Raw genomic sequence first — 57671 nt, 5'->3', positions numbered from 1 at the left:
AATTGGTGAGGTGCTTCAAGCAGAACTCTTTGAATGTTACAGCGTTTCCGCTAAGGATGCAGGATTAAAGCCATCTGCGGACTCTCTTATTTCGGATTTCCATTCTGTTCAGTTTGGGGTCAAAGAGAAGTCTAGTTTAGGGTTCCGTCTATCTTTTGATGGTCAAGCTTATCAGGTATCTGTTCCAGATTTGGCGACAGCTTCTGACTGGAGACTGGGGCCTTGATGTTCTTGAAAACCTTGCTCATTCTCTTAGACGTAACTGTATGTGAACATGATGGTGTGGCGTATGATAAAGATTCTATTCTAGAATTTCATTTCACAGATATTTTCTTATCAGCTCTTTCAGAATTGACTAAGGAAGTAAAAGTTCATCCCATCGTGGAAATTATGGGAGTGAAACGTCCTATTTACATCAATGAACTCTACCTAGGGCAGATTATCCATGTGCAGGACGAGCAACTCTTAAATAGTTATGACCAGCGTTTGCGCTTTACCCAACAGCTAAATGCTTATTACTCTGAACAGCAAGTTTTTAAAGTAGAGCAAAATGGAGAGGACATCATTATCCCTATCAATTATCTAAATAGTGAAGGACGAACTATTTTGCCGGCTCAACCAGAGCTAGAACCTCAATATTTACAAGAGTATCGAGGAAGTAAGGTTGCAGTTGCACGACTGTTTATCATGACAGCCGATGGGGAAAAACTAGCCGAGGTTCCTTATCGACAGTTCTTAGAGTCGTTGACCGAGGGTATCTATATGTTGGATGCCAAGTATGTTCTCGTAGACCCAATTTCTCCTGAAATGTTGCAGAAGTTATCACAAAACTAACATTCTAAGAAAATGATTCGTCTGTTCAAGATTGAAAAGTTACCATCTGATAGTTTTTTTCAGGTGGTTTTCTCTTTCCTTAAGTTCCCCATTTTTTATTTCTGTATTTATTTTATGCTATAATAAGACAAAGTTTTAATACCATCATTCAGCAATAGACCAAGTAAATACCTAGAAATAAGTAGAATTAACCAATGGAGTAACTAAATGCAGACGTATAAATTGAAAAATAAAGAAAATTATCAAAATTTTGTCAAACATTATCTAAAAGTGATGAGGGAAGGAAAAGAAGCAGAAGCTTTTCTTGGAGAGGACATTAGGTATCGTTTTCAACAACGAAACTCAATGATAACAGAATACACTGATATTCAGGTGCTGCTGGAATATTGTTTATTCCCTCTGTATATAGAAAGTGATAAAGATATAGAGAGAAGGACATTTGAGATATTAAAAGAGTTTTCTTTAAGTATTGATGAAAAGAAAATATGGCAAGTTACGGAATATTTATTGATTCAAGATTTCGTTCTAGCGGAATATAAACCCCTCCCTTTTGAAATTGATACAAGAAAATTAGTTCCTCTTATACTTGATACAATAGAAAAACTTCCTAGCGAGTTAAAAACTAGTGGATATTACAGTCGATTGATTGGAAATATTAAATCAATTCCTTCTTTCAAGTCTTATGAGGGGGAAAAGGTAGAGAAAATCCTTAAGGAATTCAAGGAAAAATACTACAATCCACCAAAGGATATCAATTTGTAGGAAAGTGAATGTGGCTGTGGCGATAATGGAGAAATTTTGATGACAAAACAGGAACTAGCGAATTTCATTAGTAAACATAGAGATAAAATAGGGACATTTTATATTGCGCTTGATGAACGATTTGAAGGTCAATTTACCTTGGGATACTATTACGATGAGAAGTCTAAACAATATAAAGTATATGAGGTTAATGAGCGCCAAGATATCTGGATAAGAGACGAATTTAAAAATGAAAGTGATGCAATAAATCGACTTTATCGTTTGATAAAAACAACATTTTGGATAAAAGAATCTCTTATTCAGTTAGATGTTTCAGAAATTGATGCAATCGGAACGAGTGATACAAACTTGGAACTTTTATTAATAGATGGCAATCTTTGGCTTCCAGATACTGAAGAAGAACATCTTTTGAAACTTCAAGAAAAACTTAACAACTATATCTACTTCCTCGAAATCAAGCAATATGTGGATCGATATGGCGATAGCTTTGACAAAAAAATCATCCGTATCACATTCCAATATTCTCCATCGGATAATGGACTAGCCTTTCTCGCTGCGGTTCAGAAGACATTACAGAATACAGATATGAGCCTGAAGGTAGAATTACCTGAGTGACAAAGAGAGCGGAAACGCTCTTTTTTATGTTATAATAGGCATAGAATGTATAGGAGAAAGAGATGAAGGAAAATAAACGCTTATTTTGGGTTGTTAGTGTGATGTTAATGGTCCTGACTCTTTATACACTGACTGGATGTAGTTTGGGTGGTGAAACCATTCCCAAAAACAGAACAAAGGAACAGTACGAATTTGAAAAAACGTTTGAGCCTATATTTAAATTTTTAGAGCAAGATAAGAAGGATTTTAATGGATTAAAGCTTTACAAAAATAGTATTTATATAGAGAGTGGAAACGTAGTAAAGGATTATAAAGTATTCTTAGATACTAGCCAATCTGACATTAAGGGTGACTATACAATAAAAATTGGGGATAATAAAGAAACAGTTCCTGTTACTTACTCTAATGGGAAGTTAAATTATGGGTCGGAGGTAACTCCTTTATATGATGAAGAAATTCTTAATTTGGTAGTACAAAGAGATTATTTCGCTTCCTTGAATATAAAAGAAACCTTTAAGAGTGCTGAAACTGAATTGAGCGATATTATCTACCAGCCTGAAAATCATTCTGACCTCTATAAATATCTTAAAAATAAGTACGACATGCCAGAAGATACGACCTGTCGAATAATATTAGATTACTCTAGTGGAACAATCTATGGAATTTCAATACTAATGGAATCTAAGGATGAGGCTGTTCAAATAGATTTAACTATATTTAAACAACGGGAGGATAATCAATGAATGAAATTGAAAAAAGGAACCGTCGGGTTGAAAGGTAAAGCACTATAAAAGCTGTTTTATAACTGATTTTTAATGAGCATCAGGAGATATTATGTTAAAATCGAACAAGTGGATATTCCTTGCAATTTCCGTTCCCTTTATTATTATTGGTTTGTCATATTTGTTAATTAGGATACCGATTGGGAACACTGGTAAGTTTATTCATGATCATGCGGATTCTATCAAAAGCGAAATTATTGCAGACATAGACAGTCAAGGGCAATATATAAAGTCAGTGACGCTTTTACCAGGTTCTGCGAGGGGAGGCTTTGATAATGGTGGAGATGTAGGTGGAAATTATCATATTTCCTTTACAGCCTATGCTAATAATAATCGCAAGCAGTCAATGAAAGTAGAATTATACTTTCCTGATGCTGGTATAGGTCCTTTTACATTTATAAAACCCAATCCTTATAAATCTCCTGAAACTATGAGGAGATGGTACTTATCAGTAGTAGAGGTATCAAGTGACCCCTCGTGGGATTGGAAGCGAGAGCAAGATAAATTGACTGAAACTATGAATAAACTTGATCGCAAGAGCAAGGATGCCTCCAGGCAAGTTGAAAAAGAAATTATGATTCGTAATCTTAACAGATGGCTACAAGAACATGAGGAAAATTTCAAACTAGCTATCCAAACAGACCTGTATAGAAACGACCCAGAATTGGAACAGAAATTAGGAAAGATTCAAAGTATCAGTGTAAGTGAATATCAAATGTACATTCCTTCGACAGGTAGCGACATTAGTTTTGATGTTCGATTTGAGAAATATCCTGAAGAAGTAGCTACTATAAACGTTCGCTTGCATTCCCAAGGGGAACAATCAGTTTTTAAGGATCCCTCAGTAGCTGCAACTATTAGTTTTGAAAGAGAACGTTTTGTTATAAAAACTGTGTACGACTCCAAGCTATTTCCAATTTTTAATCAAAGTCGATTTGGTAATAGTAATGGAGAAATATCTTATGAACTCCCAAAAGATTATGAAAATCAATTTTTAATTCCTTAACTTTCAAGCAAGCTATTATGCTTGCTTTATCTTTATGGCTTCAAGCCATAAGAGTAAGAACGACAAATCGATGCATGATAGAGGAGATTCAAGCTTATATCTTTTCCTTGTAGACATGGGATACTGATGTTTTCAAGTATAAAGGAGTAAAAATGATGCTAGCTATTTGTATAGATTCTATAGGTGACAAGTCAGGAACCTATAAGTTGTTAAGAAATTATTCATCCTTGCCTTTCTCTTTAATTCAATCCAGAATAGAAGATCATGACACGGTAATAGAAGTAGACATGTTAGATTTGGATGAATTGAAAAAGGTTAGAGCACTCATCCATGAGTTGAGTGCTATTGGGACTATGGTTACGATGAGAGATTCGACTGGTATTATCACCTTAGAATTTTTAAATAATATTATTTCTACCTTCGAAGAGATTGCGGCTGAAAGAGAAGAATTAGATGCTCTGATGTTTGAGGAGGAAGAGTGATTGTCACCTTTTCCAGTGAATCATACATTCCCAAGATAATTTTTAGTAATAAAAGGAAAATCAATGAAAGATAATAAAAATTTGTTGCTCTTTCTACAGGAGTTGATATACGGTCTTGTAGATTTTATCAGTGAGAAAGAATATAAGGAATTTGTCTTTGACTCCTTAAAACTTTCAAAACAGGAGCTTGATAAAGAGAGTGGGTTTTGTCCAGATGATTTATACAATCGATTGGAAAATATGGATGAGCAGGATATCTTGACATTTCAGATGCTAGATAAGAAAACCAATCCACTAGTATGGAACTGTATCGCTAATTTATTTGTCTTAGTTTGTCATTATTCTTATATGGCTTCGGGGGAAGTCTACCTGCCACAAACGATAGAAAGTGTCGACGAGGACACACTGGCTGTTCTTGCCTTAAGCTACAAACAAATCCTATCTGAAAACAGTGAACTCATTTCACAAATATCTGGGCCAGAAATAGAAGGATATTTAAAGGATGAGCTCGTTAAAAACTACTTTGGACCACTATTTTTATCTGATGAGAACGAATAGGCTATTCGTTCAAGTATAGATCAGGAGAGGATATGCTTACGAGTTATTTTATGTTGATTTTTGCTGAAGCAATTGCAAACCGTATGGAAACGCAATATACTTCACATATTCGAAACGCCTTGGATGCGTGTTGGAGTTTTTTGGAGAATAGAGATAAAAGGGGAGAGGAACTTTATCACCTTTTAGATGATGGGACAGACTTCAGTGGAATATTTATCTACATGCAGTTAGATGAAAATGAAGCGAATGGTCTCTTGTGGGACAACATTAGTTATGCAATAGGTGTGACTGCTAAAGAAGCTTTTGAGTTTGAAAATAAGAAGGAGCTTCCTTCTCCCTTGGAAAACATTGAACCGGAACTACTTGATGTCTTTATTGATAATTTAAAAGAGATTAGCATGGATCTTTATCATCACGTCGAAACAGTAAAAATTTTCATCAATAAAAATCCATACCCATCAAGAGAATCTGCCCTAAAAGAACTAGATAGACTAGGATTACTTAGATGATTTGAATAGATGATTTGGCGAAAATTCAAAAAGAACACCCCGGAAGTTAGAGTGTCATCTCTACCTTTTGGGGTGTCGTTTATTTTTAATAGTTAAGCATTTTAAAGTACCCACGTACGGATAGCATGGGCAACGCCAGATTCATCATTTGTTTTGGTGATGTATTTGGCGATTTTTTTGAGTTCTGGATTTCCATTTTCCATAACAACGGGATTTCCAACGACTTCCAGCATGGTGCGGTCATTCTCTTCGTCACCGATCGCCATGGTTTCATCTTTGGTCAATCCGAGTTTTTCAGCTAGATGGGTAATAGCTGAACCCTTGTCTACATTCTTTTTAAGGAGTTCGAGGTAGAAAGGAGCAGATTTGTTGATGGAGTAGCGCTCGTAAAATTCTGCTGGAATTTTTTCAATCGTAGCGTCGAGAATTTCTGGTTCATCGATAAACATACACTTGACGATTTCCTTGTCAGCCATTTCTTCAGGAGTGCGGTAGAAGATGGGCATGCTGACGAGGGTTGATTCGTGCACCGTGTACTTTCCGATATTGCGATTGGCAGTATAGATACCGTCCTTGGTAATAGCGTGCATGTGGACACCGAGCTTGCGACTGAGAAATTCCATATCCAGATAATCCTCATAGGTCAAGGATTCGCTGATAATCTCATGGCCAGTAGCAGTTTCTTGGACAAGGGCACCGTTGAAGGTCACGACATAGTCACCTTGGTCTCTTAACTGCAAGTCGTCCAGAAGTTTGGCAACACCTGCGATAGGACGACCCGTTGCAATCACGACTTTGACGCCAGCTTCTTTGGCATCTTGGATGGCAGAAAAGACTTCCGGAGTGATTTCTTTTTTACTGTTAACCAGGGTACCATCGATATCGACGGCGATTAGTTTAATACTCATAAATTTCCTCTATTCGTTCTTATTTGGGGTAAAATGATCGTTCTCAATCAAGTGTAAAAATTGCTGGGTGATACTTGCGAAGATGCTATTTTGGTCCAACATTTCTTTCGGGAAATAGAAACGATTGTCTCCATGGCGACTGCCAGCAAGGGATTGGACGATAGGAGACAGGCTAGAGAGTTCAGCCAGTTCTCCATTTTTTTGTATAATCTCAATCTGTGTCCGTGGATTTTCAGATTCGGGACGATAGATATCATAAGGGAGGTCAAAGTTCTTATGAATGGCAGTATAGTAGTCTGGATCAAAACCGATTTCTTCAACCAGTTGTCTCATGGTTGCGAGTTGGTCTTGGTCTTTTTCTGAAAAAGTAATGGATTTAAAGACCTTGCGGTTGACAAAACGTTGCGACAAGTCGGCTAGTATCTTGTCAGGACTGGTCATCCAGAGTTGGAAGTAGGTATTCATCACGCCGTCATCAAGTGCCAGATAATCAGATAGAGTAACTTTCTTTTCAAAAAAAGGTAGCAAATGAGGAGAAGTGCGTGCAAAGAAGTCCTTGTCTTCAGGATAGAGTTCCTTAGCGCGTTTGAGGAGATTCTGTAGAAGAACCTCCATGGCGCGTGTTGCTGGGTGGAAATAAACCTGCATATACATCTGGTAGCGACTGAGAACGTAGTCTTCGATGGCATGCATGCCGTTGCGCTGAAAGGCGATCCCATTTTCGACAGGACGAATGACTCGGAGGATGCGAGTCAGGTCAAATTCCCCATAAGATGCTCCTGTAAAATAAGAGTCGCGCAATAGATAGTCCATGCGATCCGCATCAATCTGACTAGAAATGAGCTGCACGACCTGCTTGTTAGGATAGGTATGGTCGATAACACTGGCTACCTTTTCTGGGCAATCTGGCGCTACTTGTAGCAGGACTTGGTGAATCTCTGTCTCAGGACTTTGGATGATTTCCTGAGTAATGGCTTCATGATTTGTATCAAAAAGATTTTCAAAAGTATGCGAGTAGGCACCATGCCCAAGGTCGTGTAGGAGAGCAGCGGTCATGGTCAAGAGAGACTCAGCAGGATCCCATTCTTCAGGGTATTTTTCTTCAAAAATCTCCGTGATACGTCGAGCAATCTCATAGACTCCCAAACAGTGGGAAAAGCGACTGTGCTCACCACCATGGAAGGTATAACTGGAAGTCCCTAGCTGTTTGATACGGCGAAGACGTTGAAATTCTTTTGTATTGATCAAGTCGTATATGACCTGATTATTGACGTGGATATAGTTGTGAACTGGGTCACGGAATACTTTTTCGTTCATATGACCATTATAGCAAAATCCTGCTCTTTTTGGTAAAATAGTAGGACAAGAGACAAGAAAGAGGATTTGATGTGAAGATTCGGATGCGAAATACGATTCAGTTTGATGAACAATTGGAAGTCATTGACCAACTCTATGACGTGGAAGTGCGTGAAAAGGGAGATTATCACTATCTGCTTTTCTACAATGAGGAAAAAGAAAAAGTGGTTCTCAAGTTTCATAGTCAAGAACTGGTGATGACCCGTTTCTCGAGTCCCAAAACCATCATGCGTTTTCTAAAGGATAGTGATAGTTTAGCCTATATTCCGACTCCAATGGGGATGCAGGAGTTTATCATTCAAACGAATCACTATGAATTGGATGGGCAAAAGATTGAATTAGCCTATCAACTGCAAAACCAAGAGGGACACCCCTTTGCCAGCTATCAATTAGAAATTACTTGGGGATAAGAAAAAGGTTGGCGGAAGCCAACCTTATTTGATATAGAGTTCTTGATTTTTTAGGACAATTTCACGAACACTTGCGAATTTCTTGAGTTTTTTCAGTTCTTCAGGATGGGTTACCAGAGTGATAACATAGCCCTCCTTGCCCATGCGACCTGTACGACCAGCACGGTGGGTATAGGTTTCCATATCTCTAGGGACGTCGAAGTTGACAACACATTCCAAGCTATCAATATCAATCCCACGAGCCAAAAGATCAGTTGCAAGGAGTAGGGTTAGCTGCTTGCCTTTAAACTTTTCTAAGATGACTTTTCGAAATTTAACATTGACATCGCTAGCGAGGGAAACAGCCAAGATATCGCGATACTGTAATTTTTCTTCTGCACTTCCAAGGTCTGACAAGCTGTTAAAGAAGACCAGACCACGGAAATCCTCTACATGTGCTAGTTTTCGTAGCATGTCCACTCGGTGACGTTGGTCTACCTGCATGTAGAAGTGTTGGATGTTGTCCAGTTTTTGATCAGAGAGATCAATAGTGCGCGTGTTTGGTGCAATCTTTTCTTGGTCAAACTTGGTCGTCGCACTCATGTAGATGAGTTGGTGGTCACGAGGTGCGTAGTGGGTGATTTTCTCGACAAAGTGAATTTGAGAATCATCGAACAATTGGTCAAATTCATCCAGAATGATGGTTTCTACATTCATCATCTTGATTTTTTTCAATTTAATCAACTCAAAGATACGGCCAGGTGTTCCAATCAGAATTTCTGGTCCTTTTTTAAGACGTTCAATCTGGCGTTTCTGACTCGAACCTGATAAGAAGAGCTGAGCAGTTAAGCCGATAGCCTCTGACCACGTTTTACATACATCAAAAATCTGTCCAGCTAGTTCTGTATTTGGTGCTAGGATCAAGAGTTGCTGGGCTTTTTTCTTTTGTAGTCTGAGAAGACTTGGCAGGAGGTAAGCTAGGGTCTTACCAGTTCCTGTCGGGCTTACTCCCAGTAAGTTTTCTCCAGCTAGTATAGGCTCAAATAGTTGAGTTTGAATGGGGGTAAATTCTTGGAAACCGAGTTGGTCACTCAATTCCTGCCATTCAGTCGGTAGTTTGGTTTTCATTTTTCTGCCTCAAATCTAATGCCAGCAGTCTGGCGCATGGTATAGAGTAAATCATGAACAGAGCTTGCATCATCCAGCCAGTTCTGGTAGAAAGTCTGGTCTGGTTGCTGGATCATCTGTGCAAATGCAGCAACTTCCTCAGTCATCGTATGGGGAGCTTGTTGGATAGGGAGCTGGATTGGATTTCCTTGGTGGTCGCTAAAAATAGCTGAGCGGACATGTTCAATCGTGTTAAGGGTCAAGGTTCCATCTGCTGTGTAAATCTCACAAGGAAGATTGGAAGTAATGTTTTTTCCTGCCTTGATATGAACTTGAAAGTCAGGGTAGAAGAGGATACCATCGCCATTTAGGTCAATGCTATTGTCAAGCTGTTGAGCCTGATAGGTCGCGTCCTGAGCCTTTCCAAAGAGACGAATAGCAGCGTAGAGGGGATAAATCCCCAAGTCCATAAGAGCTCCACCAGCAAAACGGTCTGAAAAGACATTGGGAGTCTGTCCAGCCAACAAGTCAGGCATCTTGGAAGAATACTTGGCATAGTTGAAATCTGCTCCCAGCACTTGCTTGTCTGCTAAAAAGTTTTTGATAGTGGTAAAAGCTTCTTCGTGGTAATTACGAGCTGCTTCAAAGATAAAACAGTGATTTTTCTCAGCTGTTTGTCTCAAATCTAGCCATTCATGTGGCTGAGTGACAGCTGGCTTTTCAAGAATGACGTGTTTCCCAAAAGACAAGGCTGCTTTGGCTTGAACAAAATGCAAGGAGTTTGGACTAGCGATATAGACTACATCAAAGGAGCTCTTGAAGAAGTCTTCTACTTGATCAAAGAGTTGGATATCTTGATAGCGAGAAGCAAAGGTTGCTGCTGTTTCTATCTTTCTAGAATAGACAGCGACCAGCTGGTATTCTCCGTTAGCATGGGCTGCTTCTATGAAATGATGACTGATAGCCCCTGTTCCGATGACACCTAATTTAAGCATAAATACTCCTTTTCCGACTTCAAATCCTTCCTTCATTATAACATAGAAAAGAAGGACTATCCAACAGATGGTAAAAATTTTCAAATGGGCTACGCATTTTTAGGAGAAAGTGGTACAATATTGAAATGAGTAAATGAAACTGAATTGGGAGAGAAAATGAGATTATTACCAATAAGAAAAATATCACGTCAGTCTAAGCGACTAGCGCTTTTTTTGACTTTTTGTGCAGGATATGTCGATGCTTATACCTTTATCGTGCGAGGGAACACCCTTGTCGCTGGACAGACTGGGAATGTGGTTTTTCTTTCTGTAGGACTTATTCAACAAAATGTATCGGATGCCAGTGCCAAAGTAATGACCTTGTTTTCCTTTATGATGGGTGTCTTTTTTCTGACATTGTATAAGGAAAAACTACGAATTGTTAAAAAGCCGATTTTGTCCTTGATTCCACTTGCAGTCTTATCCCTAATTATAGGCTTTGTGCCGCAAACGGTTGACAATATCTATCTCGTACCGCCCTTGGCCTTTTGTATGGGACTGGTGACAACAGCCTTTGGAGAAGTGTCAGGTATTGCCTATAATAATGCTTTTATGACGGGCAATATTAAACGAACCATGTTGGCTTTTGGAGATTATTTCCGGACCAAGCATACGCCTTTTCTACGAGAGGGCTTGATTTTTGTTAGCTTACTTAGTAGTTTTGTCTTCGGAGTTGTTTTTTCAGCTTATTTGACGATTTACTATCAGGAGAAGACAATTCTAGGTGTTCCTCTTATGATGAGTATCTTTTACTTCAGTATGCTTTTTGCTTCTTGGAGAAAAAAAGGGAAAGAAAAAGCTTAAATTTGATTGATTTCGCTTGTAAGAAAAAAGAAGATATGCTATACTTGAAGAGTTGACTATGCACAATCCTGTGCAACCGCACGAACATCGTTTGCTCATCGTATACAAAATTTAAACTTTGTTATACTTAGAGCTCTTCTTTTAAGTGGTTCGTCCCACGATGCTAGGCGAGTCTTCACAAAAATACGGGGAAACCCTAAAAATCATAGGAGGTGCATAATGAGCACATACGCAATTATCAAAACTGGCGGAAAACAAGTTAAAGTTGAAGTTGGTCAAGCAGTTTACGTTGAAAAATTGAACGTTGAAGCTGGTCAAGAAGTTACTTTTAACGAAGTTGTTCTTGTTGGTGGTGAAAACACTGTTGTCGGAACTCCACTTGTTGCTGGAGCTACTGTAGTTGGAACTGTTGAAAAACAAGGAAAACAAAAGAAAGTTGTTACTTACAAGTACAAACCTAAAAAAGGTAGCCACCGTAAACAAGGTCACCGTCAACCATATACAAAAGTTGTCATCAACGCGATCAACGCTTAATTTTAAGGAGAACACATGATACAAGCAGTCTTTGAGAGAGCCGAAGATGGCGAGCTGAGGAGTGCGGAAATTACTGGACACGCCGAAAGTGGCGAATACGGCTTAGATGTCGTGTGTGCATCGGTTTCTACGCTTGCCATTAACTTTATCAATTCCATTGAGAAATTTGCAGGCTATGAACCAATCTTAGAATTAAACGAAGATGAAGGTGGCTATCTAAAGGTTGAAATACCAGCGGATCTTCCTTCGCACCAGAGAGAAATGACCCAGTTATTCTTTGAATCATTTTTCTTAGGTATGGCAAATTTATCGGAGAACTCTTCTGAGTTCGTCCAAACCAGAGTTATCACAGAAAACTAACACGGAGGAAAACATTATGTTAAAAATGACTCTTAACAACTTGCAACTTTTCGCCCACAAAAAAGGTGGAGGTTCTACATCAAACGGACGTGATTCACAAGCAAAACGTCTTGGAGCTAAAGCAGCTGACGGACAAACTGTAACAGGTGGATCAATCCTTTACCGTCAACGTGGTACACACATCTATCCAGGTGTAAACGTTGGACGTGGTGGAGACGATACTTTGTTCGCTAAAGTTGAAGGCGTAGTACGCTTTGAACGTAAAGGTCGCGATAAGAAACAAGTTTCTGTTTACCCAATCGCAAAATAAAAAGGTCCAGTGAACCTTTTTATCCCGAGCCTTGGTATTTTAAGGCGAGGAAGCTAGAAGTAGCATTAAATAAGGCTTTCCGAGTTTTCGGAGAGCCTATTTTTTTGTTTTGATACCCATAACTCTTTGTTACTAGTGTAGATGAATTTTGTGAGCGACATTATTTTTCCTAGGTGGAAAACTTCTAAAATATGGTATAATGAACAGATAGAGAAGTTGGGGGTAAAAGATGAACATTCAACAATTACGCTATGTTGTTGCTATTGCCAATAGTGGTACTTTCCGTGAAGCTGCTGAAAAGATGTATGTTAGTCAGCCGAGTTTGTCTATTTCTGTGCGCGATTTGGAAAAAGAGCTAGGCTTTAAGATTTTTCGTCGGACGAGTTCGGGGACTTTCTTAACCCGTCGTGGTATGGAATTTTATGAGAAAGCGCAGGAGTTAGTTAAAGACTTTGATGTTTTTCAAAATCAGTATGCCAATCCTGAGGAAGAAAAGGATGAATTTTCCATTGCCAGCCAGCACTATGACTTCTTGCCACCAACGATTACGGCCTTTTCAGAGCGTTATCCTGATTATAAGAACTTTCGTATTTTTGAGTCTACCACAGTTCAAATATTAGACGAAGTGGCGCAAGGACACAGTGAGATTGGGATTATATACCTCAACAACCAAAATAAAAAGGGCATCATACAACGGGTTGAAAAGCTTGGTTTAGAAGTTATCGAACTAATTCCTTTCCAGACTCACATTTATCTTCGTGAAGGGCATCCTTTGGCACAGAAAGAGGAATTGGTCATGGAGGATTTAGCTGATTTACCAACGGTTCGTTTTACTCAGGAAAAGGATGAGTATCTATACTATTCAGAGAACTTTGTCGACACCAGCGCGAGCTCCCAGATGTTCAATGTGACCGACCGTGCTACTTTGAATGGTATTTTGGAGCGGACGGATGCCTATGCGACAGGTTCAGGGTTTTTAGATAGTGACAGTGTTAATGGCATCACAGTCATTCGTCTCAAGGATAATCTAGATAATCGCATGGTCTACGTCAAACGGGAAGAGGTGGAGCTTAGCCAAGCTGGGACTCTTTTCGTTGAGGTTATGCAAGAATATTTTGATCAAAAGAGGAAATCATGAAAAAAAGAGGAATAGTAGCAGTCATTGTACTGCTTTTGATTGGGCTGGATCAGTTGGTCAAAAATTATGTTGTCCAGCAGATTCCACTGGGTGAAGTGCGTTCGTGGATCCCCAATCTCGTCAGCTTGACCTATCTGCAAAATAGAGGGGCAGCCTTCTCCATGCTGCAAGATCAGCAGTGGTTATTTGCTGTTATTACACTGGTCGTCATGGTAGGTGCCATTTGGTATTTACATAAACACATGGAGGATTCTCTCTGGTTAGTTTTTGGACTGACTTTGATAATAGCGGGAGGTCTGGGCAACTTTATCGACAGAATGAGTCAAGGTTTTGTGGTGGATATGTTTCACCTAGACTTTATCAACTTTGCGATTTTCAATGTTGCTGATAGCTATTTGACAGTTGGTGTCATTGTTTTATTGATTGCAATGCTTAAAGAGGAAGTAAATGGAAATAAAAATTGAAACTGGTGGGCAACGTCTAGACAAGGCTCTGTCGGACCTGACAGAATTGTCACGCAGTCTCGCGAATGAACAAATCAAGGCTGGACAAGTTTTGGTGAATGGGCAAGCCAAGAAAGCAAAATACACTGTCCAAGAGGGGGATATCGTCACCTACCATGTGCCAGAACCAGAGATTTTAGAGTATGTGGCTGAGAATCTGCCACTCGAGATTATCTACCAAGATGAGGATGTAGCCGTTGTTAACAAACCTCAAGGCATGGTGGTCCATCCCAGCGCCGGTCATACAAGTGGAACCTTGGTCAATGCCATCATGTACCATATCAAGGACTTGTCAGGTATCAATGGTGTTCTACGACCGGGTATCGTTCACCGTATTGATAAGGACACATCTGGTCTCCTTATGATTGCTAAGAATGATGAGGCCCACTTAGCACTCGCGCAAGAACTCAAGGACAAGAAGTCTCTCCGTAAATACTGGGCGATTGTTCATGGCAATCTGCCCAATGATCGTGGTGTGATTGAAGCTCCGATTGGTCGTAGTGAAAAAGATCGTAAGAAACAGGCAGTGACTGCTAAAGGGAAGCCAGCAGTGACTCGTTTTCAAGTCTTGGAACGCTTTGGAGATTATAGTTTGCTAGAGTTGCAACTGGAAACAGGACGTACCCACCAAATCCGTGTTCATATGGCTTATATTGGCCATCCAGTCGCTGGTGATGAAGTCTATGGCCCTCGTAAAACCCTGAAAGGACATGGACAGTTTCTCCATGCCAAAACTCTAGGTTTTACTCATCCGAGAACAGGTGAAACCTTGGAGTTCACAGCAGATATTCCAGAGATTTTTAAAGAAACGCTGGAAAGATTGCGTAAAGCTGAGAATAGATAAAAGAGTTGAGATGACTGTCTCAACCTTTTTATTTCAAGTCTTTTCTATTTTAAAGTATTCATGTTATAATGGATAAATATGAAGAATCGGAGTGAGAATATGAAGTACAAACGAATCGTCTTTAAGGTGGGGACCTCCTCCTTGACAAATGAAGACGGGAGTTTATCAAGAAGTAAAGTAAAGGCAATTACCCAGCAATTGGCTATGCTGCATGAGGCTGGACATGAGTTGATTTTGGTGTCATCTGGGGCAGTTGCCGCTGGATTTGGAGCTTTGGGTTTTAAAAAACGTCCGACCAAGATTGCAGATAAACAAGCTTCGGCTGCAGTTGGTCAGGGACTTTTGTTGGAGGAATACACAACCAACCTCCTCATGCGCCAGATCGTTTCTGCACAAATCTTGCTGACACAGGACGACTTTGTGGATAAGCGCCGTTATAAAAATGCCCATCAGGCCTTGTCTGTATTACTTCATCGTGGTGCAATTCCTATCATTAACGAGAATGATAGTGTCGTCATTGACGAACTAAAGGTGGGTGATAATGACACTCTGAGTGCCCAGGTAGCAGCTATGGTTCAAGCGGATCTTTTGGTTCTCTTGACGGATGTGGACGGCCTCTATACTGGCAATCCCAACTCGGATTCAACAGCCAAACGTTTGAAGAAAATCGAGACTATCAATCGTGAGATTATTGATATGGCTGGTGGAGCAGGTTCATCAAACGGTACTGGGGGCATGCTGACCAAAATCAAGGCTGCAACTATTGCGACGGAGTCAGGTGTGCCAGTCTATATCTGCTCTTCTATGAAATCTGATGCCTTGATTGAGGCAGCTGAAGAAACTAGGGATGGTTCCTTCTTTGTTGCGCAAGAGAAGGGACTTCGTACCCAGAAACAATGGCTGGCCTTCTATGCTCAAAGTCAGGGAACGATTTGGGTAGATGGTGGAGCTGCAGAGGCACTTTCAAAAAACGGGAAAAGTCTCCTTTTATCGGGTGTGGTAGAAGTGGAAGGAAACTTCTCTTACCACGATATTGTCACAGTGGCTGATAAAGAAACAGGTCAATCTCTTGGAAAGGGACGTGTCCAATTTGGTGTCTCAGCCCTAGAAGATATGCTCCGTTCTCAAAAAGCTAAGGGAGTCTTGATTCACCGTGATGACTGGATTTCCATCACTCCTGAAATCCAGCTGCTCTTTACAGAATTTTAGAGGTGAACGATGGTAAGTACACAAGAACAATTTGAACAGGTACAAGCTGTTAAGAAATCAATCAATACTGCCAGCGAAGCAGTGAAAAACCAAGCCTTGCTAGCTATGGCTGATCATTTATTGGCGGCTACTGAGGAGATTTTAGTGGCAAATGCCCTCGATATGGCAGCGGCCAAGGGGAAAATCTCAGATGTTATGCTAGATCGTCTTTATTTGGATGAGGGACGTATAGAAGCGATGGCAAGAGGGATTCGTGAAGTGGTTGCTTTACCAGATCCTATTGGTGAGGTCCTAGAAACAAGTCAGCTTGAAAATGGCTTGGTTATTACCAAGAAGCGTGTGGCCATGGGGGTTATTGGTATTATCTATGAAAGTCGTCCAAATGTGACGTCTGATGCGGCTGCTTTGGCTCTCAAAAGTGGCAATGCGGTCGTTCTTCGTAGTGGTAAGGATGCCTACCGAACTGCTCATGCTATTGTCACAGCTTTGAAGAAGGGCTTGGAGACAACGACCATTCATCCAAATGTGATTCAACTGGTGGAAGATACCAGCCGAGAAAGTAGCTATGCTATGATGAAGGCCAAGGGTTATCTAGACCTTCTCATACCTCGTGGAGGCGCTGGTTTGATCAATGCTGTGGTTGAAAATGCTATCGTGCCCGTTATCGAGACAGGAACTGGGATTGTCCATGTCTATGTGGATAAGGATGCCGATGAAGACAAGGCTCTAGCCATCATCAACAATGCTAAAACCAGTCGTCCTTCTGTCTGCAATGCCATGGAGGTCTTGCTAGTTCATGAAGACAAGGCAGCAAGCTTCCTTCCTCTCTTGGAACAAGTTCTGGTTACAAGTCGGAAAGAAGCTGGACTGGAACCAATTCAATTCCGCTTGGATAGCCAAGCAAGTCAGTTTGTTTCAGGTCGAGCAGCTGAGGCCCAAGACTTTGACACCGAGTTTTTAGACTATATCCTAGCGATTAAGGTTGTGAGCAGTTTAGAAGAAGCGGTTGCGCATATTGAAGCCCACAGTACCCATCATTCGGACGCCATTGTAACAGAGAATGCCGAAGCTGCGGCTTACTTTACAAATCAAGTTGACTCTGCAGCGGTTTATGTCAATGCTTCAACGCGTTTCACTGATGGAGGTCAATTTGGTCTTGGATGTGAAATGGGGATTTCGACTCAGAAACTGCACGCGCGTGGTCCAATGGGCTTGAAGGAATTAACTAGCTACAAGTATGTGGTTACTGGTGACGGACAGATAAGGGAGTAAGAGATGAAAATTGGATTTATCGGTTTGGGAAATATGGGAGCTAGTTTGGCCAAGGCTGTCTTGCAGGCCAAGACGGGTGAACAGATTCTCCTTGCCAATCGCAGTCAAGCAAAAGTAGATGCTTTCATCGCCAATTTCGGTGGCCAGGCTTCCAGTAATGAAGAAATTTTTGCAGAAGCAGATGTGATCTTTCTAGGAGTTAAGCCTGCTCAGTTTTCTGAAATCCTTGCTCAATACCAGTCTATCCTTGAAAAACGAGAGAGTCTTCTTTTGATTTCCATGGCGGCTGGATTGACCTTGGAAAAACTAGCTAGTCTTATCCCAAGTCAACATCGTATCATTCGCATCATGCCCAATACTCCAGTGGCTATCGGTCAAGGGGTGATTAGTTATGCCATGTCAGCAAACTGTCTTGCTGAGGACGGTGAACTCTTTTGTCAGCTTTTATCCAATGAGGGTCTATTGGTTGAGCTTGGGGATGACTTAATTGATGCGGCGACAGGTCTTGCAGGTTGTGGGCCAGCCTTTGTCTACCTCTTTATCGAGGCTTTGGCAGATGCAGGTGTTCAGTCAGGATTGCCAAGAGAAAGGGCTTTGAAAATGGCAGCCCAAACAGTAGTCGGAGCTGGACAAATGGTCCTCGAAAGCCAACAACATCCTGGAGTATTGAAAGACCAAGTTTGCAGCCCAGGAGGTTCGACTATCGCTGGTGTAGCAAGTCTGGAAGAACATGCCTTTAGAGGTACAGTCATGGCCGCAGTTCATCAAGCCTATAAACGAACACAAGAACTAGGTAAATAAGAGGTTGGATGACTCCCAACCTCTTTTTATGGTCGATTGAATAGAGAAGACGCAAAAAGATTGTCACAAAAACCTATTTTTTTGATAGAATAGAAGGTAGAAAAAAAGAAATGAGTTAGACATGTCAAAAGGATTTTTAGTCTCTCTTGAGGGACCAGAGGGAGCAGGAAAGACCAGTGTTTTAGAGGCTCTACTCCCCATTTTAGAGGAAAAAGGAGTAGAGGTGCTGACGACCCGTGAGCCAGGTGGAGTTTTGATTGGGGAGAAGATTCGTCAAGTGATTTTGGACCCAAGTCATACTCAAATGGATCCTAAAACAGAGCTCCTTCTCTATATCGCAAGTCGCAGACAGCACTTGGTGGAAAAAGTTCTGCCTGCTCTTGAAGCTGGTAAGTTGGTCATTATGGACCGTTTCATCGATAGTTCCGTTGCTTATCAGGGATTTGGCCGTGGCTTGGATATTGATGCCATTGATTGGCTCAATCACTTTGCGACAGATGGCCTCAAACCTGATTTGACACTTTATTTTGACATTGAGGTGGAAGAGGGGCTTGCTCGCATTGCTGCCAATAGTGATCGGGAGGTCAATCGTTTGGACTTGGAAGGTTTGGACTTGCACAAGAAAGTCCGTCAAGGCTACCTTTCTCTTCTGGAAAAAGAAGGAAATCGCATTGTCAAGATTGATGCCAGTCTTCCTTTGGAGCAAGTTGTGGAAATTACCAAGGCTGTCTTGTTTGACAGAATGGGCTTGGCTAAATGAAACAAGATCAACTAAAGGCTTGGCAACCAGAGCAGTTTGACCGCTTTGTCCGTATTCTAGAACAAAACCAGCTCAATCATGCCTACCTTTTTTCAGGTTTCTTTGGAAGCTTGGAAATGGCGCAGTTTTTGGCTAAGAGCCTCTTTTGTAGGGATAAGGCAGGCGTTTTACCATGTGAGAAATGCCGGAACTGCAAGCTGATTGAGCAGGAAGAATTTCCCGATGTCACTTTGATTAAGCCGGTCAATCAGGTCATTAAGACAGAACGGATTCGAGAATTGGTGGCTCAGTTTTCCCAAGCAGGGATTGAAAGCCAGCAACAGGTCTTTATCATCGAGCAGGCGGAGAAAATGCATCCCAATGCAGCCAACTCTCTGCTCAAGGTCATCGAAGAACCTCAGAGTGAAGTTTACATTTTCTTCTTAACTAGTGATGAGGAAAAAATCTTGCCGACAATCCGTAGTCGGACCCAGATTTTTCACTTTAAAAAGCAAGAAGAAAAGCTCATCCATCAATTAGAACAAGCAGGTCTAGTAAAGAAAAAAGCAACTCTCTTAGCCCAGTTTAGTCAATCGAGAGCTGAAGCTGAAAAGTTGGCTAATCAGGCAAGTTTTTGGACTATAGTTGATGAAAGCGAGCGCTTACTAACTTGGTTAGTAGCCAAGAAAAAAGAGAGTTATTTGCAAGTTGCTAAATTGGCTAGCTTGGCAGATGACAAGGAGAAACAAGACCAGGTCTTGCGAATCCTCGAAGTTCTCTGTGGACAGGACCTCTTGCAAGTAAGGATTCGACAGATTTTACAAGATTTACTAGAAGCTAGAAAAATGTGGCAGGCTAATGTCAGCTTTCAAAATGCCATGGAATATCTGGTTTTGAAAGAAATATAAATTCATACTCTTCGAAAATCAAATTCAAACCACGTCAACGTCGCCTTGCCGTACTCAAGTACAGCCTGCGGCTAGTTTCCTAGTTTGCTCTTTGATTTTCATTGAGTATTAAAAATGAACGATATAGAAAGGAAAGGGCTGTTTTATGGACAAAAAAGAATTATTTGACGCGCTAGATGATTTTTCCCAACAGTTACTGGTGACCTTGGCCGATGTGGAAGCCATTAAGAAAAATCTCAAGAGCCTGGTAGAGGAAAATACAGCTCTTCGCTTGGAAAATAGTAAGTTGCGCGAACGCTTAGGCGAGGTGGAAGCAGATACTCCCGTCAAGGCCAAGCATGTTCGTGAAAGCGTCCGTCGGATCTATAAAGACGGGTTTCACGTATGTAATGATTTTTATGGACAACGTCGAGAACAGGACGAGGAATGTATGTTCTGTGACGAGTTGTTGTACAGGGAGTAGGCATGCAGATTCAAAAAAGTTTTAAGGGGCAAACTCCCTATGGCAAGCTTTACTTAGTAGCAACGCCGATTGGCAATCTAGATGACATGACCTTTCGTGCCATCCAGACTTTGAAAGAAGTGGACTGGATTGCGGCTGAGGACACGCGTAATACGGGGCTTTTGCTCAAGCATTTTGACATTTTCACCAAGCAGATCAGTTTTCACGAGCACAATGCCAAGGAAAAAATTCCTGATTTGATTGGTTTCTTGAAAGCAGGACAAAGTATCGCTCAGGTCTCTGATGCGGGTCTGCCTAGTATCTCAGACCCTGGGCATGATTTGGTCAAGGTAGCTATTGAGGAAGAAATCGCAGTTGTTACCGTTCCAGGTGCCTCTGCAGGAATTTCTGCCTTGATTGCCAGTGGTTTAGCTCCACAACCACATATCTTTTACGGTTTCTTACTGAGAAAATCAGGCCAGCAAAAGCAATTTTTCGACTTAAAAAAAGATTACCCAGAAACTCAGATTTTCTACGAATCGCCCCATCGTGTAGCGGATACATTGGGAAATATGCTAGAAGTCTACGGTGACCGCTCGGTAGTCTTGGTCAGGGAATTGACCAAAATCTATGAAGAATACCAACGAGGTACCATTTCTGAATTATTAGAAAGCATAGCTGAAACGCCACTCAAGGGCGAATGCCTTCTCATTGTTGAAGGTGCCAGTCAGGATGTGGAGGAAAAGGACGAGGAGGACTTGTTTTCAGAAATCCAATCTCGTATCCAGCAAGGCATGAAGAAAAATCAAGCCATTAAGGAAGTCGCAAAGATATATCAGTGGAACAAAAGTCAGCTCTACGCTGCCTACCACGAATGGGAAGAAAATCAAGAAAATGACTAAACAGGGAAGTTTGCCTTCTTCCCTTTTTTTGTTATACTAGTATAAGAAAAATTAGAAAGATTTGTGGGTATCAAACAGTCTAGTAGCTTGTTTTTATTTGGACTTAGTTTCCACCCAAAGAGGTATTATTGTCGTGTCTCAATCTTATATCAATGTTATCGGTGCTGGTTTGGCAGGTTCTGAAGCAGCTTACCAAATCGCAGAACGCGGTATTCCAGTTAAACTCTATGAAATGCGTGGTGTCAAGTCAACACCCCAACACAAAACAGACAATTTTGCTGAATTGGTTTGTTCCAATTCCTTACGTGGGGATGCTCTGACAAACGCCGTTGGACTCCTCAAGGAAGAAATGCGTCGCTTGGGTTCTGTCATTTTGGAATCTGCTGAAGCTACACGTGTCCCTGCTGGTGGTGCCCTTGCGGTGGACCGCGATGGTTTCTCCCAGATGGTGACCGAAAAAGTAGCCAATCACCCCTTGATTGAAGTGGTTCGTGATGAAATTACAGAATTGCCAACGGATGTTATTACAGTTGTCGCTACTGGTCCTTTGACTAGTGATGCCTTAGCTGAAAAGATTCATGCCCTCAATGACGGTGATGGTTTCTATTTCTACGATGCGGCGGCGCCGATTATCGATGTCAATACCATCGATATGAGCAAGGTCTATCTCAAATCTCGTTATGATAAGGGAGAGGCGGCCTACCTCAACGCTCCAATGACCAAACAAGAATTTATGGATTTCCATGAGGCATTGGTCAATGCGGAAGAAGCACCGCTGAATTCTTTTGAAAAAGAAAAGTACTTTGAAGGATGTATGCCAATCGAAGTCATGGCCAAGCGTGGCATTAAAACCATGCTTTATGGTCCCATGAAACCAGTTGGTCTGGAGTATCCAGATGACTACACAGGCCCTCGTGATGGAGATTTCAAAACTCCATATGCGGTTGTCCAGCTCCGTCAGGATAATGCGGCTGGTAGTCTCTATAATATCGTTGGATTCCAGACCCACCTCAAATGGGGAGAACAAAAGCGTGTCTTCCAAATGATTCCAGGTCTTGAAAATGCGGAGTTTGTTCGCTATGGGGTCATGCATCGCAATTCTTATATGGATTCACCGAACTTGCTAGAACAAACCTATCGTTCTAAGAAACAACCAAACCTTTTCTTTGCTGGTCAAATGACGGGTGTGGAAGGCTATGTTGAGTCAGCAGCTTCAGGCTTGGTTGCAGGTATTAACGCAGCTCGTCTCTTTAAGGGTGAAAGTGAAGCTATCTTCCCAGAGACCACAGCGATTGGAAGTCTAGCTCATTACATCACTCATGCGGACAGCAAACATTTCCAACCAATGAATGTCAATTTTGGGATTATCAAGGAATTGGAAGGCGAGCGTATCCGTGATAAAAAAGCTCGTTATGAAAAAATTGCAGAGCGTGCTCTTACCGACTTAGAGGAATTTTTAACGGTTTAATTTTTTTGAAAGAATTGCTCATGATACTATAAAAATCTTAGAAATTGTGATAAAATAGGTAGGATAAAAAAAGGAGAGTAAAAATGGCGAACCCCAAGTATAAACGTATTTTAATCAAGTTATCAGGTGAAGCCCTTGCCGGTGAACGTGGCGTAGGGATTGATATCCAGACAGTTCAAACAATCGCAAAAGAGATTCAAGAAGTTCATAGCTTAGGTATCGAAATTGCCCTTGTTATTGGTGGAGGAAATCTCTGGCGTGGAGAACCTGCTGCAGAAGCAGGAATGGACCGCGTTCAGGCCGATTACACTGGAATGCTTGGGACCGTGATGAATGCTCTTGTGATGGCAGATTCATTGCAGCAAGTTGGTGTCGATACGCGTGTGCAAACTGCCATTGCCATGCAACAAGTGGCAGAGCCGTACGTACGTGGACGTGCCCTTCGTCATCTTGAAAAAGGCCGCATCGTTATCTTTGGTGCTGGGATTGGTTCACCTTACTTCTCAACAGATACAACAGCTGCCCTTCGTGCAGCTGAAATCGAAGCGGATGCCATTCTGATGGCTAAAAATGGGGTAGACGGTGTTTACAATGCCGATCCTAAGAAAGACAAAACTGCCGTTAAGTTTGAAGAATTGACCCACCGTGACGTTATCAATAAAGGTCTTCGTATCATGGACTCAACTGCTTCAACCCTCTCTATGGACAACGACATTGACTTGGTTGTCTTCAATATGAACCAACCAGGCAACATCAAACGTGTCGTATTTGGTGAAAATATTGGAACAACAGTTTCAAACAATATCGAAGAAAAGGAATAAGAAAATTATGGCTAATGCAATTGTAGAAAAAGCTAAAGAGAGAATGACCCAGTCTCACCAATCACTTGCTCGTGAATTTGGTGGTATCCGTGCCGGTCGTGCCAACGCAAGCTTGCTAGACCGTATCCACGTAGAATACTACGGAGTCGAAACTCCTCTTAACCAAATCGCTTCAATTACTATTCCAGAAGCGCGTGTCTTGTTGGTAACACCATTTGACAAGTCTTCATTGAAAGACATCGAACGTGCCTTGAACGCTTCTGATCTTGGTATTACACCAGCTAATGACGGTTCTGTGATCCGCTTGGTTATCCCTGCTCTTACAGAAGAGACTCGTCGTGACCTTGCCAAAGAAGTGAAGAAGGTCGGTGAGAATGCTAAAGTGGCTGTCCGCAATATCCGTCGTGATGCTATGGACGAAGCTAAAAAGCAAGAAAAAGCAAAAGAAATCACTGAAGACGAATTGAAGACTCTTGAAAAAGATATTCAAAAAGTAACAGACGACGCTGTGAAACACATCGACGACATGACAGCCAATAAAGAAAAAGAAATCTTGGAAGTCTAAAAATAAACAGAAAAACTCAGTTGGCATTGCTGGCTGAGTTTTATTCGAAAGAAGGAAATATGAATACAAATCTTGCAAGTTTTATCGTTGGACTCATCATCGATGAAAATGACCGTTTTTACTTTGTGCAAAAGGATGGTCAGACCTATGCTCTTGCTAAGGAAGAAGGTCAACATACAGTAGGGGATACGGTCAAAGGTTTCGCCTACACGGATATGAATCAAAAACTCCGCCTGACAACCTTAGAAGTGACTGCCACTCAGGACCAATTTGGTTGGGGAACCGTAACAGAAGTTCGTAAGGATTTGGGTGTCTTTGTCGATACTGGTCTACCTGACAAGGAAATCGTTGTGTCACTCGATATCCTCCCTGAGTTCAAGGAACTCTGGCCTAAGAAGGGTGACAAACTCTACATCCGCCTTGAAGTGGACAAGAAAGACCGAATCTGGGGACTCTTGGCTTATCAAGAAGACTTCCAACGTCTGGCTCGTCCTGCCTACAACAACATGCAGAATCAAAACTGGCCAGCCATTGTTTACCGCCTCAAGCTATCAGGAACTTTTGTATACCTGCCAGAGAATAACATGCTTGGTTTCATTCACCCAAGTGAGCGCTACGCAGAGCCACGTTTGGGGCAAGTGTTAGATGCGCGGGTCATCGGTTTCCGTGAAGTGGACCGCACCTTGAATCTCTCCCTTAAACCGCGTTCTTTTGAGATGTTGGAAAATGATGCTCAGATGATTTTGACCTACTTGGAAAGCAATGGCGGTTTCATGACCTTGAATGATAAGTCGTCTCCTGAGGATATCAAGGCAACCTTTGGTATCTCTAAAGGTCAGTTCAAGAAAGCACTCGGTGGCTTGATGAAGGCTGGCAAAATCAAGCAAGACCAGTTTGGGACAGAGTTGATTTAGGTCTTATAGACATGAAAAAGAAACTTGAAGAAATGAGCTTAGAGGAACTCTGGCAACTTTTTCCGATTTTTTTAGTAGAGCACAAGCCAGAGTGGAAAGACTGGTATGAATTGGAAAAAGCAAATCTGAAAAAAATATTGGGTGCAAATGTTATTAAAAGAATAGAACATATCGGTAGCACTGCTATCCCTAATATTTGGGCAAAAAATATCGTTGATATTCTGCTAGAAGTAGGTAAAATAGAGGATTTAGCAAGAGTTAGGGATTTATTGGTGAAGAATGGTTGGCTAGTGATGTTGGAGAGTCCTAACAGGATTTCGCTAAATAAAGGATATACTGAGCAGGGATTTGCTGAGAAAGTTTTTCATTTACATTTGCGAATGACGGGAGATCATGACGAGATTTATTTTAGAGATTATCTCTGCCAGCATCCAGATATTGCCCAAGCGTATCAGGAATTAAAACTAAGTTTGTGGAAAAAATTTGAACACAATCGAGACGGCTATACAGATGCGAAAACAGATTTTATAAACCACCACGTTTCAGAGGCTAAGTCCAGTAATTTTCAAGAATCAGAAAAATTTCATCAAAAAAGTTTTGATAGGAGAAAGAATTGAGAAAATCATTTTACACTTGGCTTATGACTGAGCGCAATCCCAAAAGTAACAGTCCTAAAGCCATCTTGGCTGACCTCGCTTTTGAGGAGTCGGCCTTTCCAAAACACACAGATGATTTTGATGAGGTGAGTCGCTTTTTGGAGGAGCATGCCAGTTTCTCTTTTAACCTAGGTGACTTTGACGCCATCTGGCAAGAATACTTAGAACACTAGAGACAATGAGATGAGGCTAGTATTTTATTGTTCTCTTTGCTATAATAAAAAGAAATAAACGGATTAGAGAGGTTCTTTATTTGAAGGAACATTCAATAGACATTCAACTAAGTCACCCAGATGACTTGTTCCATCTTTTTGGTTCCAATGAGCGCCATCTTCGTTTGATGGAAGAAGAGCTCGATGTGGTGATTCATGCTCGTACGGAGATTGTGCAGGTTTTGGGAGAAGAGACTGCCTGTGAGGAAGCCCGTCACGTTATTCAGGCTTTGATGGTCTTGGTGAATCGAGGAATAACGGTTGGCACGCCAGATGTGGTGACTGCGATTAGCATGGTCAAAAACGATGAAATAGACAAGTTTGTCGCCCTTTACGAAGAAGAAATTATCAAAGACAATACAGGGAAGCCGATTCGTGTCAAAACCTTGGGTCAAAAACTTTATGTGGACAGTGTCAAACAGCATGATGTGACCTTTGGAATCGGACCAGCAGGGACAGGGAAGACATTTCTTGCAGTGACCTTGGCAGTAACTGCCCTTAAACGTGGGCAAGTCAAGCGGATTATCCTTACTCGTCCAGCAGTGGAAGCAGGTGAGAGTCTAGGATTTCTTCCAGGTGATCTCAAGGAGAAGGTGGATCCTTATCTTCGACCAGTTTACGATGCCTTGTATCAGATTCTCGGCAAAGATCAGACGACCCGTCTCATGGAGCGTGAAATTATCGAAATCGCGCCCCTTGCTTACATGCGTGGGCGGACCTTGGACGATGCTTTTGTCATTCTCGATGAGGCACAAAATACGACCATCATGCAGATGAAGATGTTCTTGACTCGTTTAGGCTTTAATTCTAAGATGATTGTCAATGGAGATATCAGCCAGATTGACCTGCCACGCAATGTTAAGTCAGGTTTGATTGATGCCCAAGAAAAGCTCAAGAACATTCACCAAATAGACTTTGTTCATTTTTCAGCCAAGGATGTGGTTCGCCATCCGGTTGTCGCTCAGATTATTCGAGCTTATGAACCAGCTCCAGTTAAGGTTGAAGAAAAGAACCAAGAAACAGAATAGCAAAAAAGCAGTTCAGATGTGAACTGCTTTTAAGTTGCCCTGTATAAAAAGTTGTATGGCTAATTTATTATAGACAGAATAATGATGATTTTAATCTGAAGTTGGTAAAAATCTAGAAATATTAGTGCTGAAACCACCACATTTAAGTTAACTTATTATAAATTTTATTTTTTCTTAATTTTCTTAGCAATTAATAGGAAAAATTACGATAAATTTTATTGAAATAAAGATTTCAAAATGATAAAATGATATTTGGGTTAGAGTGGGCTTATGTCCAAAATTTGAAAGTACCTAACTCGCTTTCACATCTTAATAGAAAGGAGATATTATGAAAAAAGACAAGTGGTGGCTTCCATTTTTAGCAGTAGGAGTCATCATAGCTTTAGCGGTGGGTTTAATTTATTTCACTAGACCCACTAAGGATGGAGATATAGGAACGTCTTCAGTTTCGCAATCGACTTCAAGCGATGAGAACAATTCAGCTTTGAGTTTAAAAGGTCAACAACTTCCAGAATTTAAAATGACCTCTCAAGATGGAAAATTGATTGCTATCTCGGAACTGTATGATAAACCTATATTAGTTGTCGAATGGGCTAGTTGGTGTCCGCATTGCCAGAAACAACTACCCATTGTTCAGCAGATGTATGAAAAGTATGGAGATCAAATTCATTTTGTTCTTCTGAATATGAACGAACCAGGAAAAGAAACAAAGGAAACTGCTGATCAGTATATCAAAGAAAAAGGATATACTTTCCCGTATTATTATGACGAAGATCAGTCCGCAGCCGATCTTTTACAGGTTCAAACCATACCAAGTATGTATCTTGTGACAAAACAGCAACAGGTAAAGAATGTATTAGTAAATCATACCACTGCTGAAAATTTCTCGAAAGAGTTACAAGAACTGCTAAACTAACATACATTCATTTCGGAAAAAAGGAGGAAGAAGAAATCGCAATAGGATTTCAGAGAAAATTATGAGAGATTTCATTAAAAAGGTCTCCATTCTGTTTACGATTCTGTTTCTCTCTGTGCCATTAGGATTAGCTAGTTTACGTTTCGGTCGTGGTGCGGCTGATGAAACTGAGGTAATTCGAGTAGGAGATAATACGGAAATTATCCAGAATGGATGTTATCGTAAGATAAAGAAATCAGAAAAGACGGAATGGACAGTTCCGCGTAAACCAATTGACTTGGTTATCCTGCAGGATGCCAGTGGATCATTCCGAGAAACGATTCCAAGTGTCAAACGTGCTCTTAAACGGTTGACGACTTATGTTAGCCCAGAACAATACGATGAGACAAATCCTTATCTCGTTAAGACTGACGACCCTCGAACAACTGACCGGGTCTTCGTTGCTTCTTACCAAGGTTTGGATCAGGTGCGTTACTTTGAAAACAATGATTTTAGTGGTAACCCTGCGAACGTATATACTGATGCGAATTCGACTGGAAAAAACTACACCTATGGCAATAGTGGCTTAACAAGCGATCAAAATAAAGTTCATAGCTTCATTGATAATATTGCTGTTGATGGTGGGACCCCAACTGTTCCTGCGATTGATGATACAATCGCTCAGTACAACCGTGTCAAAGGCAATATGGAAAACGGTCGGAAGACGGTCTTCCTCCTGGTAACGGATGGGGTAGCCAACGGTTACCGTCTGCCAGGGACTAACACAGTGGTTATGGACAAGAGCTGGACAAGAACAGATGCTATTCAACGTGCTTGGGGAGTAAATAGCTATCCAGAAGCGGCTCAAGATATTACTGGTCGTGCCAATGAGTTGAGAGATGCTGGTGATCAGCTGAAAGCAGCGGTTGGTTCAGAAGGTTCTGTGGTTGTAGGTTTCTGGGAACGTGTTGATAATTTCACTGAACCATATTATCAATATGGTCCAGCTTATCTAAATGGTTTCGGTAACACTATTAATATTGGGGACAACCGTTCAGTGCAAGCCATCTTCCACGACGCACTTCAATCGATGGCTTCACCAGATAAGGTTGTGAACGGAAAGAACGTTTCCTTCTATGTTAATGAACAGAATAACATTGATGTGTTCTCACAAAAGATTTTAGAATCTGTAGCTGCAGCGTTGATCAAGGAAGACATCAAAGGTGAGTTCACTGTTACACCTGGATATAAGGTGGATGCTGTTCGAATCAATGACAAGACTGTTGTTGAAAAAGTCACAGATCCATCAAAACAAATTCGTGGTCGAATCAATCAAGAAGGTGACAATGTCACAATCTATGTACCCGATAGTGTCTTCAATCCAGGTAATAACAATTTCGACTATGATTTGAGTAAGGAAGCTCGTGCTCCTGAAACGAATGAAGAGGATGAAGTTGATCCGCCAGCTGATTATAAACCTGTAAACGAAGAAGTTACAGTTCCTGAATTGACGGGTGTCTTCAAGACAGGTGAATTTTCAACTCAAAAAATCGGTGGACGTAATGAAAAAGTTGAAGTTCAAAAACTCGAGTACTGTTACCCAAGTGTCACTAAGAAAATTACCGACGCAGATAAGAGTAATGACTTGGGAGAAATTGATGACCCGCTTGGTTTGACAAAGAAAAAAGCCTATTCTGCACAATTGTCAGACAAGGCAGAGGAGTTCACCTATACTCTTGATTACAACTTCAATAACGTAGCCTACGAATTTGAAAAGAACGTCATGTTGACAGACCCACTTGACTACCGTTTGGAAGTGGTTGAAAGTTCAGCTACTGGACCAAATGGAGAAAAATGGACCACTCGTGTAGTTAGTCAAGATGATTCAGAAGGCAACCCTCAAAGTGTCGTGGTTGCGGATGTTCCTGCTAAAGGATCCAACTATAATTACTTGGTATTGAAGAAAGCTCAAATGACCATTAAGGTTCGTTTGAAAGAACAATACCGCAATAATCAATCAAGTAAAGAATTCATGGCTCTCCTTCAGGAAAGTAATGGATTTGGTCTCCTAAACCAAGGGAACATCATGTGGAATGGTGATGACAATCAACCAAACCAAGATGCGCATGCCAAAACAGATACCAAACCAAGTACCATTCGCCGTTCAAATCCAGTTTACGTGAAACCGCCAGTAGTAACAGAGATTACGAAGAAGGTTAATGACAAAGAACATGAAGATTTGAAGGCAGAAGAGGAACTCTTTGAGTACAAGGTGACTGCTCCATGGCCAGGTATTGCGGACAACTTTACGCTGACAGATACAGTTGTTCCAGAGTTAGAAGTTCAAGCAGATAGTTTGAATGTAAAACTCGGTGGAAAAGATAACGCTGATTTGAAAGGTGCGACAACCGTTTCAGGTCAAACCGTTTCGTTGACACTAGACAAAACTAATCTTGAAAAAATCACTCGTAAAGTGAATCGCCGTAAGGTGAAAGACATTCAATATGTAGAATTAACCTTTAAGGCGAAAATCCGTAAAGGTGCTGATCTTTCTAAATACAAGAAAGATGGTCAAGTAAAAGTACCAAATACAGCGGATGTGATCTTGAACGATGTGAAACAAACCTCTAACGAAGTAACGGTTACCCCACCAAAACCAAAAGAACCAACGATTGATAAGAAAATCAATGAAAACTTGGATAGCTTCCAAACGTTTGATGGGCAACCATACAACTACAATATTACAACAGCAGTACCAAGTGATGTTGCTAATTACAAGAAATTTGTGATTCGTGATACACTGGATGCTAATTTGGAACTTGCAGGAGACGTAAGTATTAAAGGTTCTGCAGCGGCCCTCTTTGATATCCACACCAATGGCCAAGAGATTACGGCAACGGTGAAGGATGGTCAGTTTGGTGAACTTGCAAAATACTCAACTGTTGAACTAGTCATTCCTGCAAAAGTTAAAAATGGTGTGACAGGTACAACCATTGAAAACAAGGCTTCTATTTCCTTTACAAATGAGAATAATGTAGAGAAAGAAGTTGAATCGAAACCTGTCACCGTAACGCCACCTCCTGTAACGAAGAAGATCAATGAAACTCTTGATCACTTAGATATCGCGACAGGTCAAGCGTATAACTACAACATTAAGACAAAACTTCCAACCGATATTACAGATTACAAGAAATTTGTGATTACAGATACACTTGAAGGAGATTTGTCAGTTATCAATGAAACTTCAAGCAAACCAGTTATCAAAGGAGCAGCTGCAGCCTTCTTTGATGTAACAGTTGAGGGTCAAACCGTGACTGCAACGATGAAGGACTTTGCGAACGCTACAGACCTTGCTGGTCAAGAAGTGGAATTGATTATTCCAGCTAAGATCAATGATGGAGTGACTCGTATCAACATTCCAAATACTGCGAAGTTCAGCTTCACAGATAAGAACGATCATAGCGGAGAAAAAGAAACGAAACCTGTCACCGTAACTCCTCCATCAGAACCAGGTGTTGATAAGAAAATCAACGAAACACTGACAGAGGCAACAATCGGTGCGGAAACCGACTTTACTTATAATATCAAAGCGAAATTGCCAAATGATATTACAACGTACAAGTCCTTCGTTGTAACGGATACCTTGGATGAGAACTTGACTTCAGGTCAAGCTGAAATCAAGGGAGCGGCAGCGAAATTCTTCGATGTAACAGTTCAAGGTCAAACCGTGACTGCAACGATGAAAGATTTTGCGAATGCGGGTGACTACGGTAACCAAGAAGTAGAGCTCGTGATTCATGCCAAAGTGAAGAAAGGCTCAACTGTTCCATCTATTGAGAACAAAGCTAAGATTACTTACACCAACAAGAATGACCAACAAGGTGAGAAAGAAACCAAGCCAGTCACTGTTACACCACCACCAATCACGAAGAAGGTGAATGGTCAGGAACACGCAGATCTTGGTAAGTTATCAGAAATCTTTACTTATACGATTGACTCAACGGTTCCACATGTGGCAGATAGCTTCACCATTTCAGATGATATCGTCAAAGAATTGGCATTTGAAGGAGAAGCAACGGTCACTGTTGATGGCCAAGCTGTTCAAGACCTCACTGTAACAACAGAAGGTCAACGTTTGACGGTCACATTTGGTAAAGAGCAAGTGAAACAATATGCTGGTAAAGCTGTACAAGTTTCATTTAAGGCTAAGGTGAAGGAAGGCATTACCTTTGATGCACTCTTAGCAGCTTATCCAAATGAATCAAAAGACAAGCCGGTAGTACCAAATACTGCTAGCTACATCATTAATGATAATCCTGATTCTAAGAAAGAATCAAAACCAGTTACCGTTACACCACCACCAACCACTACTCCAGAGCTTAAGAAGGAAGTAAACGGAGCAGAACGTTATGATCTTGCAAAACGTAATGAAGAGTTTACTTATACTTTGAAAACAACAATGCCTGCCAGCGCAACTGTGTTTGAGATGACAGACGAGTTGAAAGAAGTTCTAGAATTTGTTGGTGAGAATGCTTCAGCCACTGTTAAACTTGATGGTGAGGATGCAGGATCGAAGGCGACAGTGACACTTTCTGGTCAAGTCATCAAAGTTGCCTTTACAGAAGCTTCTGTAAAAGCAGATGCAGGTAAGTCCATTGAAGTGAATTTCAAGGCTAAGATTAGAGATAATGCCAACTTATCAGCTTATGTGAATAAAGATGGTAAGACAGAGATTCCGAATAAGGCTTCTTATGATATTGATCACAATCCGAAATATCACAAGGACTCTAACGAAGTCCCAGTAACACCTCCAACACCAGACGAGCCAGAAATCAAGAAAGATGTGAACGGCAAAGAATCTGAAACTCTTGACAAACGCGACCAAGTCTTCACATACAACGTGAAAACAAGTGTAGCGCAAGATGCGACAGCCTTCTCAGTCACAGATACCCTAGTGGACGTTCTTGAATTCGCAGGAACTTCAAGTGCTAAATTGAATGGTCAAGCTCTTGATGCCAGTCAAATCAAGGTAGAAGGACAAACGATTACCTTGACGCTTACAGAGGAACAAGTGAAAGTCAATGGTGGTCAAGCAGTTGAATTAACATTCGACGCGAAGATCAAAGCCGGCGCGAACTTGTCTGCTTACCTATCAGAAGATAAGACTGTGAAAGTTCCTAACAAGGCAGCTTACAAGGCAGATCTACCAAACAAACCAGGCTTTACGAAAGACTCTAATGAAGTTCCAGTAACGCCACCAACACCAGAAGAGCCAGAAATCAAGAAAGATGTCAATACTAAAGCTGAAGAAACACTCGCTGATCGTGATCAAATTTTCACATACAACGTGAAAACAAGTGTCCCAACAGATGCGACAGCCTTCAGCGTAAGTGATACACTTGAGTCTGTTCTTGATTATGCAGGTTCAGCAAGTGCAATCTTGAATGGTCAAGCTCTTGATGCAAGTCAAATCAAGGTAGAAGGTCAAACGATTACCTTGACCCTTACAAAGGAACAAGTGAAAGCCAATGGCGGTCAAGCTGTTGAATTGAGCTTCACTGCTAAGATTAAAGCGGGAGCTGATTTGACTCCATATCTAACAGATCGTGGATTCACTGTTCCAAATACGGCTTCTTATGATGCAAACATTCCAAATAGACCAGGGCTACACAAAGACTCGAATAAAGTTCCGGTTATCGTTCCAAAAGAACCAGAACCAGAAATTACGAAGAAAATCAACCGTACCTTGGACCACTTGGATGTCGAATACGATGCACCTTACATGTACAATGTCAATACAGCTTTACCAAAAGATATTGATAAGTACAAAGAGTTCACCGTAACAGATACACTTGAATCTGTTTTGGCAATCGCTGATACGCCAGTAGCCTATGTGGACGGTCGTGATGCAAATGGAGCTCTTGAAACAAGTGTTGAAGGAAACACTGTCACTGTAAAAGTGAAAGATTTCGCTCGACTAAAAGGCTTCAAAGAGATTCAATTGTACATCCCAGCTAAACTCAAAGCGCATAGCGATTTGACTCCTTATAAGGATCAATTGGTACCAAACAAAGCAAGTGTTAACTTCAAGGATGCCAATGGTCAATCTGGCAGCAAGGAATCAAAACCGGTAACGGTGAAACCACGTGACCCAGAAAAACCAACTGAACCAAAACCAAATGAACCTTCTAAGACTGTTGGACCAGAAGATGGATCAAATCCAACTGGTGGTTACAGATTGAAAGAAGCAGATGAAACATTCCGCTTCGACATTTCAACGCTCGTTCCTGCAGATCCTAAGGATGAAAATGGAAATGCCTTGAAAGATGAGTACGGTCGCATCAAGAAGACGGAATTGACGAACTTCACAATCAGTGATAAAATCAATCAAGTCCTCAAAGTGAACCTTGACCGCATCGCCCTCAAAGTTGAAAACGCTCAATTTGACAAGATCAAAGCAACTCTTCAAGCCCAACTTGAACAGTCTGAGAAAGAACTCAAAGCTTTGACAGGTAAGTCAACTGATGAGACTTCAACAGAGGCTAACAAGAAGGAAGATTTGAAAGTGGCGGAAGCGAAAGTGGCTGAATTGAAAGCGAAGTTGGAAGCAGCTAAGGCAGCGCAGCCAGCTAAACCAGCTGAAACTACAACACCAGCTACATCTGATTCTTCTGCAACAGAAGATAATAAACCTGCAACTAGCGAATCAAGTCAAGATCTTGCAAGCTTGGAAGTAGAGTTGAAAGCAGCTGAAGAAAACTTGGCTAAACTTCAAGCACCAGCAGAGAAAGAAGCAGAATTAGCACCAGCTGATAAGAAACAACAACAAGAGAAACTTGAAAATGAAATCAAGAAACTAAAAGAAGCTCAAACTAAGCTTCAAGCAGCTATTGATAAATTGAGTAAGTCTTCAAATGACCGCGGTGAATTAGTAGGTAAAGAGTTGGAAGCAATTGCTACTGTTACTTACGATGAAACTGAAAATCTTGTGACTCTTGAAATCAGCGACAAGGATGTTCTTGAAGCCTTGAAGGGAAGTAAAGTAACTCTCGTTCTTTACACAAACTTCAAAGAAGGAACAGACTTCGCTAAGTATCAGGACGGTGTATCAAATACAGCTACAGTAAGCTTCAATCACACCCCACAATCTACCAACACAGTTGTGGTGTTCCCACCAACACCGGTAACACCACCGGCTCCAAATATTCCACCTTCTGAGGGGGAAGTTCCACCAAAAGATCCAGGCAAAAACTTGCCAAATACAGGTTCTGAAGTTTCTACACTCTTTGAAGTCATTGCAGTTCTCATTCTTGGACTTACAGGACTTCTAGTTTGGAAAAACACAGCTGAACAATAGGATTGCATAGTAAGAGGAGGGTAGAAATATTTACTCTCCTCCTTACTGTATTTTGAAAGTGTTAAGGGAAAAAGAATGAGTAGAAAAAAATTATTAAAGTTAGGGATTTCAATACTTGCTTTAAACGCTCTTGGAGTAGCAACGTATCATGTAGCTCCAGATCTATATCAAATTCCAACAGTGCATGCAGAAGAAACACCGGCGGAAGATGAAGAAATTCCAGATGGCCAAGAGAGAGTCGTGGCATTCCGATTTAGAGATAAACTGAATGATCTAGACGCTGCCATTGCTGACTATAAAGCTAATCCGGATGATGAAGACAACAAAGCTGGATTAGAATATAGTTTGGCGGAAGCTACTAAGTACCTTCCTACCGCAAAGAAGGCAATGAAGAGTCCAGAAAGTCAAAAAGGTTTTGTGGCATATGAAGCTCGCTACAATGAGTTGAAAGCCAAGGCTGAAGCTTTGTTGGCTGGTAAGACGGAACAACCAGCGGAACCAAAAGTTGAGCATCAAGAAATCACTACAACAGAAGAGATTCCTTATGCATCTCGTACCGAAAACAATGCCGATCTTGCAGAAGGTACTCGCAACGTGAAACAAGCGGGTGTTAAAGGTACTAAGACCATTACTTGGGATATCACACTGACAGATGGTAAAGAAACAGCTCGTACTAAGAAAAGCGAGAAAGTTACCAAAGAACCAGTAGAAGAAATCATCGAAGTTGGAACTAAGAAAACAGGTGTAGAAACCAAAGAAACAGTGACTGTAGAGGAAAAAGTTGCTTTCAAAGAAGAAACGAAAGTAGACCCAGCACTGGATAAAGGTCAAACGCGTGTTGAAGAAGGTGAAGAAGGTATCGATGAAGTCACTTATGAAGTGACAAAAGTGGATGGTGTTGAAAAATCTCGTAAAGAAGTTTCACGCAAGACCAAGAAAGCAGCCAAAAACAAGATTACTTATACCGGTTCAAAAGCTGTTGTAACGACTAAGGAAGTAACCAAAACTGAAGAAGTTGCCTTCCAGACTCGTGAGGTTGAAAATGCACTCTTAGCTGAAGGTGTTCGCCGAGTGAAGACAGCTGGTCAAAAGGGTGTTCGCACCATTGTTTATACAGTGACATACACAGACGGCGTTGAAACAGGTCGTGTTGAGAAATCAAACACAATCACCACTCCAGCAGTAGATGAGATTGTTGAAGTTGGAACTAAGAAAGTAGTAGCCCCAGTTGTAACGACTAAGGAAGAGACCAAGACAGAAGATGTTGCCTTCCAAGTCAAAGAAGTGCAGAACGCAGACCTTCCAGAAGGAAGTCGTCAAGTGACGACAGCTGGTAAGAAGGGTGTTCGCACCATTGTTTATACAGTGACTTACACAGATGGCGTTGAAACTGGTCGTGTTGAGAAATCAAGCAAAATCACCACTCCAGCAGTAGATGAGATTGTCGAAGTTGGAACTAAGAAAGATACTGTAACAACAGGGAACCAAGCTGAAAGCACTAAGAAAGAAGAAACTGCAAGCCAAGATAAGAAAGTTCTACCAAGCACAGGTACAGCTTCTACCAGTCTTCTTTCAATGATTGGTTTATTTATCGCCGGTCTAGTCGGCTTTGTCGTTCGTAAGAGGGACTAAGGCTCTCTAATTGTACAAAAGCATCTTTTGTACCAGAAATACTAAAAAGAACCCAGAATTTATTCTTGGGTTCTTTCTTTATAAATTAAAACGAATTACTATGGATAAGTTGTTAGAAACAATATCTTGTTATGGAATTTGTAGAGTAGTATGAGTCTATTCTAGCTTGAAAGAATGGTTAACCAATTTTAAACTAGTTCATTGATAGAAGTAAAATCTCTACCCAGGCCTTGGGCAACTGGGAGGCTGGTCAAGTAACCTTGATAAGTGGTCACACCTTGACGCAAGCCTTCATCTTCAGCAATTGCTTGTGCGAATCCTTTGCCAGCCAGAGCTTCGATATAAGGAAGAGTGACATTGGTTAGGGCGATAGTAGAAGTACGGGCAACCGCACCAGGGATATTGGCAACGGCATAGTGGAGAACACCGTATTTTTCATAGACAGGTTCATCGTGCGTTGTCACACGGTCAGCTGTCTCGATAACGCCACCTTGGTCAACGGCAACGTCAACAATGACAGAGCCTGGACGCATTTGTTTGACCATCTCATCTGTCACCAATTTCGGTGCTTTGGCACCAGGGATGAGAACTGCACCAATCACCACATCAGCATCTCTCACACTTGCTTCGATGTTGAATGAATTAGACATAAGAGTTTGGATTTGGTTTCCAAAGACTTCTTCTAGAACTGAGAGACGCTTCGCACTGATATCTAAAATAGTCACTTGAGCACCAAGACCAAGGGCGATGCGGGCAGCATGTGTACCGACGACACCACCACCGATGATGGTTACTTTTCCTTTTGGAACACCTGGTACACCACCTAGTAGGACACCAGAACCACCAGCTTGCTTAGTAAGGAAGTGAGCTCCGATTTGAACAGCCATACGACCTGCAACCTCACTCATAGGAACGAGGAGTGGTAGTTGTCCTTGATTGTCACGAACAGTTTCATAGGCAATTCCTGTTGTTTTGGCTGCTAACATAGCACCTGCTAATTCTGGAGCAGCGGCCATGTGCAAGTAGGTGAAGAGGAGAAGATCGTCGCGCAAATAACCATATTCAGAAGCTAGTGGTTCTTTTACTTTCACGACCAACTCGGCAGCCCAGGCTTCAGCAGCAGTTGCGACAATCTCAGCTCCTTGCTTTTGATAGTCTGCATCAGTAAATCCTGAACCGAGACCAGCATTTGTTTCGATGAGAACACGATGTCCACGACTGATTAAACTATGGACGCCAGCAGGAGTGAGGGCAACACGGTTTTCGTTATTTTTAATTTCTTTTGGGATTCCGATTAACATAGAGATAACCTACCTTTCAATTGTTAGATTGTTTTAGTTGTCACATTCCATTCCATAAATCAAAAATGTGATGGTTTTATTGTATATGAAACCGCTTCAAAAATCAAGAAAAACTTGTCATCCAAATTTATTTATGCTAGACTAGTGAGAATCAAGCTCTAATGGAGGGAAAAGTATGGAATCAATATTTGTGAAATTTGCCCAGTATCCATCTATAGAAACGGAGCGTTTATTGCTCCGACCTGTAACCTTGGACGATGCAGAAGCTATGTTTGAGTATGCCTCAGACAGAGAAAATACACGCTACACTTTTCCAACAAATCAAAGCCTAGAAGAGACCAAGAACAACATCTCTCAGTTATACTTGGCTAATCCCTTGGGACGGTGGGGAATTGAACTAAAAAGCACTGGTCAGTTTATCGGAACCATTGACTTGCACAAGATTGATCCTGTTCTTAAGAAGGCAGCTATTGGTTACATTATCAACCAAAAGTATTGGAATCAAGGATTGACGACAGAAGCCAATCGTTCCGTGATTGAGCTGGCTTTTGAGAAGATTGGAATGAACAAGTTGACCGCTCTTCACGATAAAGACAATCCCGCATCAGGAAAGGTCATGGAGAAATCAGGTATGCGTTTTTCCCACGAAGAACCCTATGCCAAAATGGATAATAAAGAACCAGGTCGAATTATCACAAGAGTTCATTATGTCTTGACTAAGGAAGACTATTTTGAAAATAAATAAGCAGTTGAAAAGATTTTTCAGCTGTTTTTTTCTTTCACTTACGAATAACTTAAGAGAGGAGAAAATATGGAAGTCATTATCGAAAAAATCAAAGAGTATAAAATCATTGTCATCTGTGCTGGTTTGGGTTTAGCCTTAGGCGGATTTTTCCTGTTAAAACCAACTTCACAAACATCTGTGAAAGAAACAAATTTGCAGGCTGAAGTCGCAGCTGTTTCAAAGGATTCATCGTCTGAAAAAGAAGTGAACAAGGAAGAGAAGGAAGAATCTCCTGAACAAGATCTGATAACAGTAGATGTCAAAGGTGCTGTTAAATCGCCAGGGATTTATGACTTGCCAGTAGGTAGTCGTGTCAATGATGCTGTTCAAAAGGCGGGTGGCTTGACAGAGCAAGCAGACAGCAAATCGCTCAATCTAGCTCAGAAAGTTAGTGATGAAGCTCTGGTTTACGTTCCAACTAAGGGAGAAGAAGTAGCTAGTCAACAGACTGCTTCTGGGACGGCCTCTTCGACGAGCAAGGAAAAGAAGGTCAATCTCAACAAGGCCAGTCTGGAAGAACTCAAGCAGGTCAAAGGACTTGGTGGCAAACGAGCCCAGGATATTATCGACCATCGTGAGGCAAATGGCAAATTCAAGTCGGTAGATGAATTAAAGAAAGTCTCTGGCATTGGCGCAAAGACCATAGAAAAGCTAAAAGATTATGTCACAGTGGATTAAGAATTTCCCTATCCCCCTAATCTATCTGAGCTTTCTGTTGCTCTGGCTTTACTATGCCATTTTAGGAGCGTCCTATCTCGCACTGCTAGGTTTTGTTTTTTTGCTCGTCTGTCTCTTTTTCCAATTTCCTTGGAAACCGGCTGGAAAAGTTCTAGCGATTTGTGGAGTTTTTGGATTTTGGTTTCTGTTTCAAAACTGGCAACAGACACAAGTGAGTCAAGACTTGGTTGGCTATGTTGAAAAGGTGAGGATTTCACCAGATACCATCAAAGTCAATGGGGATAGTCTGTCCTTTCGGGGCAAGGCTGAGGGTCGCACCTTCCAAGTTTACTATAAACTCCAGTCTGAGGAGGAGAAAGAGCTCTTTCAGGCCTTAACAGACCTTCACGAGATAGAGATAGAAGGAAAACTTTCAGAGCCTGAAGGTCAGAGGAATTTTGGTGGCTTTGACTACCAAGCCTATCTGAAAACTCAGGGGATTTACCAAACTTTGACTATCAAGAGTATCCAGTCAATGAGAAAGATTAGCAGTTGGGATATAGGAGAAAATCTGTCCAGTTTACGTCGAAAGGCTGTAGTTTGGATCAAGATGCACTTTCCAGATCCTATGCGCAATTATATGACAGGTCTTCTTTTAGGACATTTGGACACGGACTTTGAGGAGATGAATGAGCTCTATTCCAGTCTTGGAATTATCCATCTCTTTGCCTTGTCGGGTATGCAGGTAGGCTTTTTCATGGATGCCTTTAAGAAACTCCTCTTGCGATTGGGCTTAACTCAAGAAAAGTTGAAGTGGCTAACTTATCCCTTTTCTCTTATCTATGCAGGTCTGACAGGATTTTCAGCATCTGTTATTCGCAGTCTCTTGCAAAAGTTACTAGCACAACATGGTATTAAGGGCTTGGATAATTTTGCCTTGACGGTCCTTGTCCTTTTTATCATTATGCCAAACTTTTTCCTAACTGCAGGAGGAGTCTTGTCCTGCGCTTATGCTTTTATCTTGACCATGACCAGCAAAGAAGGCGATGGGATCAAGGCTGTTGCCAGAGAAAGTTTGGTCATTTCTTTGGGAATATTGCCCATTCTATCCTTTTATTTTGCAGAATTTCAGCCTTGGTCTATCCTTTTGACCTTTGTCTTTTCCTTTCTGTTTGATGTGGTCTTCTTGCCGCTTTTGTCCATCTTATTCATTCTGTCCTTCGTTTACCCAGTCACTCAGTTTAACTTTGTCTTTGAGTGGTTGGAGGGCGTCATTCGCTTGCTATCGCAGCTGGCAAGTAGGCCCCTGGTCTTTGGTCAACCCAACGCATGGCTGTTGATTCTACTGTTAGTTTCATTAGCCTTGGTCTATGACATGAGGAAAAACATCAAAAGACTAGCAGGAGTCAGTCTTTTTATTGTGGGGCTCTTTTTCTTGACCAAGCATCCACTTGAAAATGAAATTACCATGCTAGATGTTGGGCAAGGGGAGAGTATTTTCCTACGGGATGTAACTGGTAAAACCATTCTCATAGATGTAGGTGGTAAGGCAGAATCTGATAAGAAAATCGAGGCTTGGCAAGAAAAGGCGACGACCAGCAATGCCCAGAGAACCTTGATTCCTTATCTTAAAAGTCGAGGAGTAGATAAGATTGACCAGCTGATTTTGACCAATACAGACAAGGAACATGTTGGTGATTTACTGGAGGTGACCAAGGCTTTCCATGTTGGAGAGATTTTAGTATCAAAAGGAAGTCTGACACAGAAGGAATTTGTAGCGGAACTAGAAGCAAGTCAAACTAAGGTGCGCAGTGTGACAGCAGGGGAGAATTTACCGATTTTTGGCAGTTACTTAGAAGTCCTATCTCCAAGGAAGATTGGAGATGGGGATCGTGATGATTCTCTGGTTCTTTATGGAAAACTTTTGGATAAGCACTTTCTCTTTACTGGAAACTTGAAGGAGAAGGGAGAGAAGGAACTTTTAAAGCAATACCCTACCTTAGAGTTGGATATCTTGAAGGCAGGTCAACATGGTTCAAAGACTTCATCTAGCCCAGCTTTTTTAGAGAAGCTCAAACCAGAGCTTACTCTCATTTCAGTGGGCAAGAACAATCGTGCCAAACTCCCCCATCAGGAAACCTTGACACGAATTGAAAATATCAATAGCAAAGTTTACCGAACTGACCAGCAAGGAGCCATTCGCTTTAAAGGATGGAATAGTTGGCGAATGGAAACGGTGAGATAAAATAGATAAACTTTTTTGAAAAAAATAACTTTTTATCTTGACAAGGAATAGAAAACTTGGTATCATATAAAAGTTGAGAAAAGCAGAAGTGAGAGCTTCTCGCCTTGTGACATCAAGTTGCCTGGCCCTACGGATGAAAAGTTTCTAAGAAACGCTATCATAACGTGCGGGCTTGTATCATTACGAGTCCGCTATTGTTTTTCTCTAATAATAAAAAAGAGGTGAAAACCATAGCAAAGCAAGACTTATTCATCAATGATGAAATTCGTGTACGTGAAGTTCGCTTGATCGGTCTTGAGGGAGAACAGCTAGGCATCAAGCCACTCAGCGAAGCGCAAGCATTGGCTGATAGTGCAAATGTTGACTTAGTATTGATTCAACCCCAAGCAAAACCACCTGTTGCTAAAATTATGGACTACGGTAAGTTCAAATTTGAGTACCAGAAAAAGCAAAAAGAACAACGTAAAAAACAAAGTGTTGTTACTGTGAAAGAAGTTCGTCTGAGTCCAACTATTGACAAGGGTGACTTTGACACAAAACTTCGCAATGCACGCAAGTTCCTTGAAAAAGGAAATAAAGTTAAGGTATCCATTCGCTTTAAAGGGCGTATGATCACCCATAAAGAGATTGGTGCAAAAGTTTTAGCCGAGTTTGCTGAAGCAACACAAGATATTGCGATCATCGAACAACGAGCTAAGATGGATGGACGCCAAATGTTCATGCAGTTGGCGCCAGCAACTGACAAAAAATAATTGTCAGAAAGTTAAATAAAGGAGAAAAAATCATGCCAAAACAAAAAACACACCGCGCATCAGCTAAACGTTTCAAACGTACAGGTTCTGGTGGACTTAAACGTTTCCGTGCTTACACTTCTCACCGTTTCCACGGAAAAACTAAGAAACAACGTCGTCATCTTCGTAAAGCATCTATGGTGCATTCAGGAGATTTCAAACGTATCAAAGCAATGCTTACTCGCTTGAAATAATAGCCTAACAGTAAGTAAACAATTCTAGGAAATATTTGGAGGAAATAAAACATGGCACGTGTTAAAGGTGGCGTTGTATCACGCAAACGTCGTAAACGTATTCTTAAATTAGCAAAAGGTTACTATGGAGCTAAACACATCTTGTTCCGTACTGCAAAAGAACAAGTAATGAACTCTTACTACTATGCATACCGTGACCGTCGTCAGAAAAAACGTGACTTCCGTAAATTGTGGATCACTCGTATCAATGCGGCAGCTCGTTTGAACGGACTTTCATACTCACAATTGATGCATGGTTTGAAATTGGCTGAAATCGAAGTTAACCGTAAAATGCTTGCTGACTTGGCTGTTAACGATGCAGCAGCTTTCACAGCTCTTGCAGATGCAGCTAAAGCAAAACTTGGTAAATAATGACAACTGTTTCATTCTTACTCTCGTGGTTTTTACCGCAGGAGTAGGGTGAAACTTTTTTATTTTCCTTAAACGATTTTCGATTTTAAAGAGTAAATCACAGATTTTTTCAAAGAAAATAGGATATTTCCTGTATAATAGGTATATCTAAAAAAGATTTGGAGTTAGAAGAAGATGATAGTAGGTATTGATTTAGGAACGACTAATTCTTTAGTGGGGGTTTATCAAGATGGTCAAATCAAGCTGATTCCCAATGCTTTTGGTGAGTATTTGACTCCATCTGTTGTGGCTTTAGATGACAATGATGAGATTATAGTTGGAAAAATTGCCAAGGAACGCTTGGTGACTCACCCAGATAAGACGGTTTCACAATTCAAGCGTTTTATGGGGACTAAACATGAGTTGACCCTAGGAAATCGAGCATATAAGGCTGAAGAATTAAGCTCTTTTATCATTCGAAAGTTGGTAGACGATGCAGAGACCTATCTTGGAGAAAAGGTCGAGGAAGTGATTGTCAGTGTACCAGCTTATTTCAACGATGCTCAACGCTATGCGACCAAACTAGCAGGGAAATTTGCTGGAGTTCAGATTGATCGGATTATCAATGAGCCTTCCGCAGCTGCTCTTGCTAAAAGATCTATGGTAAACCAGGAAGATCAATCTTTTATTGTAGTCGATTTTGGTGGTGGAACTCTAGACATTTCAGTTGTGGAGCTTTTTGATAATATCGTTGAAATCGTGTCAATCGCAGGGGACAATCGCTTGGGGGGAGAAGACTTTACTGCGGCTATTGCTGAGGAATTTTTAGTCTCCAATCAATTAACCAAGGATACGATTTCCCGTGAATTTTATGGCAAAATTCTGGTACAGGCTGAAAAGACAAAGCTGGAACTGAATGATAAAGAAGAAGTGAAGATGACAGTGATGGACCAAGATCAGGAATACTCTTTAGACTTGAGCTACCAGCGCTTTTATGAGCTTTGTCAACCGCTGCTAGCACGTGTTAAGGCTGTTTTGGACCGTGCCTTGATGGACGCACGCTATAGCTATGTGTCTTCTGATAATTTTGTTCTTGTTGGTGGGACTTCGAAACTCCGCTTGGTTCAGGACTTTTTATCCTACTGTATCAATCAAATGGTGCAGGTATCTGATGATCCTGATCGGATGATTGCGAGAGGTTGTGCCCTTTTAGCAGGAATAAAAGAACGCCAGGGTGAGATACGAGATTTATTACTGTCTGATATTTGTCCTTTTACACTGGGGATTGAGATAGTTGGCGACCGCTTTTCGCCGATTATTGAGCGAAATTCTACCCTCCCTGCTTCACGCATCGAACAGTACTATACGGCTGAATTGGGACAGAGCCAAGTCAAGATAAAGGTCTATCAAGGTGAGATGATGAAAGCATCACAAAATCTGTTCCTAGGAGAATTAGAAGTTCCCGTCCCTGTGAATACTCGAGTAAATGAAAGTTTCACAGTTCGATTTACCTATGATTTAAATGGGATTTTGGATGTCGAAGTGAAAATTGATTCAACACAGGAAGTCTTTAGTCATGTTATTCTCCAAGATAGTGTTACTCTGACAGAAAAGGAAATCAAGGCTAAGCAAGTAGAGTTGACTCGCTATAAGATTAATGCTCAAGAAACAGAGGTTTATCGTTTCTTGATTGAAAAAGCGAATCGTGTGTACAGTATGCTCTTGGGGAGAAGAAGAGATGAGCTAATGGCTGAAACTAGACGATTTGAAGAAGAGGTCAGTCAAGCATCTGTTTATCATTTGCCAAAACTTTATCAATCATTTTCAAACTATCTAGACTTTCTAGAGCGAGGACTATAAAAGAGGAGACCTTATGAATATATGGGAAACTTTAGGGATAGAGCCAACGACTGACGTCAAGCTTATTAGAAGGCGTTATGCTGAATTGGTTCGGCTCTATCACCCAGAAGACCAACCAGAAATTTACCAAGAAATTGTTGAAGCTTACCAAAAAGCCCTGACTTATGCGAGGTCTAGAAACACAAGACCAGAAAATAGTCTCAAAAAAGCGAGTGACTCTCAAGAAGCTACTGAACTTGAAGAAGAGGCGAATGAAAAGCCTAACTCTAGTCTCAACTTTGAAAACTTGACTGAAAAAACGAAGACTGAGAACGAAGAGTCTGAAAGATCTGGTCTTGATTTCAGTGATTATCAGCAATCGACTGATAAAACCAGCGATTCCTTTAACTTTGAAACCTTTAAAGCAGAAGAGAATGAGCAAAAGTCCACCCTTGACTTTAGTGACTATGATGAGGAAGTTCAGCTAAATGGAGATTCTGAAGAAAGAGCTACGAATACCCTCAACTTTGAAACGTTTGGTGACGAAGAGAACCGTGGGCAAGAAGGAACAACAAGGTCTACTCTTGACTTTAGTAGTTATAATGAAGCAGCCTATTTGATTCGAAATGCGATTGAAAGTATTGTTAAAAATGATGATTACAGTCCAGAAGAACAAGAGCATCTATGGCGTCAGTTCTTTCATCAGTATCAGTATGATATGGACATTGTTCAATCCGTTTTAGAGGAAATGGATGTTTATATTTTTAATAAACCGGAGCAATTTTCTATCCTCATTCCCTTGCTGGAAGACTATATACCTGACTTCCGATACTGGGGCTATTACTATAAACTGAAGCATTGGAAGGTTAAAAGAGCTACCGCCTACAAAAATGGAGAGTCTCTTGAAGATGCAAAAAAAGAAATTTCGAATTTGTATTCTTCTTATCGTTTATGTCAAGCAATCCTTGAAGATTCCCAAAGAGCTAATCAGATTGGAACTTGGATAAAATTTTTCAGTCAATCATTTTCTCCTAGTACTGTCCTTTTTCTCTTGAATAACAGTAAACAAATGATTACTTGCATTCCAGTTTTGGCTTATATCTTGGAGAAGATTAAACCAGAGGTTGGAGAAGAGGAACAAAAAGCCTATGATGAACTTCTAGCTTACTTTGAGGAATTACAAGCAGATTCAGAAGAACCATTCGATATCCATTCTTATAATTTGCTAAATCCATCGGAGGTTGAGGAAAAACTATATCTTTTACTCTATAGTCCATACCAAGACGAGTACAAACTGTTACGTGATTGGCAATATCTTTTTGAAACAGTTCAAGATCACACGCTCCTACTTGATTTGTTAGAAAAGGTGGACGTCTATCCTTTAACCAATGCGAAAGTGTTAGCTCTCGTTCTTCAATTTGTAGAGCGTTACAGTGATGAGGAATCAAATCCTTACCTGAAAAAACTCCATTTCTGGAAGAGTATCCATTCTTATCCTTCAGTGGTAGAGGAGTATGCACTTAACAAAAAAGAAAATTTTGATTACTGGTACAATGAAGGTTATCTTTATATAGATAAACTCACTAAGAACGATGAAGATATCAATGATTGGGATAAGTGGAGAAGCTACTTTAAAGGAAGACCACGCATTCTAACGGTTTTGCTTCAACAGATCTATAAGGAGTACCGTCGATTCACAGACGGGGAGCTCCTGAGATATGTTTTAGCTCCTTTTCCTACTTCTAAAATGGCTCCCCAAATGATGACGGAGGAGACAGACCAGAAACTAGAAGAGATGACGACTTATGCCTATGAACTTAGTCATCCGAAGGCCAGACTCTCTTATTTGGATTGGAAAAAAAGACAGGTCTTTAAAAATAAGTTTCTTCAGTTTTTCTTTAGTCTATTTACGATTGTAAGTTTGCTGCTCAGTATTATAGAGAGACCTGGTTATAATTCATGGGTTCATGCTGGTATGTTTTCTCTCTTTTACGTCTATATGCTAAAATTAAGGAAAACACCGATTGAGGAGGGAGTGACTGCTAGAGGAGAAAAACGGAAATTCTACTACAGCCCCCATCCATGGTTCCTACTAATCTTGCTATTGACCCTCGTCATTCCATCCTTACCGTTTGGCCTCATCGGTGCCCTTATGTTCATTACATTTTTCAGCTTCATCGATGGTTTCCAAGTGAGTCAGGGGCTGAAATGGGATTATTCTTTGGATAAGCTGATTCCTGTTGGTATCTTTCTTTCTGCTGGCTTTCTTTCTGCTTTGGCAAATCAAAGCCAGACTATTTCAGGAGTTGCAATATCTTACTTCCATATTTTTGCAATCCTTGTGATTTGCTTGTCCTTTACAAGATTTAGTCCTGGATTTCCACCATCTCTGAAGAAAATCCTTCTTCCAGCAATCTTGGGAATTCTACTCTTTCAAACGTTGCCATATATTCACAGCCGTTTAGATATCTTTGATCCAACTATTCTACGAAATGAAACTCTGGCCATAACCGTTATCCTCTTGTTAAATGGAATCGCTTTGTCTTATTTTACAAAGGAACAAGGCTTCATGATTGGTGTGAAGAAGGTCTTTATGATTTATGGATTGCAGATCTTTATTTTCTTAAGAAGACTATTCAGAATCCTATTCGCACCAAATTCAGTTTTCGGTAATAACTATCATTACAAAGACTTACTAATCATGAACAGCGAATTTACGTTCTACTTCCTCGAGGGGCTTTTTATCCTGATCATGCTTTTCCTTATTCGCAATATACGCAAGGAAAATCGTAAAAGTGCTGCTTAGAATGAAAGCGTAGAGAAGAAGACTCTAGTTCAAGTTTCTAGTAAATTTTGTCCATTAAGGGTATAATAGAACTATTAAAATGAAAGAGGTAATGAAAATGGCTTCAAAAATGCTACACACTTGCTTGCGAGTAGAAAACCTTGAAAAATCAATCGCTTTTTATCAAGATGCTTTTGGATTTAAAGAATTGCGTCGCAGAGATTTTCCAGATCATGCTTTCACCATTGTCTATCTAGGACTTGAGGGGGATGACTATGAGTTGGAGTTGACCTATAACTATGATCACGGTCCTTATGTGGTAGGAGATGGCTTCGCCCATATCGCCCTCAGTACACCTGACCTTGAGGCACTTCATCAAGAACACAGCAACAAAGGCTATGAGGTTACAGAGCCCAAAGGCCTACCAGGTAACCCACCAAACTATTACTTTGTCAAGGATCCGGATGGCTACAAGGTCGAAGTCATTCGTGAAAAATAATCCAGTAAGATCAAGTAGAATGTTCGTTTTCTACTTGACTTTTTTACTTTGAAAGAGTATACTAATACAAATTTAACCTTTAAGGGGAGTCCAGAGAGACTCACAAGGTGTCAGATAAAAGGGATAGGGGACTCTTTGCGGAGACTTTTTAAGTGTGCGCATGAGTTCTGTCCTATCTCGACTGAGACCTTGCAATAGCAAGGTCTTTTCTTTATCTGGTCCCCTTAAAATTTAAGGAGGAAAATCATGAATCCCACATGTAAGAAGCGTATGGGTGCGATTCGTTTGGAAACCATGAAGGTGGTCGCACAAGAGGCAATTGCGCCAGCAATCTTTGAATTAGTCCTAGAAGGAGAAATGGTTGAAGCCATGCGAGCTGGCCAATTTCTCCATCTGCGCGTGCCTGATGATGCCCATCTCTTGCGTCGTCCTATTTCAATCTCATCTATTGACAAGGTTAAGAAGCAGTGTCATCTTATTTATCGGATAGAGGGTGCTGGGACAGCTATTTTTTCAACCTTAAGTCAGGGAGATACTCTTGATGTGATGGGGCCTCAGGGAAATGGTTTTGACTTGTCCGACCTAGACAATCAGAGCCAAGTTCTCCTCGTTGGAGGAGGAATTGGTGTTCCACCCTTACTTGAGGTAGCCAAGGAATTGCATGCGCGTGGGGTGAAAGTAGTGACAGTCCTCGGTTTTGCCAACAAGAATGCTGTTATTCTCGAAACAGAATTGACCCAATATGGTCAGGTCTTTGTAACGACAGATGATGGTTCTTATGGCATTAAGGGAAATGTATCTGTTGTCATCAATGATTTAGACAGTCAATTTGACGCCGTCTACTCATGTGGAGCTCCAGGAATGATGAAGTACATCAATCAAAGGTTTTATGACCACCCAAGAGCCTATCTATCTCTAGAATCTCGTATGGCTTGCGGAATGGGGGCCTGCTATGCCTGCGTTCTAAAAGTACCAGAAAGTGAGACGGTCAGCCAACGTGTCTGTGAAGATGGTCCTGTTTTCCGTACAGGAACAGTTGTATTATAAGGAGAAAGTCATGACTACAAATCGTTTACAAGTTTCTCTACCAGGCTTGGACTTGAAAAACCCCATCATACCAGCATCAGGCTGTTTTGGTTTTGGCCAAGAGTATGCCAAGTACTATGATTTAGATCTTTTAGGCTCCATTATGATCAAGGCGACGACACTTGAACCCCGTTTTGGCAATCCTACTCCTAGGGTAGCAGAGACACCTGCTGGCATGCTCAATGCAATCGGTTTACAAAATCCAGGTTTAGAAGCTGTTTTAGCTGAAAAGTTGCCTTGGCTGGAAAGAGAATATCCTTCGCTTCCCATCATCGCCAATGTAGCAGGCTTTTCAAAACAAGAGTACGCTGCCGTTTCTCAGGGGATTTCCAAGGCTACAAATGTAAAAGCTATCGAGCTCAATATCTCTTGTCCGAATGTGGATCACGGCAATCATGGACTTTTGATTGGGCAAGATCCTGACTTGGCTTATGAAGTGGTAAAGGCAGCTGTGGAAGCCTCTGATGTGCCAGTTTATGTTAAATTAACCCCTAGTGTAACGGATGTTGTCACCATCGCCAAAGCCGCAGAAGATGCAGGGGCAAGTGGCCTAACCATGATCAATACCCTTGTCGGTATGCGCTTTGACCTTAAAACCAGAAAACCAATCCTAGCCAATGGAACAGGTGGAATGTCTGGACCAGCAGTCTTTCCAGTAGCCCTCAAACTCATCCGCCAAGTCGCCCAAACAACCGACCTTCCCATCATTGGAATGGGAGGAGTGGATTCTGCTGAAGCAGCGCTAGAAATGTATCTGGCTGGTGCCTCTGCTATCGGAGTTGGAACAGCCAATTTTACCAATCCATATGCCTGTCCTGATATTATTGAAAATTTACCAAAAGTCATGGATAAATACGGCATTAGCAGTCTAGAAAATCTCCGTCAGGAAGTCAAAGCCAATCTGAGATAAGCTAGGTCTTCCTTATCGTCAACAAGAAATAGAATCTTCATCAATTTGTAATATTTCCGTCGATTAACTATGTTACAATAGGGTTTAGAAAACGTTATTGGAGCATTTAAATGAAACGATGGAAAGTGGCCCTAGTAAGTGCTGGCTTATTGGGGTGTTTTTTTACTGTAGTGGAGACAGCAAAAGCAGAAGAGGGGACGTGGCAAGGAAAGACCTACCTCAAAGCAGACGGGAAACCAGCAACCAAGCAATGGCTTTTTGACCAAACGCATCAGAACTGGTTTTATCTTAAAGATAATGGTCAACGTGCAGAAAATGGCTGGTTGACAGTTGGTGGTAAAGATTACTATTTTAACGAAGCTGGAAAATTAGCTACGAAAACGTGGGTTGGCCAGTACTATGTGACTGAAAGTGGTGCTAAAGCAAAGGAACAGTGGGTATTTAATCAGGAAAAAGAATCCTGGTATTATCTAAAGTCTGATGGTCAGAAAGCTCAAAAAGAATGGATTCAACAAGGTCAAGAAAAATATTACCTTAAAGAAGACGGGAAAATGGCCAAAGATGAGTGGATCACTCAAGGTGAGAACCAGTACTACATCAATTCACAAGGTAAAATGCTGAAAAATGCTTGGCTTGGTAAGACCTATTTGTCAGAAAATGGTCATAAGGTTAAACAAGCCTGGATTTATGATGACAACTATAGCAGTTGGTTCTACCTTCAACAAGATGGTACCTATGCTGAAAATGGCTGGCAAACCATAGATGGAAAGGACTACCATTTCAAATTTGGAGGCTATCTTTCTACCGAGCGCTGGATTGGCCGCTTCTATGTTGCAAAGAGTGGAGCCAAATTGAAATCGGAATGGCTCTTTGATAAGAATTATGATGCTTGGTTTTACTTGAAATCTGATGGTAGCTATGCCGAAAAAGGCTGGCAAACTATTGATGGAAAAGATTACCATTTCAAATTAGGTGGCTATCTTTCTACCGAGCGCTGGATTGACCGCTTCTATGTTGCTAAAAGTGGAGCTAAATTGAAATCGGAATGGCTCTTTGATAAGAATTATAACTCTTGGTTTTACTTGAAAGCTGACGGAACCTATGCTGAAAAAGGTTGGCAAACCATCAAAGGCAAGGATTACCATTTCAAATTAGGCGGCTACCTCTCTACGGAAACTTGGATTGACCGTAGTTATGTGACCAGCAGTGGAGCAAAAGCAGGCAAGGGCTGGCTCTTTGACAAGAATTATAACTCTTGGTTCTATATTAACTCTGATGGAAATTATGTCAATAAAGAATGGCTCTGGGATAATGGTTACTACTATCTCAAATCTGGTGGTTATATGGCTGCGAGTGAGTGGGTATGGTACAAGAACAATTGGTTCTACCTCAAGTCAAATGGAAAGATGGCTGAGAAAGAATTAATCTACGATTCATCTGACCAATCATGGTACTACCTTAAATCAGGCGGTTATATGGCAAAAAATGAAACTGTGGATGGCCATACCTTGGATGCTTCTGGTAGATGGCATGTTGCGGATAAAACCAAATATTACAAAGTTAAACCCATCACAGCCTATGTCTATAGTGCATCTGGAGAAATCTTAAGTTACATTAACCAAGGAAGCATTGTTTCACTGGATAGCTTGACGCGAAAAGGTGGCCGACTTGCAGTTTCGATTTCTGGCTTGTCTGGCTATATGAATCAAAGTGATTTGACAGCAGTGGATGAAGGAAGCGAGTTTATCCCTCATTATACTAGTGATGGGAAATTCCTTTACCATGAACTCTCTCCATACACGAGTATCAAAGTAGCTCCACACACTTCTGCTATGGTTATTGGTAAGAAGTACTACTCAACTGATGGAGAGCATTTTGATGGCTTTACCATTAAAAATCCTTTCCTCTATAAAAACTTGAGAGAACCAAGTAATTATAGTGCAGCTGAATTGGATAAACTGTATTCAATGATGAACTTGCAGGATAGTCCTCTAGCAGGTAAAGGAGCGACTTTCAAAGAAGCTGAGGAACGCTACGGTGTCAATGCCCTTTACTTGATGGCACATAGCGCTCTTGAAAGTGCGTGGGGACGTAGTCAAATTGCCAGAGATAAGAACAACTTCTTTGGTATTGCTGCTTATGATACGAGCCCATATCTCTCAGCCAAGAGCTTTGATAATGTGGACAAAGGAATTCTCGGAGCGGCCAAGTGGATCCGTGAGAACTACATCGACTATGGCAGAGACCACCTTGGAAATAAAGCAACCGGGATGAATGTTCGCTATGCTTCTGATCCTTACTGGGGTGAGAAGATAGCCAGCATCATGATGACTATCAACAGCAAACTTGGTTGGAAAGACTAATCAAAAGAAATCAACGATAACTACTGAAAAGTGGTTATCGTTTTTGTATATCTGGCAATAAGTTGATTCTATAGCTTTTTACACTTGAAATATTTAAAACAATATATTAAAATATAGAGGAGATTATTTATAAATTGAGGAGTTTAAAATGAAGAAATCAATGATTGTTGGGCTTATTACTTTTATTGCTTTAGGTTTGGCAACAGGATACTATTTCTTATCCTATGCGCCTCATCAAGCTGCTGTAACTAAGTTTGAAGATGTAGTAAAGGATTTAAATGAAAAGAATAAAGAAGTTGAAGATCAAATAGCTGAGGCTGAAAAGGTTATTGAGAATAATGAAGAACCTCTTGATTCTAAGACATTGGAAGAATTGAAATCAACTATAAAGGATAGCAAAGATTCACTTCGTAAAGAACCAGAAATGGAGAAAGCGACTGCTAAGATTGAGAAGCAAATTGAAGAATTAAGTCAACCATTAGATTATAGTGAAACAAAAAAGAATTTGTCTGAAAAATTGACTCACTATCAAAATAGCATTCTTCAATTAAAACAAATTACAAATCCTTCTAGTTCTTTTATTGAAGAAAGACTCAAAGAAATTGAATCAATTACTGGAGTACAATCTGTTACGGAGGATAATGACCCTAATAAAAAATTAAATAAACAAGGAGGATATACAGCGTCTGTATATTTCGTTGACAAGCAAGTGAATGAATCTGTAGAAGGCTCAGATATTGTTCAAAAAGGTAATGATGCTGGTGGAAATATAGAAGTTTATAAGACAAAAGAAGATGCAGAAAAGCGCAATACTTATATTAGTGCTTTTGATGGAACTGCTTTAAATCCGGGATCCCACTATGTTTATGGAACCATATTAATTCGCACTTCGCACCATTTAACAGGAGCGCAACAGAAAGAACTGACTGAGAAAATCTACAATAAATTAATTGAACTGAAATAATTAAAAAATTGGATAGCTATTTGTTTTATTGAACTAAGATACAGTCAAAAAGCCGTTGGAAAACGGTTTTTTGTTATAATTAAATGAAGAATGTAGAATTGAAGGAGAACATCATGACTTTTGAAGAAATCCTGCCTGGATTAAAGGCCAAGAAAAAATATGTACGAACTGGTTGAGGAGGGGCTGAAAACTATGTTCAGCTTTTTGACACTATCGAGCAAAACGGGGTTGCACTTGAAGTGACGCCTTATTTCCTAATCAACGTGTCTGGGGAGGGAGAAGGTTTTTCCATGTGGAGTCCGACACCTTGTGATGTTTTGGCGACAGATTGGGTAGAAGTGCATGACTAGACGTGTATTGATTACGGGAGTGAGTTCAGGGATTGGTCTGGCTCAAGCTCGACTCTTTTTAGAGAATGGCTATCAAGTATATGGAGTGGACCAAGGTGAAAATCCACTCTTGGAGGGTGATTTTCACTTTTTACAGAGAGATTTGATCTTAGACTTGAAACCTGTTTTTGACTGGTGCCCTCAGGTGGATGTTTTATGTAATACTGCAGGAGTTTTGGATGCTTACAAACCCTTACTGGAACAATCAGCCCAGGAAATTCAAGAGATTTTTGAAATCAACTATATGACTCCTGTTGAGTTGACTCGTTATTATTTGACGCAAATGCTGGAAAATAAAAAAGGAATCATCATCAATATGTGTTCGATTGCTTCAAGTCTAGCTGGCGGAGGTGGTCACGCCTATACCTCGTCTAAGCACGCCTTAGTTGGCTTTACCAAGCAGTTGGCTCTAGACTATGCAGAGGCAGGTATTCAGGTCTATGGGATTGCTCCAGGGGCAGTCAAGACAGCTATGACCGCTGCGGACTTTGAACCAGGTGGCTTAGCTGACTGGGTAGCTAGTGAAACGCCAATCAAGCGCTGGATTGAGCCAGAGGAAGTAGCAGAAATTAGCCTTTTCTTAGCAAGTGGAAAAGCGAGCGCCATGCAGGGACAAATTTTGACAATAGATGGTGGCTGGTCTTTGAAGTAGGAGGAGTTGGATGGAAATCAAAAAACACTTTGGAGTCTATGCTGTTTGCTTTGAAAATGGGAAGTTACTCTGCATTGAAAAAACGAGGGGCCCTTATCAACATCGTTATGATTTACCAGGTGGTAGTCAGCAACTTGGGGAAGGATTGACGGAAACGCTGATTAGAGAAGTTATGGAAGAGACGGGATATACTGTTAGAAGCTACTCCAATCCTCGAATCTACGATGTTTTCGTCAGGGAAGAGTTAAAAAATTTTATGGTTCACCATATCATGGCATTTTATGATATTGAGGTCAACGAGAAGGAAGCTCAAGTCACGATTTCTGAAGCTGTCTCTGATGGTGCGAATGATTCACTCGGATATGTTTGGATGGATATTCAGAAAATCACAGAAGAAAATGCATCACCATTAGTCTTGAAGGTTAAGTCTGAATTATTAGAATTTCCAGAACTGGATAAGACTTCTTACATGAATTGGAAGGTGAATGATGAGAAACCAACTTGTCCTTAGTGGAGAACAAATTGTTGAAAAAGTGTATCCTCAGTTATTGCACCACGTCGGTATGATTCGTGGAGAATACTTACTGAGAGAGCTTAATCAAAACATCCTATTACCAAGTTGTCAGCAATTTGTAAAAGATTATCTAGATACCATTTGCTCCTTGTACTCAGATGAAGAGGTTTGGTATCGTTTTTCAGAGTTAACAAATACAGAAGCTAATTGTTTAGAGGGGACTAAAGAGCATTTTGATGAAAATCATCCCTTGTTTGGATATAGAGGGATAAGGCGTTTGCTGGCGTGTCCGAATGAATTTCAGGCTGAGGCACATGTCGTTACAGAAGTTTATCAAACCAATCCTAATCTGTCTGTTATTTTTCCTTTTGTCAATGATGCCGACCAATTAAAACAAGCTATTAGAGTATTGCGTGAGCATGGTTTTACTGGAAAAGTCGGTACAATGATTGAATTACCGTCAGCATATTTTGACTTGGACAGGATACTGGAAACTGGTATTTCAAAGATTATAGTTGGAATGAATGATTTGACTTCTTTTGTTTTTGCGACTGTGAGAAACAGTCAATGGCATGATATGGAAAGTCCAATAATGTTAGATATGCTGAGAGACATGCAGGATAAAGCAAGGATGAAAAAGATTGACTTTGCTGTAGCAGGCTATCTGAATGCTTCTTTCATACAAAAAATGAATCAGATGGGTATCAAGTGTATTATCCACTACAGTTCTATTCCAGAGATTTTTAATTTAGAGATTGATCATCCAGACCATCTCAAACGTGTAAAAGAAGTGAGTAAAAAATTACAAAGGAGCAACCCATGACACCGCAAGAAATGTGGAATGCGTATAAGCAAATTAACCCCTCGATTGGAGATGAGATAGATGCCTGGGCTTTTGGAGTGGAAGGCGATCTCTTGGCAGGTTTGGTTTTAAAAGGCGAAAAGACAGCAACCGCCTCAGCCTACGACCTCTACGCAATAGAGGACGAACCTCTTCCGCAAGAAGGGACCTTCGATGTCATTTTAGACAGTCAAAATCAGGCTGTCTGCATTGTCGAAATTACTAAGGTCTCCGTTCAGCATTTCAATCAAGTTTCTGCAGACCATGCCTATAAGGAAGGTGAGGGAGACAAATCTTTAGCCTATTGGCGTCAGGTTCATGAAGACTGTTTCACCGAGTGGATGAGGGAAGCTGGGCTGCCTTTTACGCCTGACAGCAAGGTCGTTTTGGAAGAATTTCGCAAGGTCTACCCACTGTAGACTGCAGAAGGAAGAAAGTTTTGGAAATTACCGTCCAATCCTTTTTTCTAAAGCAAAACATGATATAATAAGTTTGTTTGAAGAAGAGTAAAACTCTTAAACTTAGAATAGGAGAAAACTATGCAAGCAGTTGAACATTTTATTACCCAATTTGTTCCTGAACATTATGATTTATTTTTAGACTTGAGTCGTGAGACCAAGACCTTTTCCGGGAAGGTAACCATTACTGGTCAAGCACAGAGTGATCGTATTTCCCTTCACCAAAAAGACTTGGAAATCACTTCTGTGGAAGTTGCAGGTCAAGCTCGTCCATTTACAGTTGACCATGACAATGAAGCCCTTCATATCGAATTGGCTGAGGCTGGTCAAGTTGAATTAGTCATCGCTTTTTCAGGAAAAATCACAGACAACATGACAGGTATTTACCCTTCTTACTACACAGTTGATGGAGTCAAGAAGGAAGTCTTGTCTACTCAGTTCGAGAGCCATTTTGCGCGCGAAGCCTTCCCATGTGTGGATGAGCCAGAAGCAAAAGCGACTTTTGACCTCGCTCTACGTTTTGACCAAGCAGAAGGTGAAGTGGCCTTGTCAAACATGCCAGAAATTGATGTGGAAAACCGTAAGGAAACAGGCATCTGGAAGTTTGCGACAACACCTCGTATGTCTTCTTACTTGTTGGCCTTTGTAGCAGGTGATTTGCAAGGTGTGACCGCTAAAACTAAAAACGGTACCCTTGTAGGTGTCTACTCAACCAAAGCTCACCCATTATCCAACCTTGATTTCTCACTGGACATCGCCGTTCGCTCTATCGAGTTTTATGAAGATTACTACGGAGTTAAGTACCCAATCCCTCAATCACTTCACATCGCCCTTCCTGACTTCTCAGCAGGTGCTATGGAAAACTGGGGTCTTGTGACTTATCGTGAAGTTTACTTGGTTGTGGATGAGAACTCAACCTTTGCTAGTCGACAACAAGTTGCCCTTGTTGTGGCACATGAGTTGGCTCACCAATGGTTTGGTAACCTCGTGACTATGAAATGGTGGGATGATCTTTGGCTTAATGAAAGCTTCGCAAACATGATGGAATACGTCTGTGTGGATGCCATCGAGCCAAGTTGGAATATCTTTGAAGACTTCCAAACAGGTGGAGTTCCAGCGGCGCTTAAACGTGACGCGACGGATGGCGTTCAGTCTGTCCATGTCGAAGTCAAACACCCAGATGAAATCAATACGCTCTTTGATGGCGCTATCGTCTATGCTAAAGGAAGCCGTCTCATGCACATGCTTCGTCGTTGGCTAGGTGATGCGGATTTCGCTAAAGGATTGCATGCCTACTTTGAAAAACACCAGTACAGCAATACCATCGGTCGTGACCTTTGGAATGCTCTCGGA

The 57671-nt window shown here is 41.0% G+C and carries 55 protein-coding genes, 3 pseudogenes and 2 other annotated features (2 of these 60 cut by a window edge); of the genes and pseudogenes, 52 read left to right on the top strand and 6 right to left on the bottom strand.

Features of this window, described 5'->3' with window-relative positions; genetic code table 11:
• The 8 genes and pseudogenes from CO686_RS05765 to CO686_RS05730 all read left to right on the top strand — a co-directional run.
• A pseudogene (locus CO686_RS05765) lies at positions 1-834 on the top strand (DUF4299 family protein) (it extends 44 nt beyond the left edge of the window).
• Positions 835-1041: 207 nt separating this feature from the next.
• Complete coding sequence (locus CO686_RS05760) at positions 1042-1596, top strand: NAD glycohydrolase inhibitor (RefSeq protein WP_049490224.1); 555 nt, start codon at positions 1042-1044, stop codon at positions 1594-1596.
• Positions 1597-1635: 39 nt separating this feature from the next.
• Entirely contained in the window at positions 1636-2211 is a 576-nt protein-coding gene (locus CO686_RS05755; RefSeq protein ID WP_049490223.1) for a DUF6572 domain-containing protein, read from the top strand.
• A 62-nt stretch (positions 2212-2273) separates the two neighbouring features.
• Complete coding sequence (locus tag CO686_RS05750) at positions 2274-2954, top strand: hypothetical protein (protein ID WP_049490222.1); 681 nt, start codon at positions 2274-2276, stop codon at positions 2952-2954.
• 91 nt (positions 2955-3045) lie between these two features.
• The gene (locus tag CO686_RS05745) at positions 3046-3999 is read left to right on the top strand and encodes a hypothetical protein (protein WP_000920280.1); all 954 of its coding nucleotides are present in this window, start codon (positions 3046-3048) and stop codon (positions 3997-3999) included.
• Between the two features lie 155 nt (positions 4000-4154).
• Positions 4155-4481 carry a hypothetical protein gene (locus CO686_RS05740; RefSeq protein ID WP_044021737.1) on the top strand — a complete coding sequence of 109 codons (327 nt, stop codon included), beginning with the start codon at positions 4155-4157 and terminating at the stop codon, positions 4479-4481.
• 63 nt (positions 4482-4544) lie between these two features.
• On the top strand, positions 4545-5039 hold the full coding sequence (locus CO686_RS05735; protein WP_049550018.1) for an Imm6 family immunity protein: 495 nt from the start codon (positions 4545-4547) through the stop codon (positions 5037-5039).
• Between the two features lie 32 nt (positions 5040-5071).
• Complete coding sequence (locus CO686_RS05730) at positions 5072-5548, top strand: Imm6 family immunity protein (protein ID WP_049550017.1); 477 nt, start codon at positions 5072-5074, stop codon at positions 5546-5548.
• Positions 5549-5649: 101 nt separating this feature from the next.
• On the opposite strand, the gene yidA is transcribed toward CO686_RS05730, so the two are convergent.
• The gene (gene yidA, locus CO686_RS05725; protein ID WP_000023486.1) at positions 5650-6456 is read right to left on the bottom strand and encodes a sugar-phosphatase; all 807 of its coding nucleotides are present in this window, start codon (positions 6454-6456) and stop codon (positions 5650-5652) included.
• A 9-nt stretch (positions 6457-6465) separates the two neighbouring features.
• On the bottom strand, positions 6466-7773 hold the full coding sequence (locus CO686_RS05720; RefSeq protein WP_001003530.1) for an HD domain-containing protein: 1308 nt from the start codon (positions 7771-7773) through the stop codon (positions 6466-6468).
• 71 nt (positions 7774-7844) lie between these two features.
• Here CO686_RS05720 and CO686_RS05715 point away from each other — a divergent pair, with 71 nt between their 5' ends.
• Positions 7845-8222: a YwiB family protein gene (locus tag CO686_RS05715; protein WP_002881798.1), complete on the top strand. Its 378-nt coding sequence runs from the start codon at positions 7845-7847 to the stop codon at positions 8220-8222.
• A gap of 24 nt (positions 8223-8246) precedes the next feature.
• On the opposite strand, the gene CO686_RS05710 is transcribed toward CO686_RS05715, so the two are convergent.
• Together CO686_RS05710 and CO686_RS05705 are read right to left on the bottom strand one after the other, a co-directional pair.
• Positions 8247-9329: a DEAD/DEAH box helicase gene (locus CO686_RS05710; protein ID WP_000850570.1), complete on the bottom strand. Its 1083-nt coding sequence runs from the start codon at positions 9327-9329 to the stop codon at positions 8247-8249.
• Positions 9326-10303 carry a Gfo/Idh/MocA family protein gene (locus tag CO686_RS05705; RefSeq protein WP_000915870.1) on the bottom strand — a complete coding sequence of 326 codons (978 nt, stop codon included), beginning with the start codon at positions 10301-10303 and terminating at the stop codon, positions 9326-9328. Before CO686_RS05705 ends, CO686_RS05710 begins: the two co-directional genes overlap by 4 nt.
• 156 nt (positions 10304-10459) lie before the next feature.
• Here CO686_RS05705 and CO686_RS05700 point away from each other — a divergent pair, with 156 nt between their 5' ends.
• The 4 genes from CO686_RS05700 to rpmA all read left to right on the top strand — a co-directional run bounded on the left by CO686_RS05700 (position 10460) and on the right by rpmA (position 12350).
• Complete coding sequence (locus CO686_RS05700) at positions 10460-11146, top strand: YoaK family protein (protein ID WP_001238358.1); 687 nt, start codon at positions 10460-10462, stop codon at positions 11144-11146.
• A 64-nt stretch (positions 11147-11210) separates the two neighbouring features.
• Positions 11211-11331, top strand: a sequence feature (ribosomal protein L21 leader region).
• A 34-nt stretch (positions 11332-11365) separates the two neighbouring features.
• Positions 11366-11680: a 50S ribosomal protein L21 gene (rplU, locus tag CO686_RS05695; RefSeq protein ID WP_000109141.1), complete on the top strand. Its 315-nt coding sequence runs from the start codon at positions 11366-11368 to the stop codon at positions 11678-11680.
• Positions 11681-11695: 15 nt separating this feature from the next.
• The gene (locus CO686_RS05690) at positions 11696-12040 is read left to right on the top strand and encodes a ribosomal-processing cysteine protease Prp (RefSeq protein WP_000613697.1); all 345 of its coding nucleotides are present in this window, start codon (positions 11696-11698) and stop codon (positions 12038-12040) included.
• 16 nt (positions 12041-12056) lie between these two features.
• Positions 12057-12350 (top strand): 50S ribosomal protein L27, encoded by a 294-nt coding sequence (gene rpmA, locus CO686_RS05685; protein ID WP_000916509.1) that lies wholly within the window; start codon positions 12057-12059, stop codon positions 12348-12350.
• A 165-nt stretch (positions 12351-12515) separates the two neighbouring features.
• Here the strand turns inward: rpmA and CO686_RS10475 are convergent.
• Positions 12516-12587: pseudogene (locus CO686_RS10475) on the bottom strand (AraC family transcriptional regulator); the annotation flags it as partial.
• Between CO686_RS10475 and CO686_RS05680 the strand changes: the two are divergent.
• The 20 genes from CO686_RS05680 to CO686_RS05585 all read left to right on the top strand — a co-directional run bounded on the left by CO686_RS05680 (position 12580) and on the right by CO686_RS05585 (position 36656).
• Entirely contained in the window at positions 12580-13488 is a 909-nt protein-coding gene (locus tag CO686_RS05680; protein WP_096753616.1) for a LysR family transcriptional regulator, read from the top strand. The pseudogene CO686_RS10475 and the gene CO686_RS05680 sit on opposite strands and share 8 nt — an antisense overlap.
• A complete protein-coding gene (lspA, locus tag CO686_RS05675) occupies positions 13485-13952 on the top strand; it encodes a signal peptidase II (RefSeq protein WP_000745683.1) in 468 nt (155 codons plus the stop codon). The genes CO686_RS05680 and lspA overlap by 4 nt, the downstream gene beginning before the upstream one ends.
• Positions 13936-14835 (top strand): RluA family pseudouridine synthase, encoded by a 900-nt coding sequence (locus CO686_RS05670; protein ID WP_049550014.1) that lies wholly within the window; start codon positions 13936-13938, stop codon positions 14833-14835. Before lspA ends, CO686_RS05670 begins: the two co-directional genes overlap by 17 nt.
• Positions 14836-14934: 99 nt before the next feature.
• Complete coding sequence (proB, locus tag CO686_RS05665; protein ID WP_049550013.1) at positions 14935-16044, top strand: glutamate 5-kinase; 1110 nt, start codon at positions 14935-14937, stop codon at positions 16042-16044.
• Positions 16045-16053: 9 nt separating this feature from the next.
• Positions 16054-17316 carry a glutamate-5-semialdehyde dehydrogenase gene (locus CO686_RS05660; RefSeq protein WP_049550012.1) on the top strand — a complete coding sequence of 421 codons (1263 nt, stop codon included), beginning with the start codon at positions 16054-16056 and terminating at the stop codon, positions 17314-17316.
• A 3-nt stretch (positions 17317-17319) separates the two neighbouring features.
• Positions 17320-18117, top strand: coding sequence for a pyrroline-5-carboxylate reductase (gene proC / locus CO686_RS05655; protein WP_096753615.1), 798 nt, complete (start codon positions 17320-17322; stop codon positions 18115-18117).
• A 121-nt stretch (positions 18118-18238) separates the two neighbouring features.
• Entirely contained in the window at positions 18239-18877 is a 639-nt protein-coding gene (tmk, locus tag CO686_RS05650) for a dTMP kinase (RefSeq protein ID WP_000033378.1), read from the top strand.
• Positions 18874-19764: a DNA polymerase III subunit delta' gene (locus CO686_RS05645; RefSeq protein WP_000806733.1), complete on the top strand. Its 891-nt coding sequence runs from the start codon at positions 18874-18876 to the stop codon at positions 19762-19764. The genes tmk and CO686_RS05645 overlap by 4 nt, the downstream gene beginning before the upstream one ends.
• Positions 19765-19909: 145 nt before the next feature.
• Complete coding sequence (gene yabA / locus CO686_RS05640) at positions 19910-20227, top strand: DNA replication initiation control protein YabA (RefSeq protein ID WP_000358229.1); 318 nt, start codon at positions 19910-19912, stop codon at positions 20225-20227.
• 2 nt (positions 20228-20229) lie between these two features.
• Complete coding sequence (rsmI, locus tag CO686_RS05635; RefSeq protein WP_065371719.1) at positions 20230-21108, top strand: 16S rRNA (cytidine(1402)-2'-O)-methyltransferase; 879 nt, start codon at positions 20230-20232, stop codon at positions 21106-21108.
• Between the two features lie 133 nt (positions 21109-21241).
• Positions 21242-22576: a methylenetetrahydrofolate--tRNA-(uracil(54)-C(5))-methyltransferase (FADH(2)-oxidizing) TrmFO gene (gene trmFO, locus CO686_RS05630; protein WP_049550010.1), complete on the top strand. Its 1335-nt coding sequence runs from the start codon at positions 21242-21244 to the stop codon at positions 22574-22576.
• A gap of 83 nt (positions 22577-22659) precedes the next feature.
• Positions 22660-23397 carry a UMP kinase gene (gene pyrH / locus CO686_RS05625; RefSeq protein WP_000002996.1) on the top strand — a complete coding sequence of 246 codons (738 nt, stop codon included), beginning with the start codon at positions 22660-22662 and terminating at the stop codon, positions 23395-23397.
• A gap of 7 nt (positions 23398-23404) precedes the next feature.
• On the top strand, positions 23405-23962 hold the full coding sequence (gene frr / locus CO686_RS05620) for a ribosome recycling factor (protein ID WP_001262235.1): 558 nt from the start codon (positions 23405-23407) through the stop codon (positions 23960-23962).
• A gap of 59 nt (positions 23963-24021) precedes the next feature.
• The gene (gene cvfB / locus CO686_RS05615; protein ID WP_049485312.1) at positions 24022-24876 is read left to right on the top strand and encodes an RNA-binding virulence regulatory protein CvfB; all 855 of its coding nucleotides are present in this window, start codon (positions 24022-24024) and stop codon (positions 24874-24876) included.
• Positions 24877-24887: 11 nt separating this feature from the next.
• Complete coding sequence (locus CO686_RS05610; RefSeq protein WP_096753614.1) at positions 24888-25493, top strand: GrpB family protein; 606 nt, start codon at positions 24888-24890, stop codon at positions 25491-25493.
• Positions 25490-25705 (top strand): YozE family protein, encoded by a 216-nt coding sequence (locus tag CO686_RS05605; RefSeq protein WP_001232084.1) that lies wholly within the window; start codon positions 25490-25492, stop codon positions 25703-25705. The genes CO686_RS05610 and CO686_RS05605 overlap by 4 nt, the downstream gene beginning before the upstream one ends.
• A gap of 80 nt (positions 25706-25785) precedes the next feature.
• On the top strand, positions 25786-26772 hold the full coding sequence (locus tag CO686_RS05600) for a PhoH family protein (RefSeq protein ID WP_096753613.1): 987 nt from the start codon (positions 25786-25788) through the stop codon (positions 26770-26772).
• Between the two features lie 328 nt (positions 26773-27100).
• A complete protein-coding gene (locus tag CO686_RS05595) occupies positions 27101-27688 on the top strand; it encodes a TlpA family protein disulfide reductase (protein ID WP_084849289.1) in 588 nt (195 codons plus the stop codon).
• A 61-nt stretch (positions 27689-27749) separates the two neighbouring features.
• Complete coding sequence (locus CO686_RS05590; RefSeq protein WP_096753612.1) at positions 27750-35024, top strand: isopeptide-forming domain-containing fimbrial protein; 7275 nt, start codon at positions 27750-27752, stop codon at positions 35022-35024.
• Between the two features lie 75 nt (positions 35025-35099).
• Positions 35100-36656 (top strand): G5 domain-containing protein, encoded by a 1557-nt coding sequence (locus CO686_RS05585; RefSeq protein WP_096753611.1) that lies wholly within the window; start codon positions 35100-35102, stop codon positions 36654-36656.
• A 188-nt stretch (positions 36657-36844) separates the two neighbouring features.
• On the opposite strand, the gene ald is transcribed toward CO686_RS05585, so the two are convergent.
• The gene (gene ald, locus CO686_RS05580) at positions 36845-37957 is read right to left on the bottom strand and encodes an alanine dehydrogenase (RefSeq protein WP_049501030.1); all 1113 of its coding nucleotides are present in this window, start codon (positions 37955-37957) and stop codon (positions 36845-36847) included.
• A 175-nt stretch (positions 37958-38132) separates the two neighbouring features.
• Between ald and CO686_RS05575 the strand changes: the two genes are divergently transcribed.
• The 19 genes and pseudogenes from CO686_RS05575 to CO686_RS05485 form a co-directional block, all read left to right on the top strand.
• A complete protein-coding gene (locus CO686_RS05575) occupies positions 38133-38702 on the top strand; it encodes a GNAT family N-acetyltransferase (protein WP_000443757.1) in 570 nt (189 codons plus the stop codon).
• A 66-nt stretch (positions 38703-38768) separates the two neighbouring features.
• Positions 38769-39419 carry a helix-hairpin-helix domain-containing protein gene (locus CO686_RS05570; protein ID WP_000452009.1) on the top strand — a complete coding sequence of 217 codons (651 nt, stop codon included), beginning with the start codon at positions 38769-38771 and terminating at the stop codon, positions 39417-39419.
• Entirely contained in the window at positions 39403-41643 is a 2241-nt protein-coding gene (locus CO686_RS05565; RefSeq protein WP_096753610.1) for a DNA internalization-related competence protein ComEC/Rec2, read from the top strand. The genes CO686_RS05570 and CO686_RS05565 overlap by 17 nt, the downstream gene beginning before the upstream one ends.
• 74 nt (positions 41644-41717) lie before the next feature.
• Positions 41718-41849, top strand: a sequence feature (ribosomal protein L20 leader region).
• 15 nt (positions 41850-41864) lie between these two features.
• Complete coding sequence (infC, locus tag CO686_RS05560) at positions 41865-42395, top strand: translation initiation factor IF-3 (protein ID WP_000848184.1); 531 nt, start codon at positions 41865-41867, stop codon at positions 42393-42395.
• Between the two features lie 32 nt (positions 42396-42427).
• Positions 42428-42628, top strand: a complete 201-nt coding sequence (rpmI, locus tag CO686_RS05555) for a 50S ribosomal protein L35 (RefSeq protein ID WP_001125942.1) — start codon at positions 42428-42430, stop codon at positions 42626-42628.
• Between the two features lie 51 nt (positions 42629-42679).
• Positions 42680-43039, top strand: coding sequence for a 50S ribosomal protein L20 (gene rplT / locus CO686_RS05550; protein WP_000124830.1), 360 nt, complete (start codon positions 42680-42682; stop codon positions 43037-43039).
• A 174-nt stretch (positions 43040-43213) separates the two neighbouring features.
• Positions 43214-44878, top strand: coding sequence for a molecular chaperone HscC (locus CO686_RS05545; RefSeq protein ID WP_096753609.1), 1665 nt, complete (start codon positions 43214-43216; stop codon positions 44876-44878).
• Positions 44879-44891: 13 nt separating this feature from the next.
• Entirely contained in the window at positions 44892-47663 is a 2772-nt protein-coding gene (locus tag CO686_RS05540; protein ID WP_049479185.1) for a J domain-containing protein, read from the top strand.
• 97 nt (positions 47664-47760) lie between these two features.
• Positions 47761-48141, top strand: a complete 381-nt coding sequence (gene gloA / locus CO686_RS05535; protein WP_033629915.1) for a lactoylglutathione lyase — start codon at positions 47761-47763, stop codon at positions 48139-48141.
• Positions 48142-48387: 246 nt separating this feature from the next.
• Positions 48388-49188 carry a dihydroorotate dehydrogenase electron transfer subunit gene (locus CO686_RS05530; RefSeq protein ID WP_096753608.1) on the top strand — a complete coding sequence of 267 codons (801 nt, stop codon included), beginning with the start codon at positions 48388-48390 and terminating at the stop codon, positions 49186-49188.
• On the top strand, positions 49151-50137 hold the full coding sequence (locus CO686_RS05525; RefSeq protein ID WP_172844175.1) for a dihydroorotate dehydrogenase: 987 nt from the start codon (positions 49151-49153) through the stop codon (positions 50135-50137). The genes CO686_RS05530 and CO686_RS05525 overlap by 38 nt, the downstream gene beginning before the upstream one ends.
• Before the next feature lie 110 nt (positions 50138-50247).
• Positions 50248-52500 carry a glucosaminidase domain-containing protein gene (locus CO686_RS05520; RefSeq protein ID WP_096753607.1) on the top strand — a complete coding sequence of 751 codons (2253 nt, stop codon included), beginning with the start codon at positions 50248-50250 and terminating at the stop codon, positions 52498-52500.
• A gap of 148 nt (positions 52501-52648) precedes the next feature.
• Positions 52649-53464: a hypothetical protein gene (locus tag CO686_RS05515; RefSeq protein WP_000749424.1), complete on the top strand. Its 816-nt coding sequence runs from the start codon at positions 52649-52651 to the stop codon at positions 53462-53464.
• A 113-nt stretch (positions 53465-53577) separates the two neighbouring features.
• Positions 53578-53814 (top strand): annotated as a pseudogene (locus tag CO686_RS05510) (DUF2829 domain-containing protein).
• Complete coding sequence (locus tag CO686_RS05505) at positions 53807-54505, top strand: 3-oxoacyl-ACP reductase (RefSeq protein ID WP_000198460.1); 699 nt, start codon at positions 53807-53809, stop codon at positions 54503-54505. Before CO686_RS05510 ends, CO686_RS05505 begins: the two are co-directional and overlap by 8 nt.
• A gap of 10 nt (positions 54506-54515) precedes the next feature.
• Positions 54516-55016, top strand: coding sequence for an NUDIX hydrolase (locus tag CO686_RS05500; RefSeq protein ID WP_000403335.1), 501 nt, complete (start codon positions 54516-54518; stop codon positions 55014-55016).
• Positions 54994-55842 carry a putative PEP-binding protein gene (locus tag CO686_RS05495; protein WP_002880722.1) on the top strand — a complete coding sequence of 283 codons (849 nt, stop codon included), beginning with the start codon at positions 54994-54996 and terminating at the stop codon, positions 55840-55842. Before CO686_RS05500 ends, CO686_RS05495 begins: the two co-directional genes overlap by 23 nt.
• Positions 55839-56279, top strand: a complete 441-nt coding sequence (locus tag CO686_RS05490) for an ASCH domain-containing protein (protein ID WP_000188817.1) — start codon at positions 55839-55841, stop codon at positions 56277-56279. The genes CO686_RS05495 and CO686_RS05490 overlap by 4 nt, the downstream gene beginning before the upstream one ends.
• Positions 56280-56399: 120 nt before the next feature.
• Positions 56400-57671, top strand: the 5' end (the start) of a protein-coding gene (locus tag CO686_RS05485; RefSeq protein WP_001149146.1) for a M1 family metallopeptidase. It continues 1275 nt past the right edge of the window; only the first 1272 of its 2547 coding nucleotides appear in the window; it begins with the start codon at positions 56400-56402; its stop codon lies beyond the right edge, outside the window.

It is taken from the genome of Streptococcus oralis (assembly GCF_002386345.1).
GTDB classification, from domain to species: domain Bacteria; phylum Bacillota; class Bacilli; order Lactobacillales; family Streptococcaceae; genus Streptococcus; species Streptococcus oralis_S.
Note: the sequence above shows the minus strand (reverse complement) of the source record. Positions and strands in the feature narration are given on the sequence as shown.

What these genes read in the sequence shown, in the direction of transcription:
- CO686_RS05760 (WP_049490224.1), top strand. Translation starts at nt 1,042, where the DNA reads ATGCAGACGTATAAATTGAAAAATAAAGAAAATTATCAAAATTTTGTC.
- CO686_RS05755 (WP_049490223.1), top strand. Translation starts at nt 1,636, where the DNA reads ATGACAAAACAGGAACTAGCGAATTTCATTAGTAAACATAGAGATAAA.
- CO686_RS05750 (WP_049490222.1), top strand. Translation starts at nt 2,274, where the DNA reads ATGAAGGAAAATAAACGCTTATTTTGGGTTGTTAGTGTGATGTTAATG.
- CO686_RS05745 (WP_000920280.1), top strand. Translation starts at nt 3,046, where the DNA reads ATGTTAAAATCGAACAAGTGGATATTCCTTGCAATTTCCGTTCCCTTT.
- CO686_RS05740 (WP_044021737.1), top strand. Translation starts at nt 4,155, where the DNA reads ATGCTAGCTATTTGTATAGATTCTATAGGTGACAAGTCAGGAACCTAT.
- CO686_RS05735 (WP_049550018.1), top strand. Translation starts at nt 4,545, where the DNA reads ATGAAAGATAATAAAAATTTGTTGCTCTTTCTACAGGAGTTGATATAC.
- CO686_RS05730 (WP_049550017.1), top strand. Translation starts at nt 5,072, where the DNA reads ATGCTTACGAGTTATTTTATGTTGATTTTTGCTGAAGCAATTGCAAAC.
- yidA (WP_000023486.1), bottom strand. Translation starts at nt 6,456, where the DNA reads ATGAGTATTAAACTAATCGCCGTCGATATCGATGGTACCCTGGTTAAC.
- CO686_RS05720 (WP_001003530.1), bottom strand. Translation starts at nt 7,773, where the DNA reads ATGAACGAAAAAGTATTCCGTGACCCAGTTCACAACTATATCCACGTC.
- CO686_RS05710 (WP_000850570.1), bottom strand. Translation starts at nt 9,329, where the DNA reads ATGAAAACCAAACTACCGACTGAATGGCAGGAATTGAGTGACCAACTC.
- CO686_RS05705 (WP_000915870.1), bottom strand. Translation starts at nt 10,303, where the DNA reads ATGCTTAAATTAGGTGTCATCGGAACAGGGGCTATCAGTCATCATTTC.
- CO686_RS05700 (WP_001238358.1), top strand. Translation starts at nt 10,460, where the DNA reads ATGAGATTATTACCAATAAGAAAAATATCACGTCAGTCTAAGCGACTA.
- rplU (WP_000109141.1), top strand. Translation starts at nt 11,366, where the DNA reads ATGAGCACATACGCAATTATCAAAACTGGCGGAAAACAAGTTAAAGTT.
- CO686_RS05690 (WP_000613697.1), top strand. Translation starts at nt 11,696, where the DNA reads ATGATACAAGCAGTCTTTGAGAGAGCCGAAGATGGCGAGCTGAGGAGT.
- rpmA (WP_000916509.1), top strand. Translation starts at nt 12,057, where the DNA reads ATGTTAAAAATGACTCTTAACAACTTGCAACTTTTCGCCCACAAAAAA.
- CO686_RS05680 (WP_096753616.1), top strand. Translation starts at nt 12,580, where the DNA reads ATGAACATTCAACAATTACGCTATGTTGTTGCTATTGCCAATAGTGGT.
- lspA (WP_000745683.1), top strand. Translation starts at nt 13,485, where the DNA reads ATGAAAAAAAGAGGAATAGTAGCAGTCATTGTACTGCTTTTGATTGGG.
- CO686_RS05670 (WP_049550014.1), top strand. Translation starts at nt 13,936, where the DNA reads ATGGAAATAAAAATTGAAACTGGTGGGCAACGTCTAGACAAGGCTCTG.
- proB (WP_049550013.1), top strand. Translation starts at nt 14,935, where the DNA reads ATGAAGTACAAACGAATCGTCTTTAAGGTGGGGACCTCCTCCTTGACA.
- CO686_RS05660 (WP_049550012.1), top strand. Translation starts at nt 16,054, where the DNA reads ATGGTAAGTACACAAGAACAATTTGAACAGGTACAAGCTGTTAAGAAA.
- proC (WP_096753615.1), top strand. Translation starts at nt 17,320, where the DNA reads ATGAAAATTGGATTTATCGGTTTGGGAAATATGGGAGCTAGTTTGGCC.
- tmk (WP_000033378.1), top strand. Translation starts at nt 18,239, where the DNA reads ATGTCAAAAGGATTTTTAGTCTCTCTTGAGGGACCAGAGGGAGCAGGA.
- CO686_RS05645 (WP_000806733.1), top strand. Translation starts at nt 18,874, where the DNA reads ATGAAACAAGATCAACTAAAGGCTTGGCAACCAGAGCAGTTTGACCGC.
- yabA (WP_000358229.1), top strand. Translation starts at nt 19,910, where the DNA reads ATGGACAAAAAAGAATTATTTGACGCGCTAGATGATTTTTCCCAACAG.
- rsmI (WP_065371719.1), top strand. Translation starts at nt 20,230, where the DNA reads ATGCAGATTCAAAAAAGTTTTAAGGGGCAAACTCCCTATGGCAAGCTT.
- pyrH (WP_000002996.1), top strand. Translation starts at nt 22,660, where the DNA reads ATGGCGAACCCCAAGTATAAACGTATTTTAATCAAGTTATCAGGTGAA.
- frr (WP_001262235.1), top strand. Translation starts at nt 23,405, where the DNA reads ATGGCTAATGCAATTGTAGAAAAAGCTAAAGAGAGAATGACCCAGTCT.
- cvfB (WP_049485312.1), top strand. Translation starts at nt 24,022, where the DNA reads ATGAATACAAATCTTGCAAGTTTTATCGTTGGACTCATCATCGATGAA.
- CO686_RS05610 (WP_096753614.1), top strand. Translation starts at nt 24,888, where the DNA reads ATGAAAAAGAAACTTGAAGAAATGAGCTTAGAGGAACTCTGGCAACTT.
- CO686_RS05595 (WP_084849289.1), top strand. Translation starts at nt 27,101, where the DNA reads ATGAAAAAAGACAAGTGGTGGCTTCCATTTTTAGCAGTAGGAGTCATC.
- CO686_RS05590 (WP_096753612.1), top strand. Translation starts at nt 27,750, where the DNA reads ATGAGAGATTTCATTAAAAAGGTCTCCATTCTGTTTACGATTCTGTTT.
- CO686_RS05585 (WP_096753611.1), top strand. Translation starts at nt 35,100, where the DNA reads ATGAGTAGAAAAAAATTATTAAAGTTAGGGATTTCAATACTTGCTTTA.
- ald (WP_049501030.1), bottom strand. Translation starts at nt 37,957, where the DNA reads ATGTTAATCGGAATCCCAAAAGAAATTAAAAATAACGAAAACCGTGTT.
- CO686_RS05575 (WP_000443757.1), top strand. Translation starts at nt 38,133, where the DNA reads ATGGAATCAATATTTGTGAAATTTGCCCAGTATCCATCTATAGAAACG.
- CO686_RS05570 (WP_000452009.1), top strand. Translation starts at nt 38,769, where the DNA reads ATGGAAGTCATTATCGAAAAAATCAAAGAGTATAAAATCATTGTCATC.
- CO686_RS05565 (WP_096753610.1), top strand. Translation starts at nt 39,403, where the DNA reads ATGTCACAGTGGATTAAGAATTTCCCTATCCCCCTAATCTATCTGAGC.
- rpmI (WP_001125942.1), top strand. Translation starts at nt 42,428, where the DNA reads ATGCCAAAACAAAAAACACACCGCGCATCAGCTAAACGTTTCAAACGT.
- rplT (WP_000124830.1), top strand. Translation starts at nt 42,680, where the DNA reads ATGGCACGTGTTAAAGGTGGCGTTGTATCACGCAAACGTCGTAAACGT.
- CO686_RS05545 (WP_096753609.1), top strand. Translation starts at nt 43,214, where the DNA reads ATGATAGTAGGTATTGATTTAGGAACGACTAATTCTTTAGTGGGGGTT.
- CO686_RS05540 (WP_049479185.1), top strand. Translation starts at nt 44,892, where the DNA reads ATGAATATATGGGAAACTTTAGGGATAGAGCCAACGACTGACGTCAAG.
- gloA (WP_033629915.1), top strand. Translation starts at nt 47,761, where the DNA reads ATGGCTTCAAAAATGCTACACACTTGCTTGCGAGTAGAAAACCTTGAA.
- CO686_RS05530 (WP_096753608.1), top strand. Translation starts at nt 48,388, where the DNA reads ATGAATCCCACATGTAAGAAGCGTATGGGTGCGATTCGTTTGGAAACC.
- CO686_RS05525 (WP_172844175.1), top strand. Translation starts at nt 49,151, where the DNA reads ATGGTCCTGTTTTCCGTACAGGAACAGTTGTATTATAAGGAGAAAGTC.
- CO686_RS05520 (WP_096753607.1), top strand. Translation starts at nt 50,248, where the DNA reads ATGAAACGATGGAAAGTGGCCCTAGTAAGTGCTGGCTTATTGGGGTGT.
- CO686_RS05515 (WP_000749424.1), top strand. Translation starts at nt 52,649, where the DNA reads ATGAAGAAATCAATGATTGTTGGGCTTATTACTTTTATTGCTTTAGGT.
- CO686_RS05505 (WP_000198460.1), top strand. Translation starts at nt 53,807, where the DNA reads ATGACTAGACGTGTATTGATTACGGGAGTGAGTTCAGGGATTGGTCTG.
- CO686_RS05500 (WP_000403335.1), top strand. Translation starts at nt 54,516, where the DNA reads ATGGAAATCAAAAAACACTTTGGAGTCTATGCTGTTTGCTTTGAAAAT.
- CO686_RS05495 (WP_002880722.1), top strand. Translation starts at nt 54,994, where the DNA reads ATGAGAAACCAACTTGTCCTTAGTGGAGAACAAATTGTTGAAAAAGTG.
- CO686_RS05490 (WP_000188817.1), top strand. Translation starts at nt 55,839, where the DNA reads ATGACACCGCAAGAAATGTGGAATGCGTATAAGCAAATTAACCCCTCG.